This window comes from Planococcus shenhongbingii (genome assembly GCF_030413635.1).
Lineage (GTDB): Bacteria > Bacillota > Bacilli > Bacillales_A > Planococcaceae > Planococcus > Planococcus shenhongbingii.
This window is the reverse complement of sequence record NZ_CP129235.1, coordinates 3,855,442-3,913,112: the sequence shown is the minus strand read 5'-3', so window position 1 is coordinate 3,913,112 and position 57,671 is coordinate 3,855,442. Positions and strand designations below refer to the sequence as shown.

Here is a 57,671-nt window from a genome sequence, read left to right as displayed (position 1 = left end):
GGAAGAAAAGGCTTGAAGAGGCCACCCAAGTCATTTTGATGCCGAATTGAGTATGTGCTAGCTGCTGATTTGTTTATGCGGCAATTTTTTTTGAATAGAGGGGGAAAAACAGTGGCTAACAACGAAATGAAAAGAGGCCTGGAAGCGCGTCATATCCAGATGATCGCGTTGGGCGGCACAATTGGCGTGGGCTTATTTATGGGTTCAGCCAGTACGATTAAATGGACAGGGCCGTCTGTCATGCTGGCATATGCCATTACAGGAGTTTTTATCTTTTTAATTATGCGGGCAATGGGGGAAATGTTGTACTTAGAGCCTAGTACAGGTTCATTTGCGACATTTGGCCATAAATACATCCATCCGCTGGCAGGGTATATGACGGCCTGGAGCAACTGGTTCCAATGGGTAATCGTCGGGATGGCAGAAATTATTGCGGTTGGCGCTTATATGAATTATTGGTTCCCGGATTTGCCGCCTTGGATACCCGGCTTGATCGCAATGGCGATTCTCGGTGCGGCAAACTTAGTTTCTGTTAAATCGTTTGGAGAATTTGAGTTTTGGTTTGCGATGATTAAAATCGTTACGATTGTCTTGATGATCATCGCCGGATTCGGCCTTATTTTCTTCGGGTTAGGCAATGGCGGAAGCGCAATCGGTTTATCTAATCTTTGGGAACACGGCGGCTTCTTTACAGGCGGCTGGACCGGATTTTTCTTTGCATTGTCTCTGGTGATCGGCGCCTATCAAGGCGTCGAATTGATCGGGATAACAGCAGGGGAAGCAAAAGATCCGAAAAGAACCTTGACGAAAGCCATTCAAAGCATCATCTGGCGTATTTTGATTTTCTATATCGGGGCTATTTTCATTATTGTAACGGTTTATCCATGGGATCAGCTGGATACGATCGGCAGCCCGTTTGTAGCAACGTTTGCATTAGTGGGGATTACAGCAGCGGCCGGAATTATCAACTTTGTCGTTATTACAGCGGCGATGTCCGGCTGTAACAGCGGCATCTACAGTGCAGGGCGCATGCTTTACACGTTGGCGATGAATGGACAAGCACCAAAGTTCTTTGCGAAACTTTCTAAGAATGGCGTGCCTATCTTCAGTACGTTCGGAGTTATGCTTGGATTACTGATCGGGGTCGTGCTTAGCTACATTGCTCCTGACAACCTCTTTGTATATGTTTACAGTGCCAGCGTACTGCCGGGGATGATTCCATGGTTTGTCATTCTAATCAGCCAAATTCAATTCCGAAAAAGAAGAAGTGCTGAAATGGCAGCCCATCCATTCAAAATGCCTTTCGCTCCTTATACCAACTATATAACCATCGCCTTTTTATTGGTGGTTTTAGTCGGCATGTGGTTCAATGATGAAACGCGGATGTCACTGATTGCGGGGCTTATTTTCCTTAGTATCGTCATCATCAGTTACTTCGCGTTTGGAATGGGCAAACGTATTCCATTAGAGACTCACCCGGATGAAGTGAACGACTCATCATCTGCTGTAGTTGACTAATTTTCACCAAACACTGGAAAAAAATAAAAAGACGGTTCACATGCTGCGTAGGCAGCATGTGAACCGTCTTTTATTTAGTTTAATCCTTAGCGGTGCTGGTCAAACAAGATCGGGTTTCCGTCGGGATCTTCGATGATAAAACTGGCAGGCCCTTCGCTTGTTTCATCGGCTTCGCTGGCAAAATGTACACCGTCTGCCTTCAGCTTTTTCTGAAGGTCGCGGATGTCAGTAAAAGCGTCAAGGTTCTGCGCATTTTCGTCCCACCCCGGATTGAAAGTCAGGAGGTTTTTTTCAAACATTCCCTGAAACAATCCAATGACCGTCTTGCCATTTTTCATAATAAGCCAGTGCTGGCCGATGTCGCCGCCGAATATTTCGAATCCCAGTTTTTCATAGAAATCTTTTGATGCATGGATGTCGTTCACTTTTAGGCTGACTGAGAAATTACCCAATTGCATCGTGTTGCCTCCGTTTCAGTTAGATTAAGAAAATGCGTTCTTTTTTGCAGCCAAGGAAGCAAGTGCCGGTTCATTGAATCCTTTAGCGATAAGCCATATGGCCAGGGTCATCTCATTAGCGGCCACTGGCACTGCCAGAATGCCGCCCCAAAGAGAAACTTGTTCAATGACATCGAACATCACTAACAAGGCGCAAACAAAAACACATATTGCTCCTAGTATACCCAAGACAGAGATAAACCTGGGCACGAGTCTCGTTTTGTAAAAAATATAACTGTACATAATAGTGTTGACTCCTAAAAAGAAAAGCGGCCCAAGCATAAAAGTCCAGTCATGGATGGCGATCAAAGATGTTCCGGCAGCTTCAAAAGAGGCGGTATCCGGGGAGCCTGCTGCTAAAAATGTTTGGCTTAAAGTCAGCAAAGCCAATACGCTGATCAACCCAACCGTAATGACGACCGCTTCCAGAAATCGGAAGCACACATGCCACAACGCTATCGTTTCGTTATACTTTCGTAAAATTGGAAACATGGTCGTTGCAGTGCCGACCGCTGATATGACCAGGATCAATTCCATCAGCGCTCCAAGTGCCACTTGATTGGCGTGTCTGGAACCTTCAACCAGGTAATTCGGGTTACTCAGAATCGGATTGTATAACAGAACGCCCACTACTGCTGAAATGGCCGCCAGTAAAAACAGAACTCCCGTAATTTTTGCCGCTCTTTTGCTTGAGAACATCTTTTCCCTCCTCTTTATATTGAATTCACTTTCATTTTACCTAATAAAACTAAATTAGCTACAAATATTGATTGAATATTCGGTATATAAAGGCGCTTAAAATGCCATACACAGCATGCGGCATTTGGAGGTGCAAAGCGAAGATGTTCTCTATGATATAGTTGAGGTGAAAATAGCAAAGGGCTGCAGGTGCAGCGGAACAACAACGCTGATTTTAAAAGGAGATTCGGCCAGCAACTTAAGGTTGCACCTATTTGCGCCTAGAACTAGCTTTACTTCAACTTCAGGTTCTTTAATACTGAAATTGTACGGAAAGGCGAGGAGAATAAATGATTTTTAGCGAACGATTAAAAGAAGAAAGAGAAAAAAGAGGCTGGTCACAGGCGGGGCTTGCTGAAAAAATTCACGTTAGCCGCCAGTCGGTTTCCAAATGGGAGACCGGCAAAAATTATCCGAGTATTGATGTCCTGATTGATTTAAGTGATTTATTTGATATCACATTAGACGAATTATTAAGGAGTGATAAAGAGTTGAAGGAGAAAGTGATTCAAGACAGCAGGCAGTTGGCATATCCTAAATGGAAAACTTTTTTTGACAGTGTGTTTTTGCTGGGTGTATTTTTGCTCGCAGCAAAACTAATGATCATCGCTTTAAATCATTTTTCGGATGCCGATGTCCTCGTATTAGCAGGATCTCTGAAAATATTGTCAAACTTCTTGCCATTAACTTTGATGGTGATTGGCGGCATTGGCAGCGACCAGCTTAAAACTAACTATCGCTAATTTATTAAAGTCCAGTTATTGATTAGTTGAAAAAGACGCTAAGCCATATAAAGCCTGATCCTCTGAAAAGGAAGATCAGGCTTTATTTTTATAGGATTTGAGTTTTTCGAACGGACTTTTCCCTTTAAATCACGTATAATAAGAGATGTTTGAATACGTAAATAATAACCATACACTGTGATATAGTTAGAATAAAGACAGAAAAGGTGTTTTTTAGACCGCGTCCTGGTTTAAGGTATTACCTAAGCTGGAGCGTTTACATCCTATCTGCCAACAATAGAGTAGAAAAGGAAGGTTATAATGGGCAACCTACAGAATAAGAAAGACATTATTTTAATCGGTGCTGGAGTCATGAGCGCTACTTTAGGAGCAATGATTAAAGAAGTGGCACCGGAATGGAATATCAAAGTATTTGAAAAGCTTGAACAAGCCGGAGCAGAAAGTTCCAACGAATGGAATAATGCAGGAACAGGGCATGCTGCACTGTGTGAGCTTAACTATACACCGGAGCAAGCGGACGGCACTGTAGAAATCAAAAAAGCGATCAATATAAATGAGCAATTTCAGCTTTCAAGACAGTTCTGGTCTTTCCTGGTGAAAAACAACCGAATCAGCAACCCCCAAGACTTTATCATGTCTCTGCCGCATATGAGTTTGGTGCAAGGGGAAGACAATGTAAACTTCTTAAGCAAACGTTTTGAAGCGCTTTCTAAAAATCCGTTATTCCACGGGATGGAGTATTCCGATAACCCGGAAACATTGAAAAAATGGATTCCATTGATCATGGAAGGCCGCACAGTAGATGAGCCGATTGCCGCAACAAAAATCGATTCAGGAACTGATGTTAACTTTGGTGCTTTAACGAAGATGCTGTTTGAACACTTGAAAGAACAGAATGTTGAAATCAACTATAACCACAACGTTAAAGACATCAAACGCTCTGGCGACAGCAAATGGGAAGTTAAAGTGCAAGATACGGCCAACAACAAAATTGAATACCACAGTGCTGACTTCGTGTTTATCGGCGGCGGCGGCGGAAGTCTGCCATTGCTTCAAAAAACAGGCATTCCGGAATCGAAGCATATTGGAGGATTCCCGGTAAGCGGGCTGTTCCTTGTCTGCAAAGATCCGGAAATCGTTGAACAGCACCATGCGAAAGTATACGGCAAAGCGAAACTGGGTGCTCCGCCGATGTCCGTGCCGCATCTGGATACACGCTTTATCGACAATAAAAAGTCATTGCTGTTCGGACCGTTTGCCGGCTTCTCGCCGAAGTTCCTGAAAACAGGCTCGAATATGGACTTACTTGGATCTGTAAAACCGAATAACGTCTTCACAATGCTTGCTGCAGGGGCGAAAGAAATGTCATTGACGAAATACCTCGTTCAGCAAGTCATGCTGTCGAACGAAAAACGCGTCGAAGAACTGCGTGAGTTCATCCCGACTGCCAAAGTGGAGGATTGGGATGTCGTGGTTGCCGGCCAGCGTGTGCAAGTGATCAAAGACACCGACAAAGGCAAAGGGACGCTGCAGTTTGGTACGGAAATCGTTACGGCTGCTGATGGCTCAATTGCTGCATTACTGGGAGCATCTCCCGGCGCTTCAACGGCTGTCCATGCGATGCTTGAGATTTTCGAAAAATGCTTCCCTGAACAAGTTAAGAACTGGGAGCCGAAAATCAAAGAAATGATTCCTTCTTACGGCTTATCCTTAATGGAAAATCCGGAGCTTCTCCGCGACATCCATACATCAACAGCCGAAGCGCTTCAATTGAACGAAGAACTTGCTTCGATGGCGAAAGAAAAAGTATTAAGCAAATAACAAAACAAAGAACCTTCAATCCTTCGCGGGATTGGAGGTTCTTTTTGGTTTCTGAAGGAAAATTCACTTTGTTAGTATTAGGGAATTTGAAATATGCAGCAGTTCGACCTGTTGCTTTGTATGTATTTCGGAAAGAGTTAGTTTGAGTAAACCACGACTAATAGTGCTGGAACAAAAAGCTGCGAGAAAGAAGAGTTTATCGAAGGAGGGCAAATTGATAATATTTGGCTGCCATCTTATAGGCGCGGGCCTCGTGATAATGCTCTGCCAGTTCTATGCTGATTTCTTTGATGAGCAACGGATAATTTCCTTCTTGTGCCAACTGAACTGCCTGCTGAAGTTCTTTTTCATAGGAAGGAAAATCAAACCGGGCTTTATAGATCTGGGATCTCAAATGCAAAAGCTGGATATAAGAATTGGGCAGGTTGTACAAATTGGTCAGGCGGAAAGCTTTCTTTAAATACTCACCCGCTTCTTCCCAGTTCTTTCTTTCGATGCTTATTTTACTTAGAACTTTAAGGGCGTGAATGGTTTCTTCTTCTTTATTTGCTTTTATGTCATATTCAATGCTCTGGAGCATGTATGAAACCGCTTGATCGAATTGCTTTTGTTTTTGATAAATGCGTCCATAATTATAAGACAAAATTGGTGCATAGTAATCTTCATTAACCTCCTTTGAGAATTGAGAAAGTTCATCCAAAATCTTCAATGCGTCATCATATAAATCGTTTCGATGGTATTGGATGGCTAATTGAGCCAAAGAATTTGCGATTCCTCCTTTAAAATCCTGATCTTTAAAGATCTGTAAAGCCTTTTTTGTATACAATCTCGCTAATTCCAAATCTTCATCCATTTTTGTTCGGACTTGAGCCAAGTTCAAATAAGCTTTTGCTGCCCGCAACGATGTTCCTTCGTGTTGTAAGGAGTCAAGATGAAGACTCGCGTAAAACAAAGCTTCTGAATAGTTTTTATTCTTGTTGAAATATTTGTAAAGGCTATGAAAATAATAAGAAATTTCATTCTCGAAAGTGGATTGGGCAGGTGAAATAATGTTCTTAGCTTGTTCGACTATTTGATGAGCTTCTTCCATATCAAAAGTGGTGTAATACGAAATCAAAACACAATATATTTTAATCAAAGTGGAATTTGAATGGTTTTCCTTAGAATGGAGTTTTAGTAGAGCGAGGTCCTGGGAATTGATTTTTCTGGAACTGATATAACTTTCGTAAATTCGGTGGACATCCGGTTCTACATTTTTCATATTCACATTGAGCAGAAACTCTGTATCCACTTCAAGCACTTTCGCGATTTTCACGATAAATGAATAAGAAGGCTTAGCTTTGCCACTTTCGATTTTGCTGATGTATGTATTGGAGCAAATTCCGTTGATCAACTCTGTTTGAGTCATTCCTTTATGTATCCGAACTTGGCGTATTCTTTCCCCTATTTCCATTCTCTCCCTCTTTTCCTTTTAATCTATAATCCATATCTCTCTGGATGAATTTACCTCAATTATATAACGATAATCTATTATTGGAAATATTTTTCAGCAAAAGAGAAGAGTTTATTCCATATACAGGGATTTAAGTTGAAAAGCCTCGGGTTAAAACGCATTTATTTTAATTTAGATGGCTGTTTTTTATCTGTTCCATTCAACTTTCTCTATTCACTATAGTTAAAACAGAAACCTACAAAGATGTTGGAAAGGAGGGACTGAAATGGAGATTGCTTATCCATTTATGATTTATAAAAATGCGGAGGATAACTTACATTTAGCTGATAACAAGCCGCTGATCCACTTGAATACACTTGCCCAAATCTGCTTCCGCGCTTTTTCGCAGACGCCTGATTTTTCAAAACCCGAAATTATCATTCTGGACCATCAAGCAGTGGAAGGCATCAGCCAGCCCGGCCGGTTCGAAATAGATTTTGATCACAATTACTTTAAAAAAGTAGGGGAAATCAGTTCAGAACTGGAAAAAGGAGAAAGATTTCGGTTAGGCCTTTTGCATAAAAAGAATGCCGATGAAAAGCAAGTGATTGAGAGCTACAAAAAGGCAGTTCTGCTGCACGGAGAATTGGCAACTGTCCTCGAAAACAGACAAGTGGATTCAAAAGAAACGGCCATTCAATGGATTACTGACTAAGGAGATGAGTTGGATGAACAAACTATGGCAATACGGATTGTGTGTACTGGCGGGTGTGCTGGTCATTGTCGTGTATAAAGCATTTTTCTAAAGAGAGGAAGATAGAGGATGAACCTAACAATTAACGATTTAAACAAGCATTTCGGACCATACCACGCAGTAAAGAACTTGTCTTTATCCGTAGAGCAAGGCGAAGCCGTGGGGCTGCTGGGAAGAAACGGAGCAGGAAAAACCACGACGATCCGGATGATTCTCGGGTTATTGCAGCAGGAAAGCGGCAGCATTGAATGGGGAGGAAAACCGTTCTCGCGCAAAGAAATGAAACTCGGCTATCTGCCCGAAGAAAGAGGCCTGTATCCGAAGATGAACATGCTGGACCAATTGGTTTATTTCGGCCAATTGGAAGGCATGAGCAAGCGTGCTGCCAAGCAGGAAGCTTTGAAATGGATCGAGCGCCTGGGAATTAGCGAGTATCTCAAAAAAGACACTGGAGATTTATCAAAAGGAAACCAGCAAAAAATCCAATTGATCGCGGCGCTGATGCACGATCCGGACCTGGTCATTCTGGATGAGCCTTTCAGCGGTCTGGATCCGGTCAATGCGCAAATGCTGGAAGGGGTAATTGAAGATTTGATTGAGCTGAAGAAAACGCTGATCTTTTCGAGCCACCGGATGGAAAGCGTTGAATCGTTCTGCGACCGCGTGTATTTGATGAAGCACGGCGAAGTGGTGCTGTCGGGCGCGATTTCAGATATTAAAACCCGGTATGGCTTCAAGTATGTGAACATTGAATCTTCCGAGCCCTTGGAAGAGCATTTTAAAGAGCTGCAAACTGAGTTTGTCAAAAAGGGAAAGGAATATCAGTTGCAAGTTAAAACCATGGAGCAAGGCCTGTGCCTCATTGAAAAATTAAAAAGTTTGGTTGCAATCCGAAAAATCGGCATCGCGGATCCATCTCTAAACCAAATATTCATTGAAAAGGCAGGGGATTAATGATGAGAAACTTCTATTTGGTCTTCAAGCAATCGTTTCGGGAAAGAGTGACATCGAAGTCTTACCTTACGACAACGTTGGCTTTGATCCTGATTTCCATCTTCGCCATTTCGCTTCCAAGCATCCTGGAGAATTTTACAGACGCGAAAGAAGAAGTGGTGGTCATCTCCAATGCGCCGGAGATCCAGTTGGTGGAATTGGAAGGGCAGTTGGCTGACTGGGAATGGAAAGAAGGAACGGACAGCCAAGTAAGTTCGTTAAAAGAAGATGCCCAGGAAGGGAAAATTGCGGGCCTATACATAATAGATAAAGGCGAAAGCAATTATTCCGTCACGTACTTTTCCAAAACCAACGACGTCGTGTTGAATTCTTCGCTGTCCCAATATCTTCAAGCGAAAAATACACAAAGAATTGCAGACAGCAACGGCATATCGGCAGCCGATCAGCAGGCCCTGTTCGTTCCTGTCGCCATGGAAAAAGGAAAATTCACTTCAGAAAACGAAGTTTCGGTCTTTGTGATTTACTTGATGCTGATGTTCATTTTAATGGCGGTCATGATGTACGGCACAACTATCGCCACCGGCGTCGCTTCGGAAAAAGCTTCCAGGGTCATGGAAGTGATGGTGACGAAAGTAAATCCACTCGCCATGATTTTTGGGAAAATATTCGGGATTGCTTTAGCAAGCCTCGTGCAGTTCGCGGCTTTCTTTGGCTCCATCGCGTTGTATCTGAAATCCGGAATTGTGGAACCTGCACAAAGCTTAGGGAATTTTGAATTGAACCTGTCGGCCCTCACAGCCGAGCATTGTGTTTACTTTTTCATCTTCTTTTTATTGGGTTATTTATTGTATGCTTCTCTATATGCAGTATTCGGTTCTATGGTAAGCCGTCCGGAAGAGCTTAACGGAACGACGATGCCGATTTCCATTCTGTTAATGGTAAGTGCTTTTTCAGGTATTCTTTTTGTCATGGATGATCCGACTTCAACTTTATCGAAGTTCATGGCAACATTTCCGTTTACATCCCCGTTCAATATGATTATTTTGATTATGAAAGACGCGGCTTCATTTGCGGAGATCAGCCTTTCAATCGCCTTACTTGTCATCACCACATTTGTATTCGGTTATTTTGCGGCAAAAATTTATCCGAAAGGCATACTTCACTTTGGAGAAAATTTAAAATTACTTCAACTCATCACGAGAAAATCATAAAGAAGTAATTAGAACAGATAACCGATCAGTCGTATTTAAAACTGATCGGTATTTTTTATTGCGATGAAATTATGAACTCAATAGGTCTGTTCATAAAAGGTTGCATTTACGGACGGTTCTATTTCTATCCTTCGTTGGATTGAAGGTTCTTTTTGGTTTCTTTCAAAGCAAATTCACATTGAAATGCGAAAGGGATTGTTTTAATATTCAAGTTACATAGATGTGAAATTACTTTGAGGAATAGAAAGAGGAGGGAAACAAATGATCAAACAAGTCGGCCAAATCATGCTATATGTGAACGACCAGGACGAGGCAGTCAGATTTTGGACGGAAAACATGGGATTCGAAGTAGTTTCTGAAGAAAGCAACGGAGAAATGAGATGGATTGAAATTGCGCCGGAAAGAGGGGCTGAAACGACAATCGTTCTGCATAACAAGGAAATCATCGCTCAAATGTCACCCGAACTAAATCTGGGTACGCCTTCGCTGATGTTTTTCACAGAAAATCTCGATCAATTATACAGCAAGCTGACAGCGCAAAATATTACAATCGGAGAAATTGTCGAGATGCCTTCCGGCAGAGTCTTCAACTTTGCCGATAGGGAAGAAAATTACTTTGCCGTGATGGAGAAAAGTAAGTGAAAAGGTATTTAGGCGTTATTCAGTTTGAATTTCATTGATTTATATGCCGCCAATTCATGGAAATACCATTTAGCAACTGAAGGATTGCGTATAGGAAGGGGTAGTTGTGCATTAAGAGTCTTTATTCCCTATGGATGAAGGAATTGGCACGCTTCAATTAATCACACCGAAAGCGGAGAAGCTTTTCTCATCCAAAATTATTAGTAATTGATTAATGAAAATGTGAAATTAATAAGATCAAATTGGTTTTGATTTTTAATTATTAAGGACTAAATCTAAAAAAAGCATCGACCATGTATAAGGTCGATGCTTTTTGAGTTGATGTTTATTGAGCAGTATAACCGCCATCAATGACAACAGCTTGCCCTGTCACACTTTTCGCTTTATCACTTGCCAGGAATAAGGCATAGTCCGCAATTTCACTGACATCCAGTAACCGTTTTTGAGGCACTAGCGGAAGAAGCACTTCTGCCAAGACATCTTCTACAGGAACATTGCGGGTTTTAGCCAGATCAGCCATTTGCCCACGTACAAGTGGTGTATCTACATATCCTGGGGCAATCGCATTGACTGTAATGCCATGCTCTGCACCTTCTAATGCTGCAACTTTTGTTAAACCGATGACGCCGTGTTTGGCACTATTGTAGGCGGCTTTGCCTGCAAATCCGATTAGGCCGTTAATGGAAGAGATGTTGATGATGCGTCCAAACCCTTGTTCTTTCATGATCGGGAAAACGGTTTTGGTCAGGATGAAAGGTGCTGTCAGCATGATTTTAATCATCAATTCAAATTTTGCTGTTGGGAACTCTTCAATCGGCGACACATGCTGTAACCCGGCGTTGTTGATTACGATATCCACGCGGCCATAAGTTTTTTTGGTTTCAGCGACCAAGTTTTGAAGCTCTTCTTCGCTTGTCACGTCAGCTTTGACACCAATTGCTTCATAGCCAAGTTTTTTCAAAGATGCAGCAGCTTCCTGCAACACTTCGTTATTGATGTCCGAAAGGACAACGTTGGCGCCTTCTGCTGCAAAATGTTTTCCGATTTCAAACCCGATCCCGCGAGCGGAACCTGTAATAATAACTACTTTGTTTTCAACCATGATTAATTCCTCCAGTTATAGTTTTGTATTTTCCTTTTAAATAAGCAACCAATTTTATACCAATCCCATGCCGCCCATGATGATGCCGGCAATTACTGCAATTGTGGGTATTAAAAAAGCAACGACGAATACATCTTTATATGTTTCCCTATGGGTCAATCCGGTAACGGCAATAAGCGTTAAAAGAGCCCCGTTATTGGGAAGGATTGAAGCGCCTGATGCTACTGCGGCCATTCTATGGAACACTTCCGGGCTAATGCCTGTGGTTTGAGAAAGGCTGTAGAACGTGTCGCCGAGTGTACTGAGGGCGATTCCCATCCCGCCGGAAGCGGAACCTGTGATAACCGCCATAATTTGAACAGCTAAAGATTGAGCCACTAATGGATTATCTGAGACGTTCAGCAGCCATTCGGTTATGTTATCAAATGCGGGAACTACCGCTATGACAGCTCCAAAACCAACCGCCGCACTCGTATTCAAAATGGCCATTACCGAGCCTTTGGCACCGTCGTTAATAGAGAAAACGAACTTTTTATAATCCTTTATGTTAATAAGCATAATACTGAGTACACCCAGGATTAACGCATAGATCGGTTCCAATTTCACGATATTTAGCAGCACGACTACCACCATAAGAGGAACTAAAGACAAAAGCCAATTCGGAACTTTCTCTTCTTCTTCTTTTTTCTCAGTGGCCGCTGATTTATTTGGTTCTGTGAACCGATCGCCTTTAGCAGAAAGCTTTTTCTCTCTGTAGGCCAACCAGAAGTATCCGCCAACGGCCATGATCAATGTCGTGACAATCCCGATTACCGGACCTGCCGTTGGGGTTGTGTTGTAATAATCCATGGGGATCAAGTTTTGAATTTGTGGTGTACCCGGCATGGATGTCATGGTGAACGTAAAAGCTCCGAGAGCGAATGTGGGAACCAGCAACTTTCTGGTGATGTTTGCTTCACGGAAAAGTTCCAGAGCAATCGGATAAACTGCAAATACCACAACGAATAAACTAACTCCGCCATACGTCAGTAAAGCGGAAGCGATCAGCACGCCAAGAATTGCTCTCTTTTTCCCGATTAACTGCGTTACTTTATGGGCAACGGCTTTGGCTGCGCCGGTTTCTTCCATCAACTTTCCGAAAATTGCACCTAATAAGAAGATCGGGAACCAGCTTTTCACGAATCCCACTAATCCATCCATATAGGTTCCGGTATAGGTGTCGAATACATCCAATCCACTCATTAAAGCGACGACGCCGGCAGCTAATGGGGCTACCCAAATGATGGACCATCCAAGATAGGCTAACGCCATCAACAATACTAGACCAACGATGATGCTCAACATTTGAACTCACCTCCTTTCAATTGTGATGCGGATGATTTTGTTTCTAAAATATAAATAGTGCGAATCCTCCTTGGAAATATGTTATATCAGAATATTAGAGATTACAGAATAGTAAAATAAAATATCTCGAATTCAAGATAATTTTAGTGCGCATCTCCGCCTTTGTCAAACAAAGAGGTTTCCGGCTATTTTTTGAGAAACGTTCTTTCTGGATGCTTAATTTAGGTCACTACTTGTTTTTGTTGGCATTCAAGAATAGAAAACCAGTATAATTTTTGATCTGTTTTTGTGCCTGGAATATAAAGTTGGCATATTGACAAAAAAGTCTAATTAAGTCTATGATTATTTAAAAATAACTTATTGTTATTTTTAAATAATATATTTTATTTTTGTCTGGTTATTTAAAATATTAAAGTGGGGTTAAGGGGAGTAAAGATGTTTCTTACTCGACACGGGATTTTAACGTAAAATACTTTTGGGGGTTTTGTTGTGGATTTGTTTATTATTTTATTAGCGCTTGGACTGCTCATGTTCACCGCCTACCGGGGATATTCGGTCATTTTGTTTGCGCCTTTAGCTGCATTATTGGCGGTTTTCCTGATAGATCCTGCTAATATCCTGCCGTTCTACACAGGTGTTTTCATGGAAAGAATGGTCGGATTTATTAAAACTTATTTTCCAGTATTTTTATTAGGGGCCATCTTCGGAAAAGTCATTGAAATGTCCGGTATCGCTGAGTCAATTGCGAAAACGATCGTCCGGCTCATAGGCGAGAAGCAAGCAATGCTTACCATTATCATCTTGGGGGCAATTCTAACGTATAGCGGCGTTAGCTTATTTGTAGCAGTTTTTGCGATTTATCCATTTGCGGTTCAATTATTCAAGAAAGCGGATATTCCTAAAAGACTTATGCCTGCGACGATTGCATTAGGAGCGTTTACATTCACGATGGATGCCTTGCCTGGCACCCCACAAATTCAAAATGTTATTCCTACCACTTTCTTCGGTACAGACATTTATGCGGCACCGATCCTCGGAATTATAGGAGCAATCATTGTATTGTCTGCAGGACTGGCATACTTGGAATTCAGACGAAGACAAGCGGTGAAAAATGGAGAGGGTTATTACGGGTTTGAGGGTAAAAACCCTGCCTTGCCTGAAAAGGAATTCATAAAAGAAAAGGAATCTGCTTCTGATTCCAGTGCAAATCATTCTATACTAAGGCAAGTTCTGGCTTTTGTTCCGCTTGTTCTCGTAGCGGTTATGAACAACTATTTAACGAAAGCGATCCCTACTTGGTATCCAAATGGGTTCGATTTTTCTGCCATGGGGTTAGATCAATATTCGGTTGATGTAACGGCCAACGCTGCTATTTGGGCAGTTGAAATGGCATTGGTGGCAGGGATTGTGGCAGCTCTCGCATTCGATTGGAAGCGAGTCACGGGAAATTTGAAAGAAGAACTAAATAAGAGCATTGGGGGTTCCTTGCTTGCTGTTATGAATACGGGGTCGGAATATGGCTTTGGTGCAATTATTGCTGCACTTCCAGGCTTTGCGAAAATCAGCAACGGAATCTCTGGTGTCTTTACGAATCCACTCGTTAACGGGGCAATAACTACGAGCACGCTGGCCGGAATTACCGGATCTGCATCCGGAGGGATGGGAATTGCGTTAAGTGCAATGGGAGATACCTTCAATCAAGCAATTGCAGCAGCGAATATTCCTCCTGAAGTCATGCACCGCGTGGTCGCTATGGCATCCGGAGGTATGGACACACTTCCGCATAATGGGGCTGTTATTACGTTGCTTGCTGTTACAGGGTTAACACATAAACAATCGTATGGCGATATATTTGTTATTACAATCATTAAAACATTGGCTGTTTTTGTCGTTATTGCACTCTATATGTGGTTTGGCATTGTTTAAGAAGTATCAGATTTTATGCATTCATAAGGATTAATAAAGTTCTTCTCCGATTTTAAAGAGAATATAACAAGTAGCTGCAAAGCGATAAAGGAGATGCGAAGTGATTCGCATCTTTTTTGTCTTCGTATAGGGAAATCTCTGCTGATGTCGAATATAGGTAGACAGAAAAGTAGCTGTTGATAGTGGATATGGGCAAAGAGACTTCTGATATCGAAAGAAGAGCATCACTTTCTAACAAACGTGCTTTTGCAATCAAAGTTCTACCTATAAGAAGGAGGGAAGAAACTGATGGACATCAAACGCGGCGAAAATAAGTTTTATATCGGGGAGGATGCGGGACATCCTGATGCAGAGATCCATTATGTACCAACTGGCGCTACACGAATCATTGTGGATCATACGCATGTCAGTGATGAGCTTCGAGGACAGAGAGTAGGCGAAAAATTGGTAATGAAAGTTATCGAGTTCGCAAGAGAAGAAAACCTGTTGGTTGTTCCTCTATGCCCATTCACGAAACACCAATTCGAAGTTCATCCGGAATATGCGGATGTACTAGCCAAGTGAATCGAGAAGGAGAACCTTATTCATTCGGGATCCATTCATCGATGTCGTTGTTCACGGACTTCGGGAATATGAGCGAAGTCAAACCGGCAGCGGTCAATGAGCAACCTGTCACTGCGATACAGAATCAGGTCCAGACTTGAATCGATTTCTTCAGCTGTTACGCAATCAATAAGAAATATGAGGAATCATTGCAAGCAAAGAAAAAGAGGAGTCCGGATTTCTGGACTCCTCTTTTTCTTATATCCGATAAAAGTTAGAACAATTGAGCTGCCAAAGACCATCAAGCAGTGCGAGATTCATTCGATTTAAATGGTTGACGTTAAAAAATAATCGTGTTATGATTATCTCGAATTAAAGATAAATTAATTCAAGATAAATGAGGTGAACCAAATGGAATTGCCGAATCTTAACTTGAAAGCATTGACCGTCCTCGTACGGGCAACCGATTCCCTTCACGAGGTCATTAAAAAGGACGTGGCCCAGTATGGCTTGAATCCGACCGAGTTTTCGGTATTGGAGCTGCTGTATCATCAGGGAAAGCAGCCGATTCAACTGATTGGAAAAAAAGTGTTGATTGCGAGCAGCAGCATCACTTATGTCATCGATAAGCTGGAAGCGAAAAAATTCGTTGCCCGGAAAGCGTGTCCTGAAGACCGGCGCGTGACTTTTACCGAACTCACGAAAGAAGGCCAACGCTTAATGGAGGCCATTTTCCCGGAACATGAGAAAACGATCAATGAGGTATTTCAAGGCATGGACCGAGCGGAAGTTGAAGCTTTTATTGAAACCGTCAAAAAAGTAGGCTATCAAGCAAAAAGCCTTTAATTTTTTTTAATTATATATCTCGAATTCAAGATATTTGATAAAAATTTCCATAGCTAAAGTGCAATGTGAATAGAGCCCCAAAAGAACTTTTAAGGAGGTGAAAGAATACATGGGTTTTTTCAATAAATTATTCAAAACACAACAAGAGGAGGAAACAACAATGACAAACTTAAACATCGGCATCATCTTGGGATCAACACGTGAAGGGCGCTTAAGCCCACAAGTAGGGAACTGGGTCAAAGAATTGGCAGACAAACGCGGCGACGCCAACTACACAATCATCGACATCGCGGAATACAAATTGCCGTTACTAGGTGAAAATGGTAGCGACGCATCAGGCGCAGCAGCATGGTCTGAAGCGGTGGCAGCACAAGACGGATTCGTCTTTATCGCTCAGGAATACAACCACTCGATTACAGGGTCGCTTAAAAATGCATTGGATTACCTGCGCGTAGAGTGGAACAACAAAGCAGCAGGCATCGTCTCGTACGGCTCGGTCGGCGGCGCACGTGCAGCGGAACATTTGCGCGGCATCCTGGGTGAATTGTCCGTAGCGGACGTCCGCGTCCACCCGGCATTGTCCCTGTTCACCGACTTCGAAAACGGTGCGGAACTGAAAGCCGCTCCGGTCCAAGTAGACTCGGTCAACCAAATGCTCGATCAGGTTATCCCTTGGTCTGCAGCGTTGAAAACAATCCGCTAAGTATTTTTGTTCAAAGAAATTCGCAAAATGTGCATGAGCACATGCACATTTTGTGTTTTTAATAACTATAAATATTGAGCAAAATGTTTTCATAGGAATGGAAGGTTTTGCTGAAGGTTTATAGAGAACATAAATGATTCGTTATTTAGTTTATCAACGAAAGGAAGAATTCACCGTGAAGAAAATAGCAGGACACCACCATATTTCAATGATCACCAAAAAAGGCCGGCAAACCAATCAATTCTATCAAAAAGTACTGGGATTGCGCCGAGTAAAGAAAACGGTCAACCAGGATGATCCAAGTATGTACCATCTGTTTTACGGCGATCTGACCGGCAGCCCGGGCACCGAATTGTCGTTCTTCGAAATGCCGATGGCTGGCAGAACGAAACGCGGCACCGATGCCATCACCCGCATCGGACTGCTGGTCCCTTCGCATGACAGCTTGCTGTATTGGAAAAAGCGGTTCGAACTGCTGGGTGTGGAGCATGGGGAATTGACCGAGTATGCCGGACGCGACGCCCTTCCTTTTGAAGATGGGGAGGGCTTGCGGCTGATCCTGTTGAATAATGACGGGGCGGATGTCCCTTCTTACTGGCAGCCCTGGAAAGATTCGATTGTTTCACCTGAACACCGCATTTTGGGAATGGGCGCAGTGGAAATGACGGTTCAGTCGCGGGAAAGCTTAGCGAATACGCTGACCGGCTTGTTCGGCTACGAGCTCGCTTCCGAACAAGACCATACAGCCGTCTACCAATCGGTTCGAGGGCAGGCATTTGGCGAAATTGTTGTGGTCGAACAAGACGGACCGAAAGAAAAACCGGGGAAAGGCAGTGTCCACCATGTGGCGATCCGCGTGAAAGATGGCGTGGAACTCAAACAGTGGCGCCAGCGGATTCAGAAATTCGGTTTTCAGGTCATGAAAATAACCGACCGCTATTATTTTGAAAGTTTATATTTCCGGGAGGAAAACGGGATATTGTTTGAACTGGCGACGGATGGCCCTGGATTCACTGTGGATTCGACGATTGAATCGTTGGGAAAAGAGCTCGACTTGCCGCCGTTCCTGGAAGCCAGACGTGCAGAAATCGAAGCAAAATTAGAACCGATTGAGTAAAACAGAAAAGATGATAAGTCAAAATTTATTAGCAAAGGGGCAATAAAACATGATTCCAATCAATCCAAAACAAAATACGGAACGTGACAATTACAAGCTGATGATCGGCTCAATTATTCCGCGGCCGATCGCTTTTGTCACGACCCAATCGGAGTCAGGGGTTGTCAACGGGGCCCCATTCAGCTACTTCACGATTGTTTCCTCAAACCCGCCGATGGTGTCCGTAGCCATTCAGCGGCCAACAGGCGAACGGAAAGACACCGCCCGCAACATTTACGAAAACGGTGAATTTGTGGTCCATATTGTGGACCGGGACAATGTCACCAAGATTAACGAAACCGCAGCTTCCCTGCCGCCAGAGGACAGTGAAGTGGACATGGCCAACCTGACCCTGGTGCCGAGCACAGAGATTTCTGTTCCCGGTGTCCGGGAATCGAAAGTGCGCATGGAATGCCGGTTGGTGCAGGCGGTACCGCTCGGCGGAGAAGGACCGGGCAGCGACTTGTTTATCGGTGAAGTGGTCCAGTTTCATGTGGATGAAGCCATTTACGAAAACGGCCGCATCGACCCAAGAGGCTTGGATGCCGTCAGCCGGTTGGCAGGCGCAAATTACGCCGCCATTGGCGAGATCTTTTCAATCGAGCGACCCAAATAAAAAGAAGAAAGAAGGAATAAATGATGGAACATATCTTTAAAAAAGGATTCAACCCCGAAAAACCGGTCTTCCTGTTATTGCACGGAACGGGCGGAAACGAGCAGTCGTTATTGTCACTGGCACCGATGATTGATGCAGAGGCATCTGTACTCAGTGTCAGAGGGAATGTCTCGGAACACGGCATGCCCCGTTTCTTCCGGCGTTTAAGCGAAGGCGTATTCGATGAAGAAGATTTGGTGTTCCGTACGAACGAACTGAATGATTTTTTGGATGAAGCTGCGGGGAAATACGAATTCAACCGTGACAACATCGTCGCGATCGGCTATTCGAATGGCGCGAATATCGCCGCCAGCCTGCTGTATCACTTTAAGGATGCGCTAAACGGTGCCATCCTGCACCATCCGATGGTGCCAAGACGCGGCATGGAGCTTCCCGACCTTACCGGAAAACAAATTTTTATCGCTGCCGGCACCAACGATCCGATTTCCCCGGTCCGGGAAGCGGAAGAACTGCAAGAAGCACTCGAAGCGGCAAACGCATCGGTTGCTGTCCATTGGGAAAATCATGGCCACCAGTTGACCGGAAGCGAAGTGGAAGCTGCGAGACAGTGGTACCAGCAGAAATATTAATCATAGAAATGCATGCAATTCAAAACAGCGAAAAAAAGAGAAACTTATAGAACTATGAGTAAATAAAAATTTGGAGGAAAAAGAACATGATGGATATAGGTTTATTGATTATTAGAGTGGTAATTGGATTGTTGTTTGCGGCTCATGGAGCACAAAAACTATTTGGCTGGTTTGGTGGACACGGCCTGGCAGGAACTGCCGGCTGGATGGAATCGCTAGGACTGAAACCAGGAAAGACCATGGCCCTTACAGCAGGATTATCCGAATTGATCGGCGGGCTGTTATTGGTAATCGGCTTCTTGACGCCACTGGCTGCCCTATTGATCGCAGGAACCATGGTGATGGCCATTGTCAAAGTACATCTGCCGAACGGCTTATGGTCTACGGCGAACGGCTATGAATACAATTTGGTAATCCTGGCGGTAGTGATCGGTCTGGCGTTAACTGGTGCTGGCCAATACGCTCTTGACGCATTGTTATTCTGATTACACGAAAGTTCCTCTCTTTTGCTTAAGGCACAGTAGAAATAATGAAAATATTTTCGAAACAAATTAAAAATTACAGGAGGAAATAACATGAAAAAAACAGCTGGAATTCACCATATCACGGCCATTGTTGGCCATCCGCAAGAGAACGTTGATTTCTATGCCGGCGTATTGGGCTTGCGCCTCGTCAAGAAAACCGTGAACTTCGACGACCCGGGAACGTACCATTTGTATTTCGGCGATGGCGGCGGGAAACCGGGAACCATCATTACATTCTTCCCATGGGCAAATGCGTACCCGGGGAAAATCGGCGCTGGACAAGTCGGCGTAACTTCTTATGTCGTTCCAACAGGTGCGTTGTCTTTCTGGGAAGAACGGCTGAAAGGATTTAACATCCCGTTTGCGAAAGAAGAGCGTTTCGGCGAGACGTACTTATTGTTTGAGGATCCGCATGGCCTCCAACTGGAACTGGTTGAACGGGAACAAGGGGATTTGAACCACTTTGAGTTCGGCGGCATTACACCGGCTGTCGCCATCAAAGGATTCGGCGGCGCAACGCTGCTTTCCTCACGTCCGGATCAAACGGCGAAGACCCTGGAAGAAGTGATGGGGCTGGAGAAAGTCGGAGAAGAAGGCGACTTGATTCGTTTCCATTCGTCCAGCGATATCGGCAATGTCATCGATGTCAAAGCAACCCCTCTAGGACGCGGCCAGATGGGCGTCGGCACCGTGCACCACATTGCATGGCGCGCAGAAGACGACCAGGATCATGTGGAGTGGCAGGAACATGTCCGAAACCACGGATTTGGCGTCACCGAAGTCAAAGACCGCAATTATTTCAACGCGCTGTACTTTCGGGAGCACGGCGAAATCCTATTCGAAATTGCGACCGATCCGCCTGGCTTTGCGCATGACGAAACCCCGGAAACGATGGGTGAAAAATTGATGTTGCCGGAGCAGTACGAAACGCGCCGCGAACAATTGACGGAGGCACTGATTCCGATCGAAGTCCGCCCACTCGATTAAGAAAGACAGGTTTCATAACTGAAGATTTATATATAAGACTTGAGCTATTCACTGGAGGCTAATCGGGAATCAATCCGGTTAGCCTTTTTTCATTATTTATTGAGAGAGTGGAGGAAACGAAATGATCGCAAGCATTCACCAAAACATCTTCGAACTGGTCTGGAACAACACGAACGATGCCATCTTCACCATCGGCTACGATGGACGGATTCTGTCGACCAATCCCTCGTTTGAGAGCATTTTGGGCTGGAAGCAAGAAGACTTGAACGATGCCGATTGCTTTCCGTTCTTTGCGACTATTTCGCCGGCCGAACATGAAGCGCAATTGGCGTTGTTCCGACAGGGGCAGGATATTCCCTACCATGTGACAAAGCGGAAACAAAAAGATGGACAGGTGTTGGATATCCTGGCTTCTTACTGGGCAGTCAATGAAGGCGACGTGCTGGCAGTGGGCATGTACAAGGATTTCACGGAACAGATGGGCATTCAACGGAGGCTGGAGGCCAGTGAAACCTGTTACCGCAATTTGATCGAGTTTATTCCGGATGCGGTTTTTGTCGAGAATAACGGAGAAATTGTCTTTGCCAATACTTCGGCTCTGCAACTGACCGGAACTGCTAGCGTATCTGAGCTTCTCGGACAATCGATTTGGGATTTCTTGAAGACTGACGACCGAGAAACCTTGTCAGAACAAATCAAGCAGGCGCTGGCCAGAAAAGAACCGATCATTGAACAAGTTTCACAGCTCACGGGAGAGACCATTTGGGTAGAAATCAAAGCAATGAATATCAATTTTGAAGGAGAACCGGTGATTCAACTGCTGCTGCGGGATGTCACGGCCAAGAAAAATTATGAAGCGCAGCTGGAATACCTGGCTTTTCATGACCCCTTAACCGGATTGACGAACCGGCGCTACTTTACGGAACAGATCAATGAGGCGATTGAACGCGCTACAGCGCACGGGGAGATGCTGGCTTTTCTGTATATTGACATCGATAAATTCAAAGGCATCAACGATACGGAAGGCCATCAGATAGGCGACGAGTTATTGAAACAATTTGCCGGAAGGCTGCGTGCGAATATCCGAGGAGAAAATGTCCTTTGCCGGGTAGGGGGCGATGAGTTTCTCGTGCTGATCGATAAAGTGAAGGGCAAAGGAGTGGTGGAAAAAGTTGCTGAACGCCTGCATCAGGCATTCCAGGAACCTTACTTTCTGGAAGGACGGGAAATCGTAGCCACCTCCAGCATCGGCATCTCGTTATTTCCGGAAGACGGAGAAAATTCAACCACGCTGATCTTACGGGCGGACAAAGCTTTATACAAAGCAAAAGCCCAGCGGAACCAGTATCAATTTTACATTAAAGAATAAAGCAGCGAACCAGAAAGGAAGGACAGAGGAGCAGTCCCTCTGTCCTTCCTTTCTGGTTTTAGTCGAGAAGCTGCTTAATGATTTTTAAACCCGTCTCCAGTTCATCCAGAGAACCCGTTGAAGAAAGCGCAATGCGCAAATACTTATTTGAAGTAGTCTGTCCGCTTAAGAAGCGGTCGGAATGAAACACGCGAATCCCATGCTTCTCCATTTCGGCTTCTACTTCAGCATTCCCGATGTTTTCATCTATTTGAAGCCAACGGTAAAAACTGAGCGGATGCCCGCTATTTTCAGCCGAAGGAAAATAGCTGAAATACAAATCATTCGCCTGTTCAGCAAGCTCTTTCTTTTGCAAAACAATTTCTTGGGCTTTTCCCGATAAAATCAGCTCAGTAATGACTTCTGCGTCAAAAGAAGAGGTCTTTACATTGATATTGAAAATCGCCTGAGAGATTCTATCACGCATTCCATTGCCAAAAACCATATAGGCAACGCGCAAACCAGAGCAGATGGACTTAGAGGTGCCGCAAATATAGACGGTTTGCTCTGGCAGTAAATTGAACATCGGCTGCTGGTAATCGGTGATGATGCCTGCTGTAAGAAAGGCATGAATGTCGTCTTCAATCAAGATTAACCGGTGTTTACGGATAACTGCGGCCAATTCCTGTTTGCGGAAATCCGGAATCGTAATGGTGGTTGGATTGCTGCAAGAAGGCATCAGGAAAATGCCGTGAACAGTAATTTGGCTGCACTGCTTTTCCAGTTCACCCGGCAGCATCCCGAATTGGTCTCCAATAATAGGAACTAATTGAATATGAAACAGTTTCGCCAATTCAATGAAATTTGAATAGGTATATAAATCAGTAGCAATTCGATTGCCAGGTTCGAATAACGCCATCAAAGTAACTGCTAAAGCATTTTGGGCACCGGAAACAATTGCGACGCGGTCCGGGTCCGAATAGATGCCAAGCGGTTCCATCCAGTTGAGCGCGGCAGTTTTTTGATGAGGCATCCCTGTTGGATCATTGTAATTCAGCAATTGTTCCACATAGCTTTTCTTCGCTACCTTCTGAAGAGTATCTGTTACGTGCGCATTGGTCTGCTCAAAAGAGGTAACAAAACCAAGCTCGATGCGGTTGGGCGTATGGTCCGCTGAAATGGTGATGGACCGTGCTGCATTCGGGGCGACAAAAGTTCCGCTTCCTGTAATGGCATAGATTAAGCCTTTTCTTTCACATACTTTGTAAGCCCGGGTGATAGTAGTGAAATTCAGATCCAGAAAGTCGGCCAGTTCCCGCTGTGGAGGCAGTTTTGAACCAGGAGCAAGAAAGCCGTTGGCAATATCTTGTTCCAGCATAGAAGCAAGTGAGGAAAAGACAGGGCGTTTCAACGCTTTCTTATCCGGTTTCCAGGACATAGGGTATTGATCAAATGAATTGACGGGCATGGTAATCTCCTTATAAATTAATTTTTATAATTATAACACTTTAGATTCTTCGAATTATTGTAATCCATACAATTATTTCGTTCATTGTATGTTTTTTGTATGCTATAACTGAAGAAGAACTTATTGCAAGGACGTGAAATCATGAAAAGATATCCTCATATACAATTGGCATTTAAAGCGGCTTTTCCATACACCGTACCTATTTTTGCTGGGTTTCTTTTCTTAGGGATCGCTTACGGCATCTTTATGAATTCATTGGGATTCCATGCCATTTACCCAATTTTGATGAGTTTTTTAATATTTGCCGGATCTATGGAGTTTGTGGCAGCAAATTTATTGCTTCTCGCTTTCAACCCGATTAATGCGCTTTTTCTGACACTTATGGTCAATGCTCGGCATTTGTTTTACGGCATTTCCATGCTGGATAAATTCAAAGGAGTGGGGAACAAGCGCTGGTACCTGATTTTTGGGCTTTGCGATGAATCTTTTTCAATCAATTATTCAGCGAAGGTTCCAAAAGATGTAGATAAAGGCTGGTTTTTCTTTTTCGTTACTCTTCTCAACCATTCTTACTGGGTGATCGGCTCAACTATTGGCGGCATTTTCGGTTCGTTGGTCGTGTTCAACACCGAAGGTTTGGAGTTTGTCATGACTGCACTTTTTGTTGTTATTTTCATAGAACAGCTGATGACAGGGAAAAAGTACGCCAGTGCATTAACGGGGCTTGGGCTTTCAACTGCTTGTCTTGTTGTATTTGGAGGAACCAATTTCACCATTCCGGCAATGCTGGCAATTCTCGGGGTTCTTACCTTATTTAGAAGACCAATGGAGAAGAAAGTGGAGGTGACAGCATGACGATGACTTTAACGCAGCAAGTTGTAACGATTGCGATGGTGATTATCGGCACCATGCTCACCCGATTCCTTCCTTTTCTCATTTTTCCACCGAACAAAGCTACGCCAAAGTATGTCCAGTATCTGGGGAATGTCTTACCAGCCGCTGTCATTGGGCTGCTGGTCATTTACTGCCTGAAGGATGTCAATCTGTTTTCGGGAAGCCGGGGCATCCCGGAATTTTTGGCAATTGCTGTCGTAGCGGTGCTGCATGTCTGGAAGAGGCAAATGCTTTTGTCGATTGCAGGAGGGACCATCGTTTATATGCTTTTGGTGCAAACGGTATTTTAAGCCCGTAATCGTGAAGAAGAAAGCAGGTGAACAGCAATTTAATAGAAATCATGCAGCAGAACCCAAAAGGAAGAGACGAGGCAAAATTATAGCCACGTCTCTTCCTTTTATCTATGCGGCAAGAATATTTTGGTATCATATGTAATATAGCCAGCACAATAAAATTTGTTTCACAATATTTGTTCTTAGGTAAATACCTGAGTATATAAAGAAAAATATAGTTAGTATGACGGACAAGGAGGCATAAAATGAGATTTGGAATTATAGGAACCAATTGGATTACCGACCGGCTGCTCAAAGCTGCAAGAGATCTACCGGCGTTTAGCATCGGCGCCGTATACTCAAGGACAGAAGAGCGGGGAAGGGAGTTTGCTGCGAAATATGGAGTTGCGGCTGTTTATACGGATTTGGCTGAAATGTTCCAAAGCGGAAACATTGATGCAGTTTATATCGCTTCACCTAATACGTTTCACGTGGAACAAAGTATATTGGCGCTGGAAAACGGCATTCACGTCCTCTGTGAGAAGCCTGCGGTCACTTCCGTTGCAGAGATGGACCGTGTCATTGAAGCTTCCCGAAAGCACGGAAAAATGTATATGGAAGCGATGAAATCGATTGTCACTCCAACTTTTTTAAACCTGAAAAAGAATATGGATAAGGTTGGCCAAATCCGGCGTTTTGTCTTCCATTTCAATCAGTATTCTTCCCGCTACGACAAATATAAAGAAGGCATCATTGAAAATGCCTTCAAACCGGAGTTCGGGAATGGAGCGAAAATGGATTTAGGGGTTTATTGCATCGCGCCGATTATCCATCTTGCAGGCGAGCCGGAAAGGGTCCTGAAGAATAGCTATTCCTTATCAACAGGTGCAGATGGCCAAGGGAGTATGATTCTGGATTACAAAGAGTTCGAAGCAGTTGTCATGTATTCGAAAATTACCGATTCGTATGTACCATGCGAAATCCAAGGCGAAGAAGGCGTCATTGAAATCAATAAAATCAGTGACCCCACTCAAGTGGCCATCAAATACCGGGACGGGCAGACGGAAGACCTTTCTATGCCTCAGAAATTTGACACGATGTATTATGAGCTGAAGGAATTTATGAATTGCGCGGAAAACGGGCAAATTGAATCCGCCATCAATACGCATGAAATATCCCGGCAAGTCATCAAAGTTCTTACATAGCACTGTCGGTGAACTATTGAATGCAACAGCGCAGCAATCACGGAAATAATAGTTTTGCTGAATAGACCACGGCAGTGACGGTTGCCATGCTGAAGACAGTAGACATCAATACAGCTTGTGCGGCGTAATCAGGATGGTTTCCATATTCCAAGGCGAAAAGAGAACTGTTTCTGGAAGTTGGAAAAGAGCTGGCGATGAATAGAGCCTGGGCTGTAGTGCCTTCCAGACCCAACACGAGAATCACCGTGATGGCAATCACGGGAGACAGGATCAATCGGCCCACAATGCTTAGTACCAAAGGCAAAGAAAACCGGATTAGTTTGAGCGATGCGCTTTGCGCTCCGAGTGTGATCAAAGCGATTGCCAAAAAAGCGTCGGACGTGTTTTCAATAGGAGTCCAGATAAAGCTGGGAATCTGAATGGATAAAGCATGGCAAAGGATTCCGGCTAAAAAAGCATAGATGACCGGGTTTTTTAGGAAAACCTTCATAGCTTGCAGCCCTCGGTTATTGACCGATACGGAATTATACAAGCCATATGTATAGGTAAGCAAGTTCTGGAAGATCAAGACGACAATTTGGATGGACAGCCCTAAAGGGTTCTGGTGAAAAACCAGCTGGCTGACCGGCAAACCGAAGTTCCCGGAGTTGACGAGCACCACACTGTTTTTAAAGGTAGCAGAAAGGCTGCTGTCAAATTTCGCTGACTTTGCTATCCCGGCACTTAATGCCATCAAACATAAACTTTGGAGTATTAAAAAACTAAGGACGTGAAAAAGGGTATCCGCCTGCATGTCATTTTTATAAATATTAACAAAGCTCAAAGCTGGCATTAAAAGATAAGTATTCAATTTAGCGAGTGTATTCATATCCAGAGAATACTTAAGATGAAGGATGGCACCTGCGCCGATCAGCAAAAAGACGGGCAAAATGACGTTCATGATAATGAGCAGTAAAACCTCCATATGCGCTTCTCTCCATTCCGAAACAAAGCATTGAAAATCTTGCTTTTAGGATGTTTTCATTACAGTGTACTCATTCATCATAAGACCATTCGGGACTTAGATAAAATACCGATTGTGGATGGACAGGCATATAAGAAAAGAATGGCGGGCAGAAAAAATCGGCAAAAAAGAGCGTGGATGGGATCCACGCTCTTTTATAAATTCTTTTTAAAATCGATTGTTCGGACAAACTGTACAAATTCATTAGCGGCTTTCGACCGGAGAGCTTCTTCGCGGTAAAGCAGCCAGGTTCTTCTCACCAATGGATTTCCGGATTTGTCTTCTAAGTTGATTTGATGGAGAGTATCATGATTTTCAATAAGGACACTGGGAAGGATGCCGTATCCCAAACCATTCAAGACCATTTCTTTGCAGGTATCGGCTTTATCCACTTCCATTCCGAGCAAGGGCGGCTGAGAAAATGTGCCGGTCCACCAATTATCAATCATTGTTTTTAACAAATTATCTGTTTCATATTCGATTCTTGGCATGGAAGGCAATTCGTGCAGCCCAATTTTTTCCTTGGAAAAGATGCAGAGATTTTCTTCGAACAAAAGATGCTTCGGTCCAGGCCAATTATAATCGCCGCGGACAATTCCGACATGGACTTCCTGATTATAAGCAAGATTGAAAATGTCCCGGCTCCAGCCGGTTCTCACTTTGTAATTCACTTTCGGGAATTGGTCCCCGAATAGCTTGAGTAGGGCTGGAAGCTTGTGTCTGGTTATATAATTTGAAACTCCCAGCCGCAAAGTGCCGCTGACTTCCTGTCCCATATTCAAGACCTGATCTTTGATTTGGTAAAAACGTTCGAGCATTTCATCTGCGCATTTGGCTAAGAATTCTCCTTCTGGAGTAAACTGAACACCTTTTGTGCCTCGAACGACAAGGGTCCTCCCGTATTCCTGTTCTATTTGCTGAATCCGTTTGGTTAAAGAAGGCTGAGAAATATACAAATTTTCAGCTGTTTTCGTGATGTTCTTTTTTTCATAAAGCACTTTTAAGATAAGCCAGTCACGTTCGTTCATTGCTTCTTCTCCTTACCTCTTATCACTGCGACATCTATATCGAAACATTACCATATCATCCCGGAAAAAAAGAGAGAAAAGACCGTTTTACTAATGATTTATCCATTTTCTTATAAAATGACGAAAAATTTAGTTTTCTCTTCCGTACCTTAGTATACTATAGAAAAAGGTTCTCTAGTGGCAAAAGGCCACCTCAATCGATGTCCAGCCCGTTGGGAGGAAAAATAATGGGAGCAATCTTATTGGAATATGCTTGGGTTATGCTGGTTCTGGTTGGACTGGAAGGGATTCTGGCTGCGGATAATGCTGTGGTCATGGCCGTGATGGTCAAGCATTTGCCAGGGGAACAAAAGAAGAAAGCGTTGTTTTACGGACTGGCTGCAGCGTTTGTGTTCCGCTTTGCTGCTTTGTTCATGATAACGCTGCTAGTGGGCGTCTGGCAGATTCAGGCACTTGGAGCCGCTTATTTGTTATTCATCGCTTTCAAGCATATTTATGATCAACGGAAAGGACAGGGCAATGATTCCCTACTGGAAACGAAGAAAGGTTCCAGTTTTTGGGGCACTGTTTTCAAGATTGAAGTGGCGGATATCGCCTTTGCGGTCGACTCGATGCTTGCCGCGGTCGCCTTGGCACTGACATTGCCGCATCTTGGCGATACCAATATTGGAGGCATCAATGCCGGCCCCTTTGTGGTCATGCTGAGCGGCGGGTTGATCGGTGTCATCATCATGCGGTTTGCAGCTCATAAATTCGTTCAGCTGCTTGAAACTTACCCGCAGCTTGAAACAGCCGCTTTTATCATTGTGGGTTGGGTCGGAGTGAAGCTTTTGGTCATGACGCTGTCCCATGAAAAAATTCATATCCTGCCTCATGATTTCCCTCATTCGTTTACTTGGACAATTATATTCTGGAGCGTCTTAATCGGCATCGTTGCAGTCGGCGCCTGGCTGGGTCTGAGAGAAAAAGAGAAGTAATCGAGCAATTTACTAAAAAAGAACTCCGGGATCCGGAGTTCTTTTAATTTCAGAAGCGTATTATTTTTCGTGATTTTTTCTTTTTAGAGATAAGAGAAGTAAGATAGGTATTCGCTCCAACAGAAAGCGCCAGCACAGCTGCAAGGATAGGCAGCCAATTTTTTTGCTTCAGGGGAAGCGGCTCCGGCTCTCCAAACATTGCTGTCAGCACGAGCTCTTTCAGGCTGGGTGGCGGCATTTGCAGTTCCGATAAATAAGGGAACTGTTTGGTCAATGATTCCCATTCAAAAAGTTCTTCCTGGCATCCGGAACAGGAGGCTAAATGCTGTTCAAAAGCTTCTGTTTCCGCCGGCGGCATCTGAAGATTGAAATAATCCGGCAATTTTCTGATCATGATGCAATGAGATTTTTCCCGTTCATTTTCACTGGACGCTTTTAGTTGGTGGATCGCTTCACGAATATGGAGATGAACGGTGCTTTGGGGAATGTTCATTTTTTTCGCAATGGCGTATTGAGACAGTCCATCAAAATAAAACCAGCGCAAGAGTTTTTTCTGTTTTTCGGTCAAATGCAGCAAAGAGTTAGAGAGTGCGGCTCCTTTTTCCTGCCATTCCGGAGATTCAGCCGATGAGGTATTCAATTGGATGCCTTCTTGCAGGACTTCAAGGGAAGTTTTGCGTGTCAAAGCGAGCAGCTGCGAAGAGAAAGCAGTGCTGTCTTCCAGAGCAAAAGGAAATGAATGCCAAAGCTTTATGAAAACCTTTTGAACCACAACTTCGGCGATGTCCCCATCTTTTACCATACGATAAGCAAAAGAGTATATGAAGTGTTCGTATTTCTCGTAGTGCGAAATCAATATTTCTTGATTCTGAAGAGATTTTTGTCCAGATAAAACTCGTTCATCCGCATATAGCATTTGACTCCTCCTATGTAAATCAATACTTTTCGTCATCATACATAAAAGTCAGTATTTTGCACAACCGAAAAGAATTCAGAGTAGAACGAAAACTGACGAATTTAACACAAGGTTTGGTTTACCTATTCGAAAAGGGTAGAATGGAGTCATATCAGTTCAGAGGAGAGGATTTAATGGACAGTATCATTTTTGACTTGGACGGAACACTGTGGGATTCACGAGAAACAGTAGTCATGGCGTGGAACAAAGCGATTGAACAGAACGACAAAATAGATCATACCTTGACGAAGCAGCATTTGAAAGAAACCATGGGACTCCAAATGCATGAAATCATGCAAAAGCTGTTTCCGAATTTAAACGCGGAGATGCACACTGAAATCATTCAATCATGCGGAGAAATCGAAGGCGAATATATAAGTGAGCGAGGCGGTGTCCTCTATGAAAACTTAGAAGACGTCTTGAAAGCTCTAGCCGAGAAGTACAAATTGTATATTGTCAGCAATTGCCAGGAAGGATACATCGAAGCCTTCTATGAGTATCATGAACTGGAAAAATACTTTGAGGATTTTGAGAACCCTGGGAGAACGGGGCTTTCAAAAGGAGAAAACATCAAGCTGATCATGGAGCGGAATGGCTTGAAAGATCCGGTTTATGTCGGGGATACAGCAGGGGACCGAAAAGCGGCAAAAGATGCCGGCATTCCTTTCGTTTATGCCAAATATGGCTTCGGCGAAGTAGAGGATTACGACTACGCCATCGAAAAATTCGATGATTTGCTGGAGATTTTTTAATAAAGAAAAGGGCTGTCCTGAATGTCATTTAAAAGTGACAAAAGGACAGCCCATTTTTCTTTTATAGGATATTAACGCCGTTCTATTCGCTTCGGCGGACGCTTTCCGCGGGCACGGCCTCAGCCGCTTCACTCACTTCGTTCGCTCCAGGGTCTTCGGCTCGTGCTGTCCCGCAGGAAGCGAATCGTGCAAAAGCACTTTTGCACGGTTCGTTTGCGACGAAGCTAGCGCAGCGATGCAGGAGCACCATGTTTGCCCTCGCCGCCTTGAGCTCATTTCACTAGTATCACTTTACAGTTTAGCTATTTCAATAAAAAGAAAAAAGCGGCAGTATGCCGCATTACTAAGTATCGAGCATTACTAGGTTAGAAGCAGTCATAACTTCGCTTGAGTACGGAAAAACCCTTCACCCAGCGAGGCGCGTCCAAGGGCTAGGCGAAGCAGGAAGATGAGCGGTCTGTGCTCAGCTTCCTGTGGGAGTCAAAGAGGTGCCAAGAGAATTTGGGCACCTCTTTTGCGACGAGCTTGCGCAGGAGCAATCGTCTTTGCCTTTCCCAAAGCGCCCGATTGGCTTTTCCAAATATCTCCTGACAGTTACATATAAAATACGTACGACAGAAAAAGAAAGAGGCAATCCTGAAAGTCAGCAAAATAGACTTTTGGGACAGCCTCTTTCATATGTTGATTTTATATTAATTTTCTAGTAACTCGTCCATGACTTCTCGTAAATTCCGATCAAGTTTGGCCGAATGAGCGTATTCGGTTCAAGCGCGATCGGCTCACCATTGTTGTCTTCGATAATCGCATCTTCATCTTTTCCAAATGCCGTCAGGGCAGGGAGCAGCTCCGTAGTCAAATATTTGGTATCGCCAATGATTTCAAGGTTTTCTGTCTGTATTTCAGAGCGGGATGCCAGCACGTAGCCCCAGCCGCCGAAACTTGGAATATCAGCGTGCAGGTTTTCCGTCTGAAGCCCGGTTGCCTGAATGGTCTTATCGATCGTCCAGTAGACTTGCGGCGCAAATACAGGGCTTGTTGCCTGGACCATCATGGCGCCGTCTGGATGCAGATGGTTGCGGGCAAGTGAGTAAAATTCCAGTGTATAAAGCTTGTTGAGCGATTCGTTGTTCGGGTCGGGCAAGTCGATGATGATGACGTCGTAAAAACCGTCAGCGCCCTCTAAAAAGCGGAAAGCGTCTTCGTTGACCACATTTACTTTCGGGTGGTCGAGAGAACCTTCATTGAGCTCGGTTAGCAGATGATTGGTCCGCGCGGTTTCCGTCATTTTGGGGTCAAGATCGACAAGATCCACGCTTCCCAAATCTTCATATTTCAACAATTCACGGACCGCCAGCCCATCGCCGCCGCCAAGCACCAATATACGGTCATGCCGGGCTGCAGCGGCCATTGGTGGATGGACCAGGATTTCATGGTAGCGGTGTTCATCCGAGGAGCTGAATTGCAGCTGGCCGTCTAAGTAAAGCCGGGTATCGCCTTGCTGTTTCGTCAAAATGATTTTCTGGTAAGAGGTCTGCTCGGAGAAAATCACCGGATCTTTGTAGAGCTGCTGTTCGAAATGGAAGGCAGCCTGTTCCCCGAAAAGAGCTCCAAGAATCAAGATGGCTAAAAACAAAAGGCCGAAAGAAACGTGCAGTTTAAAGCGTTTCAGCTCATGTTTAAAGCGGAACACAATCCAAAGCGCGACGGTGACGTTGATCAAAGCCACCAGGAAAGCGGTTTTCACTAATCCGAAATAAGGGCGCAGCAAAAACAAAAAGAGCAGTCCGCCGACAAGCCCGCCGGCATAATCGGAGAACAGCACTTTGGCTGCGCTTTTTTGCAGCGATACACCGATTTCATTTGCTTTCCGGATCAAAATCGGCAGTTCAACACCGGTCAAAGAGCCGACAATCAAAATCACGCTGTATAAAAACAGCGAACCGGTGCCAGGGGGCAGGTAAGCCGTTACGCCGAACAGCAGCATGGCGGAAAAGCCGCCGATAATGCCGATGGAGTATTCAATCCAGATGAATGATGCAATCAAATGCCGGGTCATTTTTTCACTGAAATATGCACCAATGCCCATCCCAGTTAAAAAAAGAGAGATGGTAAGTGTGTACTGCTTCACTCCATCTCCTAAAATGTATGAACCGAGCGCTCCGAACAGCACTTCAAAAATGATGCCACAGATGGAAACGATTCCGGATGCATAGTAAATCGCCCGGCTTTGCCGGACGGATTCTTGTTCTATCAGCATTCAAAACACCGCCTTAAGTAATAGAAGCGCCAATGACGAACGCTAACCCGACTGAAACGGCAAATGAAATGATGCCCACAGCTGTATTTCTTTCTTTCAACTGGATCTCCACTGAAAAACGGGGAGTCAGCAATTCGAACAGGAAATAAGCGATAAATTGAAGAAGCAGTCCGAAAAGCCCCCAGACGACGGTTTCAAGAATAGAGTCATTATGCAGAATGGAAAAGGTAAGGATTACGCAAGTACCAATAATTTTGCCGGCAATCGACAAAGCGACAGCAGAATTGTTTCCTTTGATTTCTTCCCAATCCTTATATTTTCTTGTCAATAATTCGAAAATGACAAGGCCTATGAGTACTACAGCAATCGCTGAAATGAAATATAAAAATGTCAGTAAGAATGAATTCACTACTCAAGCTCCTTTGCTGTGTTTTATTTTCCGACGCCCGGACCGCCTCCGCGGAATGTTGAGCCGCGGCCAGTGGTAGCTGAAGGAATGGAATTATAACCGCCTCCGCCCGAATAGCATCCACCGCGTGCACAGCGGCTTGCCTGTGACTGGTTCCAGCCAGATCCGAACCGGTTGCTTAAAAGCGATCCCAACAACATCCCTGAGAAAAAGCCGGGATTATAATGGTTCCGGACAAATTCCTGGTCTGCCACTTCCACAAGCGTAGTGCCTGGGTTTTCTGGATCTTCTGTCAAAATAATGAAGTCATCATTATAAACCAGTACTTGCCGGCCTTCGATTTCTTCTCCGACTTGGTCCGGTTCCTGTGCTTCACTCAGCTCTGCTACCGTGCCTGCCAGGTCTTTATCGGACCGGTATAACATGGCGCTGCTGTTTGAGCCGCTGTCACTTTGAACGGCATTTACAAAGGTATAATTGTTTTCGACATAATCTTCGGCCTGCGACAGGCTGCCGCATGCCGACAGGAAAAGCACTGCAGCCACCAGGCCCGTTAGCCATCTCTTTTTTTTCATTGATCGCACACTCCAAATGAACGGGAACGGCCCGCTCACAGAGGAGCAGACCGCAGTTCGTTATTCTTTTCCAAGCTGCTTTTTCAGTGCCGCCAGTTCATTGTCCACTGAGCTGCCTTTTTTAAGGTCTTCAAATTCGTCATCGAGGCTGCGTGAACCTGCCCGCAAGTCTTCCGAAGTTTCAGCTTCTGCTTCCAAGTGCATCACTTTTTCTTCCATCCGATCAAAACCTTGGCGTGATTCGTCGCCTCCTACAGAACTCATCGAGCGATTGATTTTGGTTCGTGTCTTCGCCGATTCTGCACGGGCTTTCAACGAATCCTTCTTAATCTGCATTTCTTCGTATTCGCGCTTCATTTCCGCCAGTTTTTCGCGCAGCACTGTCGAGTCGCTCGCGGCCCGTTCATAAGCTTCTTTCATGGAATTCGCTTGGATTACATGATTTTGCTTGTCTTCAAGCGCGCGGCGAGCCAGATCTTCATTGCCGGCTTCCACCGCTTCAACGGCCTGCTGCTGGCGTTTTTCGACCATGCTGCTGGCGTCGTCGTATTTCTTTTTCAGTATTTTTTCATTAGCCAGCTGCTTCGCCACGGATGTTTCGGCTTCCCGGATGTCGAGCGCCATATCCCGCATAAACTGGTCGAGCATTTTTACCGGATCTTCTGCTTTATCAAGTGCTGCATTTAGTTCGGATTCTACATAAGTTTGTATACGACTGAAAAATTGAAACATATTCTCTCCTCCAATTTGGTTAGCTTCCCGCTAAAATAGTGATTTCGTATTCTTCAATTCCGTAGCCTTTGCTGACTTCGACTTCGCCGCCCCATACTTCAACGGATAAAAACGATTCTCCTAATTCATCCGCGTATTCGTAATAATCCATCTCTGCGCCGTTGACATTCTGGCTGCGGCCTTCTGATGTCACGTAAGCACGGCCTTGTTCTTCAAGAAAATAATCTTTGCCGTCATGCGTGACTTTCTTCGTCCCGGGCTCAAGTCCCGGAATCCGGATTTTTTGATAGACGGCCACTTCCAGCTCATCATCCATTTCCACGCTAAGCCAAATGCTCTTGCCGCCGGATACCAGTTGATAGGCGTCCCATGTATAGCCGCTGTCGTTGTAATGAATTTTGCCGGCCACTTCGTAATCCGCCAGATCATAGGTGACAAAATCTTTGACGCGTAGATTGCGCAGCGTCCGTTTTTCCACTTCCGGCTCCTTTTTTTCGGTCCCCTTAAATAAACGGCTTAAAAAACCCATTTTCTCACCTCTTTTAGAAATACGAGCCATGCATAAAGAAGTTTCATTTTTTTGAATATAACAGATTCTTACAGCAAATTAAAGCTCGAACATCCACCTGCGGCAATTACTGAAACTGAAACTAATTTCGTTTTTGTTTACCCTAAATGGAGGAGTGCTAAGCCGGCTTGAGTCCTGCTTTAAATAAAAAAACTACAGCTAAATCCGGTTACTCGGACATTGGCTGTAGTTTATACCATTTCTTTAACCGGGCTGCTTTTTCATGATGAAACTCAAATGCCGTCCGCTTTTTTTATCTTGCCGGTATGAAAAACCGTCCGGGCTCTCAAATGTGCAGGTGCGGTCGATGTTGATTTGCTCCGGCGGAATGCCGGCCAATTCACATTGTCTTTTGACAGTGAGCTGATTGTCGATATGGTATTTCCCGGTTGCTTCGTTGTAATACATCAAGTCCTCCGCATAGCCGAGGTCCTTGAATTTCGAATAGACATCTTCGTCCACTTCGAATCTTTCCTGGCTGAGAGCCGCTCCGAGCTGGACATGGAAATCTGTCGGGCTGCATTGTTCTGCCTGTTTTAAATGCTCGAACAGTTTTAATGTGATTTCTTTGATGGTGCCTTGCCAGCCGGAATGGACGGCGCCAACCAGACCATTCTTTTCATTGAAGAACAGGACCGGCACACAATCGGCAGAAAAGCTGCTTAAGAGCACATTCGGCTCATATGTGTACAACGCATCGGTATCCGGGATGGCTGCATCCTGCCGGACAGAGCCGCATCCTTTGTCAGCAGCCGTTACACGATGGAAATTAGCGCTGTGTGTTTGGCAGGAACAGACGAAATCTTCGAGCTCCAGTCCCAGGGAAGCCGCCAACTTTTTGCGGTTTTCTACAATTTTCTCAGAATTGTTGCAAACGTGAAGGGCCATATTGTTCATTTCAAATTCGGCTGTATCTTTCATGGTCATTCCGGCAACAAATTTTTCATTGTTTATGTACATTGTTGTTTTCATGTCATCACCTTCCTCTAATATATATTACTGCTTTGCCACTGTATAGAAATGGGCTGAAAACAGTCATAATAAAATAATTGAAACCTCGAAACAAAAATTGATCCGCCGAGCTGATGAAAGTCCAAGGGATAGATTGACCTGCGTTTTTCGGAGGTATATGATAAAAACAACCTTCTGGATAATATCCTGAAATAGAGAGAAAATAGATTTGAAGAGAGGGTTTTCCACCGAGAGACAGTTGATTCAACCAAAGTTTGGCTTGCAGGTGAAGCGAGAGAAAGTAAAAGCGTGTCAGTGAAGTTTTCTTATTTTTACTGTGTTCTGTATAAGCAGTGTGCTTACAGCTAAACCAATTGTGAACAGGGGGCCAGAAAAATGAGCACAAAAGAATACGTGAAGAATTTAATCAAAGACCGGAACATCGCCTCCATTACGCCGACTTCAAAAATAGGTGTACGGGAAATATGCGAAAAGATGGATCTCAGCAAAAAAGTGGTGATTGTCGAATATGGACCGGCTACAGGCGTATTCACCAATTATTTGCTTGAGCATATGACGCCGGATTCCATGATCATTGCCATTGAACTCAATGAAAATTTTGTTGATTACTTAAAAGAAAACACTAGAGACCCCCGGCTGAAAATTCATCATGACAGTGCGGAAAATGTGCATGAAATCACCCGGCAGCATGGAGTCGAAAAAGCGGATTACGTAATTTCGGGTATCCCGTTCTCGTTGATGGATGAAGAAACCCGTGAAAACATCGTGAAAAGAACAAGCCATGTGTTAAAGCCAGGAGGAAAATTTCTGCCTTACCAAACCTTTTTCCAAAAAGATGAACATCTAATGGTTTATCTGCAGGACTATTTTTCCATAGCCCAGGATAAATTCTTTCTGCGGAATCTTCCGCCTATGCGGGTTTACGAAGCGACTAAATAATCATTCTATAATAAAGGGCAGGCCTGTCGACACGGCCTGCCTTTTTCTTTGCTGCTAAAGGGCGGAAACCGATTGAGCGAACGATGAAAACTTTTATATGGATTCAATGGGTGTATACTTGTAAAAATACTCAAAGTGTTTAGACCATACTACAGAGCCGCTTAAGGCTTTTTGGAGGAAAAAGAATGTTTGAAAACATTAAGGTAGAAGAACTGATTCCGGTCATCGAAAACAAAAAAATGGCGCTCATTGATGTCCGGTCGCCATCTGAATATAAAAATTTCACTATACCGGGAAGCATCAATATTCCATTTTTTGATGATGCGGAACGGGCAGAAATCGGAACGCTTTACAAGCAAGTCAGTGTAGAAGCTGCAAAAGAACGCGGGCTGGAAATCATTTCAGCAAAATTGCCGGAATTCGTGCGGGCATTCAAGAAAGTCGAAGGAGATAAAGTGGTGTTTTGCTGGCGCGGAGGCATGCGCAGCAGAACGACAGCGACTCTTTTGAGTTTGATGAACGTCCATGTCCATCGCCTTGATGAAGGCATCCGCGCTTACCGGAAATGGGTGGTAGCCGAGCTGGAACAAAAGGAAACTCCTTCGAAAGGATTTGTATTAAACGGATTAACCGGCGCAGGGAAAACTACTATTTTAAAGGCGTTGCAGGAAGAGGGATACCCAGTCATTGATTTTGAAGGGATGGCCAATCACAAGGGATCGATTTTTGGCCAGATTGGGCTGGAACCGAACAACCAGAAAGTCTTTGATTCACTTTTGATCCATCAGCTGAGAAAGTTGCAGGATTTCCCTTATGTGCTGATTGAAGCAGAAAGCCATCGCATCGGGAAAGTAGTGATTCCACCATTTTTAAGTGATTTAAAAAACCGGAGCATCCATTTGGTCATCGATTTGCCGATGGAAGAACGGGTGAAAGAAATCTTGGAAGATTACCGTCCTTCGGAACATCAGGAAGAATGCATGGAAGCATTTCAGCGGATCAAATCGCGGATTCATATGCCCGTCGCCAAGCAAATCGAATCGGATTTGGAAACGGGCAATTTTGCTTCTGCCATTCAGCTGCTGCTGGAGCATTATTACGATTCCCGCTACAAGCATACTGGGCTCCAATACCCGGATTCGCAGAAAAAGTTCTTGGTGGTCAACAATATCGAAGAAGCAATCCAAGCGGTTAAAGAAAATCTCCCTGCTTTCTCTGTGGGTGGAGAAGCTGAAGAGAAAGTCTCTGTTCCTATTGTAGAAAAACAGAAAATCAGGACAAATTTTTGATAAATAAAAATAGGATTGACAGATAAAATATATCAATGTAGACTATGAAAAACATGAATTGAATATTACCTCACACTTTTTGCAGTGAGGTAGAGGCGCGACGTTTCACAATCTTTGGAGGAGTTCGAGAAAATGAAGATCTCAAGGAGAAGGAAATATCGCCGAAGTGTGCAATAACTCTCACTATTGCATGCTGGGTCTGCGGTTAATAGCTGCAGGACTGTCGCAATGGATTTCCCGATTTATTGCGAAGAGCTATCTCATCCAGGGACGAAGAAGAGGATTTAGGGCAACTATGTATAGTGCGATCTGAGTCTACCTCAGGTCTTTTTGTGCAGAGTTGCCCTTTTTGTATATTCAATTACCACTACGGTACCAAACACAAAGGGGAGAGTTTAATTATGAAGAAAAAATTGACGTTATTTTCAACCATGTTCCTGTCATCGATGCTGCTGATGTCAGGATGCGGATCAAACGAGGAAGCCGGAAGCGGCGGATCATCAGAAGAATCTGAGACATTCAAAGTAGGAATGGAAGCAGCTTATGCACCGTTCAACTGGACACAGGGAGATGACTCCAATGGAGCTGTGAAAATTTCGGGGAACGCTGAATATGCAGGCGGCTATGACGTAGAAATTGCTAAAAGAATTGCTGAAGACATGGGCAAGGAATTGGAAATAGTAAAAACAGAATGGGACGGTCTGGTGCCTGCGCTGACTTCCGGCAAGATTGACGCCATCATTGCGGGCATGTCACCGACGGAAGAGCGCAAAGCAACCATTGATTTTTCAGACCCATACTATACGTCAGAGTTGGTTATGGTCGTTCAAAAAGGTGGCGAATATGAAGGGGCAACTTCGCTTTCCGATTTTAAAGGAGCAAAAATCACAGCACAGTTGAACACTTTCCATTATTCCGTTATTGACCAGATTGAAGGCGTATCGAAAGAAACAGCGATGGAGAGCTTCCCTTCCATGCGGGTAGCGCTTGAATCCGGAATCATTGATGGTTACGTATCAGAACGGCCGGAAGCGGTAAGTGCTTCTGCTGCCAATGAAAATTTTGCCATGGTGGAATTTGAAGACGGATTTGAAACGTCTGAAGAAGACACAGCAATTGCGGTAGGTCTTGAAAAAGGCAGTGAACTGACAGAACAAATCAATAAAGCATTGGCTGGCATTTCTGAAGAAGAGCGCCAGGAAATTATGGATACTGCAATTAAAAACCAACCAGCTGCCCAATAATGATTAGGTGGTGCCGGCTACATGCGTATGCAGCCGGTTTTAACTATTTTTAGGAGGAAAACAATGAGTTTAGAATGGGTTATCACCATACTTACAGATAACTGGCCCATGTTCCTGCGCGGAGCGGTCATGACGTTATGGATTTCAGTGATCGGCACTTTGATTGGAGCCGCTATTGGATTGATCATCGGTATTATCCATACCATTCCGATGCCGGAGCGGGGAATCAAAAAAATCGGTTTGAAAGTCATTAACGGACTTCTTTCTGCATACATCGAATTTTTCCGGGGAACACCGATGATGGTACAGGCGATGGTTATTTTCTATGGATCTGCCATGGCATTTGGAATCGATTTGGACGTCTTTACAGCGGCCATATTCATCGTATCCATCAATACCGGGGCCTATATGTCGGAAATTGTTCGGGGCGGCATCCTTTCCGTCGATAAAGGACAGTTCGAAGCTGCCCAGGCTATTGGGATGAACCATTTTCAAACCATGATCAATGTCGTCATGCCGCAGGTCATTCGCAATATTTTGCCGGCAACGGGCAATCAGTTTGTCATCAATATTAAAGATACGGCTGTGCTAAGCGTTATCGGAGTGACGGAATTGTTTTTCCAGACAAGAAGCGTATCAGGGAACAACTTCCGTTATTTCGAATCGTTCTTTATCGCTTGTGTCCTTTATTTCATCATGACATACAGCATCACACTTCTATTGCGCAAACTTGAAAGAAAAATGGCGGGGCCGAAAAACTACAGCATGATTGGCGGCTTGCCGATGCAAGTAGTGAATCCGGAAGATACTTCACATAAAATCAAAGAATAGACAGGTCAATAAGCAGAAATGGAAGAGGAGAACTTATGGAAAACGTAATTGAAATTCAGCATTTAAGTAAATCCTTCGGAACGAATGAAGTGCTAAGAGACATCGATTTTTCCGTACGCAAAGGCGAAGTGGTATGTGTCATCGGTTCATCAGGATCCGGAAAATCGACGCTTTTGCGCTGCATCAACCTGCTTGAAAAGCCAAGCGGCGGAAAAATCATCTATAACGGGGAAAATATCCTGGATGACCGCCACGACATCCATGCTTACCGCACGAAACTTGGGATGGTGTTTCAGCAATTTAATCTTTTCAACAACCATAATGTCTTGAACAATTGTGTGGTCGGACAGGTGAAAGTGATGAAACGCCGGAAAGAAGAAGCGGAAAAAGTGGCGATAAAATACTTGAAGGTTGTAGGCATGGACCAGTACATTAATGCCAAAGCAGAGCAACTGTCAGGCGGACAAAAACAGCGGGTAGCAATTGCACGGGCACTGTCAATGGAGCCGGATGTTATGCTGTTCGATGAACCCACATCAGCGCTTGACCCGGAAATGGTCGGGGAAGTGCTGAAAGTCATGAAAGACCTAGCGAAAAGCGGCTTGACGATGCTCATCGTGACCCACGAGATGGAGTTTGCAAAAGAAGTAGCCGACCGGGTAGTATTTATGGATAAAGGGGTCATTGTCGAAGAAGGGCCGCCCGAACAGCTTTTCAATCAGCCGCAAAAAGAACGGACGCGCGAGTTTTTGAAGCGTACATTAAGATAAGAAAAGCGCAAGCGCCCGCTTAGCCCCGACAAGCGCTGGAATCTGGAATCTGGACACTGAATACGCAAGTCGAATTTATGTACTTTCTTATTCAATAAGAAAAACAAACCCTCTGATCAGCCAGGCTTGACCTGTTCTGTCAGAGGGTTTGTTACGTCTGCAGCTTTTTCTATAGGAAGTGCCTGCGTTTTAAAATAGCTGAAGAAATAACAGCCCAGAATCACCAAGGCACTTCCAAGCAATTGGACGCCCATCATTTTTTCGCCCAGAATGAAAAACGCTAAAATGGCCGTGAAAATCGGATTGAAGTTCAAAAAAAGCCCTGATGTAGTAGCGCCCAATTTGTTGACGCCGATGTTCCAAAGAACAAAACACAAGACGGTCGAAATGACGCCGGTATACAAAATGGAATAGACAAAAGGGGCGTTAATGTTGGTCACAGTAAAGGCGGCCATATTAAACGGCAGCAGGAAGGCAACGCCGAATACTCCGGAATACAAAGTGGCCATCATTGGAGAAGTGGATGCCATCGCCCATTTGCTGCACACCGAATAAATTCCCCAGACCGCTACCGCAGCGAGCATATACAAATCACCTTTATTGAATTGCATGGAAAACAGCAAATCAGCATGGCCTTTTGTCAGGACCAAAATGACACCGGAAAGTAGAAGGCCCATCGCGGCTGTCTGCAGCGGCCGAATTTTTTCCTTCAACAGAATGGCTGAAAAAATGGCAATGGAAATCATATTCAACGTGGAAATCAGCCCGATATTTGTAGCTGAGGTATTTTCCAATGCGAGAAACTGCAGGATATTGAACAGCACAACGCCCGTTATGCCCATAAGGATGAGCGGCAGAATCGCTTTGCGCGGCGGCAGAATCTTTTTCTCTGTAGCCCAGACCAACGGTATCAGGCAAAGGACTGCAATCATCCAGCGCAGGCTGGTCAATGTCATGGGAGAGGCATGTCCAACAAGCCACTTTCCTACTACAAAGTTCCCAGCCCATAAAAAACTCGTCAACAGCAATAGCCCATGATAGAAATAACGCATAATTGGCCCCTTTCTTCATATCTCTAGTTAATAATTTTATCATTTTAAGGTATAATTCAAGTGGTTATTTTGTTTATTAAACAAAATACAAAATAAAATAAAGTAAATTTTAATTTTTCTTAAATTTATTCTAAAAGAGTTACCGGGACCTGTGCATTACAGAAAAAATAAAAGGGGGAAAAGCAGTGGAATCGATTGTCAGCAAAGTGCTCGACCCGACAGATGTCCAGATATTAGATATTCTGCAAAAGCAGGCGGACTTGAGCAACACTGAAATAGCGAAGCGCGTCAATCTTTCACCTCCAGCTGTCCATTCAAGAATTAAACGACTCGAAAGCGAAGGGTATATCAACTGGCAAGTCGCCATCTTGAATCAGGAAAAGCTTGGCTTCGATTTATTGTGTTTTATTTTTATCAGTACGAACCTTCATCAGGCGGAAGAATTGAATATGTTGGAAAGTGCCTTGGAAAAGATGCCGGAAGTGCTAGAATGCCAATGCATTACCGGAGAGTATGATTATTTATTGAAAGTCGCTAACCGGAATCGCAGCGAGTTGCAGACATTTATCCGGAAGCTGAACGAACTTGGCGTGACCAAAATCCAAACCAACCTGGCGCTTCGGGAAGTCAAATATTCGACGGTGCTGCCGATAGGAGAAAGATAAATAGATTAAGAAACAGAGGTGCGAGATGAAGGATGTGCAGGAATTTGCGAAGCAGTATCAAAAAGAAATGGGCTGGAGCATTGAAGCCGGCAATTATGAAGAGAACCGGGCCTCGCTATTGAATAACTATATGTTATTAACGACGGAAGTGGCTGAAGTCGCTGAAGAATTGCGCAAGGCTTTTAACCTGACCTATAAACATGTACAAAACGGGCTGGAAGAAGAAGCGGCGTTCGAGTTAGCATCAGAAGCTGTAAAAGAGGATGTCGGAAAAGAACTGGCGGATTGCCTTGCTTATATCATGAAATTCGCGAATTTCTTTGATATCAACCGAGAGGAAAGTTTTTATAGAAAGATGGAGGAAGTTAAGAATCGGCAGAATAAAGATGCTATAGCTAAAAAATAATTGATGAAACAACGAGCAAAGCCCGTCAAATGAGACGGGCTTTGCTCATTGTTATTTTTTCAAGTGGAAAGGCACGGTAATGACAATCAGGTTTTTCCGGATCAGCAAAGCAGCGCGGATAAGAAAACCCGACTGGTTATGAAGGATATTCTGCCAGCCCTTTTTGGGAATAAACTGCGGGATGACGACTGTGACCCGGTAATTCAATTCATTGGCCTTGTGCTCCACAGTGTCCAAAAATTTCATCAGTGGATGAATGATGCTCCGGTAAGGGGAGTACAAAGTCGCGAGCCGGACATCGGGCTGCCACTTTTTCCACTTGGCTTCAAATTTCTTTTCATCTTCTTTATCAAAAGCGACATAAACGGCAATAATCTGATCCACTGATAGCGAACGGGCATAGTCAATAGAGGTTTCCACCACTTGTGTTATGCCTGCTACCGGAATAATCATGACATTTCCTTTAACGGGAAGTGCTTTGCCTTGAGCCGAAATCCGGAGCTGGTCCGCCACCGCGTTATAATGGCTTTTGATGCGGTGGAAAATATAAATGATCATCGGCAGGAAAACCAGGATGGACCATACTTGAGTGAATTTTGTTAAGAAAAAGATGATGGTCACCAAAAAGCAGATCAAAGCACCCGCCGAGTTGATGACTAACTTGTTCTCCCAGTCTTTCGGTTTTTCGCGGATCCATTTCATCATCATCCCGGTCTGGGACAACGTAAACGGGATGAACACCCCTACTGCATAAAGCGGGATCAGCCGCTCTGTATGGCCGCCAAATGCCACAATCAGCAGAATGGAAGCAATCCCGAGAATGAGAATGCCATTGGAATATCCCAGCCGGTCTCCTCTGACAGTAAACATCCGTGGAATGAATTTATCCGTTGCTAAATTGACAGCCAGCAAAGGAAAAGCGGAATAACCGGTATTGGCTGCCAAAATCAAAATCAATGCCGTGGTCCCTTGAACAAAAAAGTACAGGAAGTTCCGGCCAAATGTTTCTTCAGCAATCTGGGAAACCACCGTTACTTCAGCAAGGGGCGAAATTCCATAATAATGAGCCAGGAAAACGATTCCCGAAAACAACAGACCCAACAGGATTCCCATCGCTGTCAAGGTTTTAGCGGCATTTACGGGAGCAGGCTCTTTAAAGTTAGGGATTGCATTGGATATTGCTTCGACTCCTGTTAGCGCTGAACTTCCTGAAGCGAACGCACGCAACAGGATAAACAAACTGATGCCTGCAACAGGTGCTCCGAGCTGCGGATGCAAGTCAGGAGGCACTGTGCCGGTCAGAATCTGATAAATGCCGACACCGATCAAAACAAAAAGCGCCAATACGAATAAATAAACCGGATAAGCCAAAATCGATGCCGACTCCGTGACCCCCCGTAAATTCAAGAGAGTAAGAAATACCACAAAAGCCACAGCAATTGCGATATTATGTCCATGCAAAGCAGGAAAAGCAGAAGTCAGGGCATCCGTTCCCGCAGAGACACTTACAGAAACCGTCAAAATATAATCGACTAACAAAGAGCCGCCGGCGATCAAACCGGAATTGGTGCCCAAATTCTCTTTTGCGACAATATAGGCACCGCCGCCGTGAGGGTAGGCAAAAATAATTTGCCGATAAGACAAGATCAGCACGGTCAAAAGAATCAACACAGCGCAGGCAATCGGAATAGAGTACCAGAAGGCCACCGCACTTACTGTTATTAACACAATCAAGATTTGTTCAGGTCCATAGGCTACAGAAGAAAGAGCATCTGAAGAGAGAATTGCTAGGGCTTTCTTTTTATTGAGTTTTTGTTCGCCCAGCATATTTGTTTTTAACGGCCGTCCGATCAAAAATCGTTTTATCGCAGAAACCATTGTTTGCACCTTCCATAGTTAGAAATGGTATTTATAAAAAATATTCTATGATTTCAGGTTAGCTCTTCTATGTTCCGATAAAATGTTCCGCATCCCGGCTCTCTTTAAGTTTTCTGGACATCCCTGCGGCTAGAAGCAGGCACAATAAAAAGACCTGCTTTATATTCAAGCAGCTTGTTATGATGCGAAAAAAGCGCAGCAAAAAAGCTTCCCGAATAAAGGGGTCCTTGGACCTCCTTCGCTTTAGCCGACGAAGTTAGCTGACGGGCAGGATGGCGAAAGAGTTGCTCTCATCCTTTCTGCAAAACGCAGAATTAGCCCCAATAGAGTGGTTCCCCCGTTCCCGTTTCCGGGATTTGGCCGAGGTATTTAGTTGTTGATGAACGTTATTCTACTCCGCTTTTTCTAAAAGTCAACTTTAATCAATCAGAAAAAAACACACTTCAAAAGCTTCTAAAACTATAAAAAACCGGCTCTGCTTTGAGGCAAGTGCCGGTTTTTCAAATAGCTAAAATCAGTCTTCAAAACTGTAGCTCTCTCTTAATTCTCTCAAATTCTCCATTAATTCTTTTCCGATTACTTCTCCATACTCTTCATACAAAGGATTCAGCTTCTTAATCCATCGCTGTTTTTCCGGTCCGGACAATTCATGAATCTGAATAGAAGAATTTTCTTTGATAAGAGCCAGCTGTTCTTCGTTCAGCTTATGGGCATTTTCATCATTCCAAGCCGTGGTTTCTTCCATTGCTTCCAGCAGAATCTGCTGGGTTTCTTCAGATTGCCGGTCCCAAACGTCCTGGTTCATCATGACGGCATACCCCAAGTATCCATGATCTGTAATTGTCAGATGCTTTTGGACAGTATAAAATTTCCTCGAATAGATGTTGGAAATGGTATTTTCTTCGCCATCCACTTTTCCTTCCTCAATCAAATTAAATGTGGAGTTGAAAGATTCCTGTTGCGCGACAGCTCCCAGTAATCCATACTGTGCTTGAATGATATCACTTTGCATAATCCGGAAATTTTGGCCGGCTAAATCTTCCGGTTCAATGACAGGACCTTTATTGGTCGTTATCTGCTTAAGGCCGTTTGGCCAGTGAGCAAGCCCTTTTAGGCCTTCTTTTTCAAGCGATTGCAATAACCTTTCGCCAATTGGTCCATGTACGCCTTTGATGATTGCTTCATAATTAGGGAAAGCGAACGGAAGATCCAGCACGCCCCATTCTGCAGACAGCATACCGAGTTTGGAAGTGGAGGGAGCAATCAAGTGGACCTGCTCGTCTTTTAAGGCGCTGATTTCTTCAATATCCGAATATAAACTGCCGTTGGGGAATACCACTATTTGAATGGAGCCATTGGATTTTTCATCAACGAGTTCGGCAAATTTAGCTGCAGCTTGGCCCTTAGGCGTATTCTCGGCTACCACATGACTGAACTTAAAAACGATTTGATCGCTCAAACCTTCCTGGTCATCGTCGTAAGGCAGTTCTGCTTGAGGAAAAAATTTTTGATACCCAATATAAACGGCAAGCACGGCGCTGATGACCAAAAGGAGCGCAGCTATAGAGGTTTTCTTCATGGTGAACCTCCTTTTAAAGAAAAACTTTAATCAGCAGGATTCTTTAACCCTCACTGTTCGCCAAAGCTGGCAAATCATTAATGTAAGCATAATCACCAAGTCCCAATTCGTAAAGGAAAAGGAGTGCAAAAAATGAAACAGTTGCCGATCCGCTGGAAAATAATGATTCTGTCATATGCCGTCGTAATTTTTTCCTTGCTGATCGGCGGCATTGTCATTGTTGCGAATATCCAGCAGACAGAGGAAAGAGATCTAAGGCTGCGGTCCATGAACACGGCACGGACTGTAGCGGGAGTATCTGATATTAAAAACGCTATCCAGCAGCCGAATGGATGGGAAATAGTGGATCCGGTCGTGGATGAAATAAGAATCATCAACGAAAGTGACTATATTGTCGTCATGAATATGGATAAAATCCGTTTTTCACATCCTGTGAAAGAAAAAATTGGCACGTCTTCAACAGGAGAAGACGAGGAGCCGGCATTTGCCGAACATATCTATTCTTCAAAAGCCAAAGGAGAAATCGGTACCGTCATCCGTACCTTTGTGCCGATTAAAGACGCTGACTTAAATCAGATTGGCGTCGTCGTTGTAGGAAATAGAGTCCCTGGTGTCATCGATATTATGGCGGGATTATCCAAGGAAATCGGACTGATCGTCGTGCTGACTTTGCTGTTCGGATTGGCCGGTTCAGTTCTGCTCGCCAACCATATCAAAAAGCAGATGTTTCAATTGGAACCTTTTGAAATCAAACGGATGCATGAAGAACGCACCGCTACTTTCCATTCGATGAATGAGGGAGTCATAGCGATAGACAATGAAGAGATTATTACGATATTCAATGAAAAAGCGAAAAAAATCTTTAACGTTACAGGACAGTTGGTAGGGCAGCCGATTCGTTTCGTTTTAAAAGATACCCGGCTGCCTGAAATTGTTGAGAAAGACAAAGCCGTCTACAATGAGGAAATCAAAGTAAGCGGGAAAGTGATTGTCAGCACCCGCATCCCGATTCATAAAGATGATGAATTAATAGGAGCAGTTGCCATTTTTCAGGACCGTACGGAAGTGGCTAAGCTTGCAGAAGAGCTGACCGGTGTTAAAAACTTTGTAGAGGCTTTGCGGGTCCAGAGCCATGAGCATATGAACAAATTGCATACCATCGCGGGGCTGATCCAGCTAGGGAAGCCAGAAAAAGCATTGCAGCTGGCGCATAATGCGGCAGAAGAGCAGGAAAGTGTCACCAGTTTCTTGAATGAAAAAATCAAGAATGATGCTGTAGCTGGACTTTTGTTAAGCAAAATAAAAAGAGGAAAAGAACTTGGAATTGAAGTGGAAGTAGATCCGAACAGCCATCTTGCTGCTTTCCCGAATGAATTGGACCAGCATGACTTTGTGGTGCTGCTAGGCAACTTGATAGAAAATGCTTTCGGTGCCTTTGAAGAGCTGGAGATTGACCTTAAAAACATCGATATCAGCATTGAACAGTCAGCGGGCATGTGTGCCATTCTAGTGGAAGACAACGGTTCAGGAATCCTGCCGGAACACCTGCCAAAGCTTTACGATAAAGGATTTACCGTCAACAAAGCGGAAGGCACCGGTTATGGCCTTTACTTAGTTAAACAGATTGTCGATAAAGGGAGAGGCGATATTCAGGTTTCAACCCAGCTGGGTGAAGGAACATCATTCATGATCACTTTCCCGATAGACAAGGAGGATGGAGTAAATGCCAGTTAACAATGAAGTGAAGGTTCTATTGATAGAAGACGATCCAATGGTTCGGGAGGTCAATAAGGAATTTATCGAAAGCGTCGAAAATTTCCGTGTTGTGGAAGTAGCCAGCAACGGCGAAGAAGGCCTTTTGCTGATAAAAGAATTAAATCCGGATTTGGTGATTTTGGATATATTCATGCCGAAAAAAGACGGCATCAAAACGCTCCAGGAAATCCGAAAGCAGAAGTTGGAGGTGGATGTCATTGTCGTTTCGGCTGCGAAAGAAAGTGAAACAATTAAAATGATGCTGCAAAATGGGGCAGTGGATTATATTATGAAACCCTTTAAGCTTCACCGGATTCAGCAAGCTCTGGAAAAATATCGGAATTACCGGATAAGCCTGACCCGTTCAGAAACCGTGTCACAGGAGCAGCTGGATTTATTGCTGTACTCGGGACAAGCAAAGAAAACAGAAGAAGCTTATTTGCCTAAGGGCTTGAACGAATTCACGCTGAACGAAATCACGGCAAACATCCAAGCACAGGACGGCCCGCGCTCCGCTGAAGAAGTGGCTGGCGCCATTGGCATCGCCCGGGTGACTGCTCGCCGCTATTTGGATTACTTGGAGAAAAGCGGAGTCATTCGTTTAGATGTGCAATATGGAGGAGTCGGAAGACCAGTAAACCGCTACGTCTATAATAAAGGAAAAAGTTAAGACCAAAATGACCAAAACATCCATTATGACCATAAGCTATCTCTCTCTAGGTGAAAGCGTTATCATTTGAAGAAATCTAAATGACTAACTATTCGCACAAGGGGGAGAACAAATGAAGACACAAATTTATAAGAATTTAACTTTTCAAGTGTTAGTGGCCATCGTGCTTGGTGTATTACTTGGACTCATTTGGCCAAACATCGGAAAAGAAATGAAGCCGATCGGCGATACGTTCATCAACGCTGTTAAAATGGTCATTGCACCCATCATTTTCTTAACAATCGTTCTGGGAATCGCAAAAATGGGGGATATGAAAAAAGTAGGCAAAGTCGGCGGGAAGGCTTTTATCTATTTTGAAGTTGTCACGACGCTTGCCTTGGTTATTGGATTGGTCGTTGTAAATATTGTCAAACCGGGCGCCGGGTTGGATTTCAGTGAACTGGAAAAAGGCGACGTCTCTCAATATACGGAAAACGGCGGACAAGGCATCAATTGGATTGAATTTGTTACGCACATTGTTCCTTCGAATATGGTGGACGCATTTGCAAAAGGCGATATTCTTCAAGTGTTGTTTTTCTCTGTGTTGTTCGGAGTCGCACTGGCTTCGCTTGGGAAAAAAGGAGAGCCGATCATCGACTTTTTAGACCGGGTTTCATTGGTGTTCTTTAAAATCATCGGCTATGTTATGAAAGCAGCTCCCATCGGGGCATTTGCAGCCATGGCTTACACAATCGGCCATTTCGGCTTGACTTCACTCGTGCCATTGGCGAAATTGATGTTTTCTGTTTACACGACGATGTTCATCTTCATCTTTGTGGTACTGAACATCATTTGTAAAATGAACGGCTTCAGCCTTTGGAATTATTTAAAATTCATCAAAGATGAAATCTTGATTGTATTGGGCACAAGCTCTTCTGAATCGGTATTGCCGCGGATGATGGATAAAATGGAGCGCTACGGAGCTTCAAAATCGGTCGTCGGCCTGGTCATCCCGACCGGCTATTCGTTCAACCTGGACGGCACTTCCATCTACCTTTCGATGGCTGTTGTATTCCTGGCGCAAGTATTCGGTGTAGATTTGTCAATCGGCCAGCAAATCACCATCATCTTAGTCCTGATGCTGACGTCGAAAGGTGCTGCGGGGGTGACAGGAAGCGGCTTTATCGTACTCGCTTCCACACTTGCTGCGTTGCAGGTAATACCTCTCGAAGGATTGGCTTTGCTGCTTGGCGTGGATCGCTTTATGAGTGAAGGGCGCGCTATCGTCAATTTGATCGGCAACGGAATTGCAACAATTGTTGTCGCGAAAAGCGTAGGCGAGTTCGATGAAACAAAACGGGAAGAAGCTTTTACCGAAATGGTCAAACTGAAAAAACTCGGCAGAGCCGCTGTCCCGAATCCGGAGAATTGAATAATGAGTTGAAACCTGTATGGTATTATCCATACAGGTTTTTTTATGGGCTGCGGTAAAAGACGCAGACATGGTAGGATAGAAGAAACTTCTCGCTGCATTTGCAGAGAACGGAATGGAGGAAATGAAACATGGAAGCTTTGCCGAATTGCCCGGTGTGCGGTTCTGAATATACCTATGAAGACGGGAATATGCTCGTTTGCCCGGAATGTGCCCATGAGTGGACGCCAGGCGCAGAAGCGGAAAACGCTGAAACTGAAAAAGCCGTCAAAGACGCTAATGGAAATATCCTGGCTGACGGTGACTCTGTCACAGTCATCAAAGATTTGAAAGTAAAAGGCAGTTCGTCCGTCCTGAAAATCGGCACGAAAGTGAAAAGTATTCGATTAGTAGATGGCGACCACAACATCGACTGCAAAATCGACGGTTTCGGCCCAATGAAATTAAAATCGGAGTTTGTTAAAAAAAGCTAATGCCGTTTTATACGGCGTGTAAATCAGTACGATAAGAAAACCGGGCCGTGTGCCTGGTTTTTTCTATAGAGAGAACCCATCCGAAAAGGGTAAACATTGTTTAACTCGGTTGATTTAGCGATAATATTAAGTATCTGATATGGATTGAAAGAAGGATCAGCTGATGAATGTGGTGCTGGATAAAACAAAAATCAAAAAATTATGCGGCGACGCCGCTTATAAAAAAGGGAAGTCCTATTTCCTGAGCGGGAAAGTTGAACTGGAGCCGCGGCAAAAGAAAAGCTCTGGGGTCACAGGGACGGTCAAAGCCGGAAGCCTTTTTCAAGTAACGGTGCAATCGGGCTTCGACGAACAAATAGAAGCAACTTGCAGCTGCCCTCCCGTAGGGTTCATCAAAACTTACTGTCAGCATATCGCAGCGGTCTTGCTGGCCATTGAAGAACAGCAGCGCGCCAAAAATCCGATGGCGGACAGAATGCTTGGGCTATTCGGCAATCAGCCGGTGCAGCCGAGCGGCAAACAGCTGCATTTTGATAAACGGCAGACGCTTCATGTGGAATTTCTTTGCTCTCCTATCGATCTTGGAGCTGCGGGTTTTGTAATAGGGGTCAGGCTGAATGTCGGCGATAATTCCCTGGAACGTATTGAGGAGCCTCTGGAATTTTTGCGGAAAGTTGGCATGCGCCAGCCGTTCGAATACTGCACGGGCCGCATCTATAATCCGGAGCGCCATAACTTCAGCCGAAAAACCGATGCTGTGCTGCGTTTGTTGACGAAAATGCAGCCGATCAAAGCGGACTTGGCTAAAGGAGCCTTGCTGATTTCAGCGGCTGAATGGGAAATGTTGCTGCCTTTATTGGAAGCTGTTCCAGCTGTTGCATTTGAGCAGAACGGACGATTATACGACGGCGTCCATTACGGCGACCGGCTTCCGCTGTCTTTTGAACTGGATACAGCGGAGGCAGGCTACCGGCTCGAAATGGAAGGCCTCGAACGCATTACCGTTTTCGAGTCCTACAGCTATGCTTTTTCGGAAGGCCAATGGTTCCAGATGGAAGAAGAAGACTGTGGAAGGCTTGCGGAACTGAAAAAAATGTTCGGTGAAACCGGAAAACAGGAACTGCTGATTCCAGAAGCGCAAATCAGCCACTTCAGGGAAACAGCCATTTCCGGCTTGATGCGGCTCGGCCAATTGGATATTGCGGAAAGGGCATCGAGAGGGCTGAAAGAAACGCCGCTGACAGCGAAGCTGTTTCTGGACCGCGTCAATAACCGGCTGCTGGCAGGACTGGAATTTCATTACGGCAGGCAGTCCATCAATCCGTGCGAAGAGATGGAGCAGGGCTACCAATATCTGCCGGGTGTAAGGCGCCAGCTTGACAAGGAGCAGCGCATTTTGAAAAAAATTCAGGACAGCCAGTTCACGCAGACTCCGGGCGGCTTTTACCTGCAGGATGAAGAAGCTGAATATGATTTTCTCTATCACGCTGTTCCGGAACTGGAGGAGCTGGTGAAAATCTATGCGACAACTTCAGTGAAATTGCGTGTCCAAAAAGCTTATATGGGTCCGAAAATCAAAGTGGAAGTCAAAGAGCGCACAGACTGGCTGTCATTCCGGTTTGACATGAAAGAAATTCCCGAAAAGGAAATACAGCAGCTCTTGAAGGCAATTGCTGAGAAAAGGAAATATTACCGGGTTCCGAACGGCACGTTAATGTCACTGGAAACGCCGGAATTCTGGGCGATGGGTGACTTTATCGGTGAACTTGGGCTTTCCGCAGCAGAACTGGACGAAGAAGAAATCCGCGTGCCCTTGATTCATGGCATGAAATTAGCGGAGGGCCTTGAAGAAAGCGGTCTGGCAGAGCCTGGTGAAACGTTTGCGAAACTTATGAAGAATTTGGCAAACCCCGGCAAGCTGGACGAAGCAGTGCCAAAGTCTTTAGAGCCGGTGCTCCGTGACTACCAAAAAAACGGCTTCAGCTGGATGAAGCTGCTGGCGGCATACCGCTTCGGTGGTATTCTGGCAGATGATATGGGCCTCGGAAAGACTTTGCAGAGCATCGCTTACATCGTGTCAGTGCTTCCGGAAGTGCATAAGCGCAAACAGCCGGTCCTCGTTGTTTGTCCGTCATCGCTTGTTTATAATTGGCTCAATGAGCTGGAAAAGTTCGCGCCTGAAATCCAGGCGAAGATTATCGATGGCAACCGGGTGGCAAGGGCGTCAGCGCTGAAAAACCTGACAGGGTTCGATGTCGTCATCACATCGTATCCTTCCTTGCGGATGGACGGGACGCTGTACCGGGACAAACAGTTCCATACCGTCTTTTTCGATGAAGCCCAAGCGTTTAAAAACCCAGTGACCCAAACAGCAAAATCGGTAAAAGCGATTCAGGCGGATTATCGATTCGCATTAACGGGAACACCTATAGAGAACTCACTGGATGAACTTTGGTCTATTTTCCGGGTAGTATTTCCGGAACTGCTGCCAAACAGGCAGGCGTTCAGCGAATTAAGGCGTCAAAATGTGGCCAAAAGGATCCGGCCATTTATCCTGCGGCGCACGAAAAAAGAAGTGTTAGGGGAATTGCCGGAGAAAATAGAAACTGTGCAATTCTCAGAACTGCAGACGGAACAGAAAAAGCTGTACGCGGCCTATTTAGCGGAATTGAAGCATGATGCTTTGAAGCACCTGACAAAAGGAAGTTTCCGGAAAAACCGCATTAAAATTTTGGCCGGATTGACCCGCCTGAGACAGATTTGCTGCCATCCGGCGTTATTCGTCGAAGGATACGCCGGAGGATCGGCCAAATTTGATCAGTTGATGGAAATCGTGGAGGAATGTCGCCTTTCCGGCCGGCGCGTGCTGATTTTCTCGCAGTTTACCCAAATGCTCGGAATCATCGGGCGCAATTTTGGAAAACATGGCTTGCCTTATTTTTATTTGGATGGCCAGACGCCGCCTTCGGAGCGGGTAGCAATGTGTGAGCGGTTCAATGAAGGGGAAGGCAACCTGTTTTTAATTTCTTTGAAAGCGGGCGGGACCGGCTTGAATCTGACCGGAGCCGATACGGTCATTTTATATGATCTTTGGTGGAATCCCGCTGTCGAACAGCAAGCTGCGGACCGGGCACACCGCCTGGGGCAAAAAAATGAAGTGCAGGTCATCCGGATGCTCGCGAAAGGCACCATTGAAGAAAAAATCAGCGAACTTCAGGAGAAAAAGAAAAACCTGATTGACGAAGTCATTCATTCGGGGCAGGAATCGCTTACTGCCTTGACAGAACAGGATATACGGGAAATACTGATGATTAAGTAAGAGGTGATTGGATGGATGCCAGAAAGATTACCGAAAAGATACAGACCCATAAGCCGGAAGTGCTGGGGAGCCGCGATTTTGCGAAATTTGCGATTCTCTTGCCGCTGATTGAAAAAGACGGGGAAATCCATGTCCTTTTTGAGAAAAGAGCGGAAACGCTCCGGAAACAGCCGGGGGAAGTGTGTTTTCCCGGGGGCCGGATTGACCCGCAGGACAAATCGCCGGAATCTGCCGCTTTGCGCGAAACCGATGAAGAACTTGGAATCAGTGAAGACGAAATTTCAGCCGTGTTCCCGCTTGATTACATGGTGTCCCCGTTTGGCATGATCATCTACGCATTTGCGGGTTTTATCAATGCGGCAGCGGAGTTCAAGCCAAACCCTGCAGAAGTGGGAGAACTGTTCAGCGTACCGCTGTCTTTTTTCCTTGAAAATCCACCGCGGGTTTACCAAATCAACTTTGATGTCCAGCCGGAGGAAAGTTTTCCTTATGATCTGATTGTGGGGGGAAGGGATTACAGCTGGAGAACGCGGAATTTGGAAGAGTATTTCTATCTCTACGAAGACAAAGTAATCTGGGGACTGACCGCCAGAATCCTGTCACATTTCATTGATATCATCAAATAAGAAAGTGTTGCTGCGAAAGCCTTTTAGTAGGTTTCGAAGCAACACTTTTTATTTATCATTTCAAAGAAAGGGTTCGGGTCTTTTTTCTTAATTTTTTCAGTATTTCAAAAGATGTCTTTCGAAAACTTGTGTATAAGTGTATGATTATTCACATTACGTGATAATATTGTTCATTTTGGAAGGAGTGCTTCATCTTGTTGACCATCAATGAATTGGAAATTGTACAAAGCACAGCAAAGAAAGATAAGCCATCACAAGACCAGGTCCCTTTTGGAACCATATTCACTGACCATATGTTCACGATGGATTATGAAGCGGGCAAAGGCTGGCACGAACCGAAAATCGTTCCTTACGCTCCCATTACATTAGATCCGGCGGCTATGATTTTTCATTATGGCCAAACGGTTTTCGAAGGGTTAAAAGCTTACCGTACAGAAGAAGGACGTGTCTTATTGTTCCGCCCGGAAAAGAATTTCGAACGCCTGAACCTGTCGAGCGAACGTTTAAGCATCCCGCCGATTGATGAAAAGGCAGTGCTGGAGTATTTGACGAAGCTGATTGAACTTGAAAAAGACTGGGTGCCTTCAACGGCAGGAACATCGCTTTATATCCGTCCGTTCATCATTTCAACAGAAGCCAATCTGGCGGTTGGACCGTCCCGGACTTATAAATTTATGGTCATCCTGTCCCCTGTCGGTTCGTATTTCACAGGCGGATTAAAGCCAGTAACAATCCACGTAGAGGATCAGTTCACAAGAGCTGTAAAAGGCGGTACCGGAATGGCGAAAACAGCCGGCAACTATTCTTCCGGCTACCAGGCGCAGGCCAATGCGAAAAAGCTTGGCAATGCGGATGTGTTATGGCTTGATGGGGTAGAAAAGAAATACATCGAAGAAGTCGGCAGCATGAACATTTTCTTCAAAATCAATGGAGAAGTGGTGACACCTGCGTTAAACGGCAGCATCCTGAAAGGGATTACCCGCATGTCGATCATTGAATTGCTGAGTACTTGGGGAATTTCTGTCACTGAGAAAAAAATCTCCATCGATGAACTTTATCAGGCATTCCAGGACGGTTTGATCGAAGAAGTATTCGGCACCGGAACGGCAGCTGTCATTTCACCAGTGGGAGAGCTTAACTGGCAAGGCAAGAAAATGGTCATCAATAACCATGAAATCGGGGAATTGTCCCAAAAACTATACGATACGATCACCGGCATCCAGACCGGCAAAGTGGAAGATTCACTTGGCTGGACAGTGGAAGTGAAATAATTAGAGAAATAACCTAAAGAGCTGCTCCGCTAAAAACGGATCAGCTCTTTTTATTATTAAAGGAATTTCCAGAAAAGCAGGGAATTATTACAGAAACAACTAATTAGGAAGAAAGGAGACTAGTGGATGGAAAATGTTACAGAAGGGTTTATTCCGGTCAAAGGGGGAAATGTCTGGTACCGGATTACGGGAAATGGTCCAGGTATTCCGTTGCTGTTAGTGCATGGCGGACCAGGTGGGAAAAGCAATGACAAAGATCCGCTGCGGCAATTGGGGACGGAACACCCGATCATCCAGTACGATCAATTGGGCTGCGGAAAATCAGGACATCCAGCAGATAAAGATATATGGACAATAGAGCATTATGTAGAAGAGCTGGAGCATGTCATCGAGGCGCTTGAGCTGGAAGAGTTTCACCTGCTCGGCCATTCCTGGGGATCGATGCTCGCCGCTTCTTATCTATTCAAGAAACCTGCAGGCGTCCGCAGCGTCATTTTTTCAGGTCCGGCATTAAGCGCTCATCAGTGGATCACGGATCAGCGGAATTACTTGAAAGAACTGCCGAAGGAAATGCAGGACGCCATCGAACAAAGTGAACGGGACGGAACAACGGATTCAGAAGTATACCAGCAGGCGATGATGGCATTTTATAAGCGCCATATGTGCCGCCTGGATCCTTGGCCAAAAGAGATGAAAGAAGATTTTGAGGCAACGAACAGCCGCATCTATCATTATATGTGGGGAGCTTCGGAATTTACCGTCACCGGAACATTGAAGGATTTTGATGCGACCGGGCGTCTGCATGAAATTGAAATTCCTGCTCTTTTCACTTGCGGGCGTTACGACGAAGCGACGCCTGAAACAACTGAATACTATGCAAGCCTGGCTTCGGATTCAGAATTCCATGTTTTTGAGAACAGCTCACATATGCCGTCGCTTGAAGAGCCGCAAGCTTATGCCGATACCATCCGAGAATGGGTAAACCGACAGGAATTGCGGCCCGGTGCATAGAAGAAAGAGGATTTTCCGGAATTGGCGTCTGTAACCGAACAGTCACGATGCGTGATACTTTTATAAAGGGGAAAGGAAGAGAGTTATGGCTGCAGAACCAGTTATTTCCCGGGAAATAGTATCCGCAAGAAAACAACAATTCATTTATAAAAAATGATGCTGGCGCTATGAATTCATTCTTAATAAAAGAAAAGTATACGGATTTTGGTAAATAAAGAAGTGATGTATTCTTGGATGAAATGGCCGCTATATTTGGCGGGATAGGAGGGTCCATTGAAAAAAGCGGTTGAGTTCACATTGCTCAACCGCTTTTTTATATTTACTGTCCATCAATGATCGGCATTTCCAGAAAAGCGCTGAAAGCCAAAGCGGCCTGATTCC

General features: G+C 44.6%; 56 protein-coding genes, 1 pseudogene and 2 riboswitches (1 of these 59 running past the window's edge). Of the genes and pseudogenes, 38 read left to right on the top strand and 19 right to left on the bottom strand.

Features of this window, described 5'->3' with window-relative positions:
• Window positions 1-111 precede the first annotated feature (111 nt).
• On the top strand, window positions 112-1,518 hold the full coding sequence (locus QWY16_RS19005; protein ID WP_436837156.1) for an amino acid permease: 1,407 nt from the start codon (window positions 112-114) through the stop codon (window positions 1,516-1,518).
• 86 nt (window positions 1,519-1,604) lie between these two features.
• Here the strand turns inward: QWY16_RS19005 and QWY16_RS19000 are convergent, their stop codons facing one another.
• Together QWY16_RS19000 and QWY16_RS18995 are read right to left on the bottom strand one after the other, a co-directional pair.
• Window positions 1,605-1,976 (bottom strand): VOC family protein, encoded by a 372-nt coding sequence (locus QWY16_RS19000; RefSeq protein WP_300990800.1) that lies wholly within the window; start codon window positions 1,974-1,976, stop codon window positions 1,605-1,607.
• 24 nt (window positions 1,977-2,000) lie between these two features.
• Entirely contained in the window at window positions 2,001-2,714 is a 714-nt protein-coding gene (locus tag QWY16_RS18995) for a DUF4386 domain-containing protein (protein ID WP_300990799.1), read from the bottom strand.
• A 329-nt stretch (window positions 2,715-3,043) separates the two neighbouring features.
• Here QWY16_RS18995 and QWY16_RS18990 point away from each other — a divergent pair, with 329 nt between their 5' ends.
• Window positions 3,044-3,496: a helix-turn-helix domain-containing protein gene (locus QWY16_RS18990; protein WP_300990798.1), complete on the top strand. Its 453-nt coding sequence runs from the start codon at window positions 3,044-3,046 to the stop codon at window positions 3,494-3,496.
• Window positions 3,497-3,796: 300 nt separating this feature from the next.
• Window positions 3,797-5,317, top strand: coding sequence for a malate:quinone oxidoreductase (locus QWY16_RS18985; RefSeq protein ID WP_300990797.1), 1,521 nt, complete (start codon window positions 3,797-3,799; stop codon window positions 5,315-5,317).
• Window positions 5,318-5,513: 196 nt separating this feature from the next.
• On the opposite strand, the gene QWY16_RS18980 is transcribed toward QWY16_RS18985, so the two are convergent.
• Window positions 5,514-6,770: a helix-turn-helix domain-containing protein gene (locus QWY16_RS18980; protein WP_300990796.1), complete on the bottom strand. Its 1,257-nt coding sequence runs from the start codon at window positions 6,768-6,770 to the stop codon at window positions 5,514-5,516.
• A gap of 265 nt (window positions 6,771-7,035) precedes the next feature.
• On the opposite strand from QWY16_RS18980, the gene QWY16_RS18975 reads away from it, so the two are divergent.
• The 4 genes from QWY16_RS18975 to QWY16_RS18960 all read left to right on the top strand — a co-directional run bounded on the left by QWY16_RS18975 (window position 7,036) and on the right by QWY16_RS18960 (window position 10,310).
• Complete coding sequence (locus tag QWY16_RS18975) at window positions 7,036-7,464, top strand: hypothetical protein (protein WP_300990795.1); 429 nt, start codon at window positions 7,036-7,038, stop codon at window positions 7,462-7,464.
• 108 nt (window positions 7,465-7,572) lie between these two features.
• A complete protein-coding gene (locus QWY16_RS18970) occupies window positions 7,573-8,457 on the top strand; it encodes an ABC transporter ATP-binding protein (protein WP_300990794.1) in 885 nt (294 codons plus the stop codon).
• Window positions 8,457-9,668, top strand: coding sequence for an ABC transporter permease (locus QWY16_RS18965; protein WP_300990793.1), 1,212 nt, complete (start codon window positions 8,457-8,459; stop codon window positions 9,666-9,668). Before QWY16_RS18970 ends, QWY16_RS18965 begins: the two co-directional genes overlap by 1 nt.
• A 261-nt stretch (window positions 9,669-9,929) precedes the next feature.
• The gene (locus QWY16_RS18960) at window positions 9,930-10,310 is read left to right on the top strand and encodes a VOC family protein (RefSeq protein ID WP_300990792.1); all 381 of its coding nucleotides are present in this window, start codon (window positions 9,930-9,932) and stop codon (window positions 10,308-10,310) included.
• A 325-nt stretch (window positions 10,311-10,635) separates the two neighbouring features.
• On the opposite strand, the gene QWY16_RS18955 is transcribed toward QWY16_RS18960, so the two are convergent.
• Together QWY16_RS18955 and QWY16_RS18950 are read right to left on the bottom strand one after the other, a co-directional pair.
• The gene (locus QWY16_RS18955) at window positions 10,636-11,412 is read right to left on the bottom strand and encodes a 3-hydroxybutyrate dehydrogenase (RefSeq protein ID WP_300990791.1); all 777 of its coding nucleotides are present in this window, start codon (window positions 11,410-11,412) and stop codon (window positions 10,636-10,638) included.
• 54 nt (window positions 11,413-11,466) lie between these two features.
• Entirely contained in the window at window positions 11,467-12,756 is a 1,290-nt protein-coding gene (locus tag QWY16_RS18950; protein ID WP_300990790.1) for a GntP family permease, read from the bottom strand.
• 489 nt (window positions 12,757-13,245) lie between these two features.
• On the opposite strand from QWY16_RS18950, the gene QWY16_RS18945 reads away from it, so the two are divergent.
• From QWY16_RS18945 to QWY16_RS18895, 11 genes are all read left to right on the top strand, one after another.
• On the top strand, window positions 13,246-14,682 hold the full coding sequence (locus QWY16_RS18945; protein WP_300990789.1) for a GntP family permease: 1,437 nt from the start codon (window positions 13,246-13,248) through the stop codon (window positions 14,680-14,682).
• A gap of 288 nt (window positions 14,683-14,970) precedes the next feature.
• Window positions 14,971-15,246, top strand: a complete 276-nt coding sequence (locus tag QWY16_RS18940) for a GNAT family N-acetyltransferase (protein WP_300990788.1) — start codon at window positions 14,971-14,973, stop codon at window positions 15,244-15,246.
• Complete coding sequence (locus tag QWY16_RS18935) at window positions 15,243-15,386, top strand: hypothetical protein (RefSeq protein WP_300990787.1); 144 nt, start codon at window positions 15,243-15,245, stop codon at window positions 15,384-15,386. Before QWY16_RS18940 ends, QWY16_RS18935 begins: the two co-directional genes overlap by 4 nt.
• A 250-nt stretch (window positions 15,387-15,636) precedes the next feature.
• Entirely contained in the window at window positions 15,637-16,071 is a 435-nt protein-coding gene (locus QWY16_RS18930; RefSeq protein WP_300990786.1) for a MarR family winged helix-turn-helix transcriptional regulator, read from the top strand.
• 109 nt (window positions 16,072-16,180) lie between these two features.
• On the top strand, window positions 16,181-16,774 hold the full coding sequence (locus QWY16_RS18925) for an NADPH-dependent FMN reductase (protein ID WP_300990785.1): 594 nt from the start codon (window positions 16,181-16,183) through the stop codon (window positions 16,772-16,774).
• A 175-nt stretch (window positions 16,775-16,949) separates the two neighbouring features.
• Window positions 16,950-17,891, top strand: a complete 942-nt coding sequence (locus QWY16_RS18920) for a ring-cleaving dioxygenase (protein ID WP_300990784.1) — start codon at window positions 16,950-16,952, stop codon at window positions 17,889-17,891.
• 49 nt (window positions 17,892-17,940) lie between these two features.
• On the top strand, window positions 17,941-18,546 hold the full coding sequence (locus QWY16_RS18915) for a flavin reductase family protein (protein WP_300990783.1): 606 nt from the start codon (window positions 17,941-17,943) through the stop codon (window positions 18,544-18,546).
• A 20-nt stretch (window positions 18,547-18,566) separates the two neighbouring features.
• Complete coding sequence (locus tag QWY16_RS18910) at window positions 18,567-19,175, top strand: alpha/beta hydrolase (RefSeq protein ID WP_300990782.1); 609 nt, start codon at window positions 18,567-18,569, stop codon at window positions 19,173-19,175.
• Window positions 19,176-19,261: 86 nt separating this feature from the next.
• Complete coding sequence (locus QWY16_RS18905) at window positions 19,262-19,660, top strand: DoxX family protein (RefSeq protein WP_300990781.1); 399 nt, start codon at window positions 19,262-19,264, stop codon at window positions 19,658-19,660.
• A 90-nt stretch (window positions 19,661-19,750) separates the two neighbouring features.
• Window positions 19,751-20,686, top strand: a complete 936-nt coding sequence (locus tag QWY16_RS18900; RefSeq protein ID WP_300990780.1) for a ring-cleaving dioxygenase — start codon at window positions 19,751-19,753, stop codon at window positions 20,684-20,686.
• 121 nt (window positions 20,687-20,807) lie between these two features.
• A complete protein-coding gene (locus QWY16_RS18895; RefSeq protein WP_300990779.1) occupies window positions 20,808-22,055 on the top strand; it encodes a GGDEF domain-containing protein in 1,248 nt (415 codons plus the stop codon).
• A 58-nt stretch (window positions 22,056-22,113) separates the two neighbouring features.
• On the opposite strand, the gene QWY16_RS18890 is transcribed toward QWY16_RS18895, so the two are convergent.
• Window positions 22,114-23,502: an aminotransferase-like domain-containing protein gene (locus QWY16_RS18890; RefSeq protein ID WP_300990778.1), complete on the bottom strand. Its 1,389-nt coding sequence runs from the start codon at window positions 23,500-23,502 to the stop codon at window positions 22,114-22,116.
• Between the two features lie 141 nt (window positions 23,503-23,643).
• On the opposite strand from QWY16_RS18890, the gene azlC reads away from it, so the two are divergent.
• From azlC to QWY16_RS18875, 3 genes are all read left to right on the top strand, one after another.
• Window positions 23,644-24,357 (top strand): azaleucine resistance protein AzlC, encoded by a 714-nt coding sequence (gene azlC / locus QWY16_RS18885; protein WP_300990777.1) that lies wholly within the window; start codon window positions 23,644-23,646, stop codon window positions 24,355-24,357.
• A complete protein-coding gene (locus tag QWY16_RS18880) occupies window positions 24,354-24,686 on the top strand; it encodes a branched-chain amino acid transporter permease (RefSeq protein ID WP_300990776.1) in 333 nt (110 codons plus the stop codon). The genes azlC and QWY16_RS18880 overlap by 4 nt, the downstream gene beginning before the upstream one ends.
• Window positions 24,687-24,934: 248 nt before the next feature.
• Window positions 24,935-25,873, top strand: coding sequence for a Gfo/Idh/MocA family protein (locus tag QWY16_RS18875; protein WP_300990775.1), 939 nt, complete (start codon window positions 24,935-24,937; stop codon window positions 25,871-25,873).
• A 37-nt stretch (window positions 25,874-25,910) separates the two neighbouring features.
• On the opposite strand, the gene QWY16_RS18870 is transcribed toward QWY16_RS18875, so the two are convergent.
• Both QWY16_RS18870 and QWY16_RS18865 read right to left on the bottom strand, forming a co-directional pair.
• On the bottom strand, window positions 25,911-26,837 hold the full coding sequence (locus QWY16_RS18870; protein ID WP_300990774.1) for an AEC family transporter: 927 nt from the start codon (window positions 26,835-26,837) through the stop codon (window positions 25,911-25,913).
• A 194-nt stretch (window positions 26,838-27,031) separates the two neighbouring features.
• On the bottom strand, window positions 27,032-27,904 hold the full coding sequence (locus QWY16_RS18865) for a LysR family transcriptional regulator (protein WP_300990773.1): 873 nt from the start codon (window positions 27,902-27,904) through the stop codon (window positions 27,032-27,034).
• 227 nt (window positions 27,905-28,131) lie between these two features.
• Between QWY16_RS18865 and QWY16_RS18860 the strand changes: the two genes are divergently transcribed.
• The gene (locus tag QWY16_RS18860; protein WP_300990772.1) at window positions 28,132-28,881 is read left to right on the top strand and encodes a TerC family protein; all 750 of its coding nucleotides are present in this window, start codon (window positions 28,132-28,134) and stop codon (window positions 28,879-28,881) included.
• A 49-nt stretch (window positions 28,882-28,930) separates the two neighbouring features.
• Here the strand turns inward: QWY16_RS18860 and QWY16_RS18855 are convergent, their stop codons facing one another.
• Window positions 28,931-29,797 (bottom strand): sigma-70 family RNA polymerase sigma factor, encoded by an 867-nt coding sequence (locus tag QWY16_RS18855; protein WP_300990771.1) that lies wholly within the window; start codon window positions 29,795-29,797, stop codon window positions 28,931-28,933.
• Between the two features lie 173 nt (window positions 29,798-29,970).
• On the opposite strand from QWY16_RS18855, the gene QWY16_RS18850 reads away from it, so the two are divergent.
• Entirely contained in the window at window positions 29,971-30,588 is a 618-nt protein-coding gene (locus QWY16_RS18850; RefSeq protein WP_300990770.1) for an HAD family hydrolase, read from the top strand.
• A 700-nt stretch (window positions 30,589-31,288) separates the two neighbouring features.
• Here the strand turns inward: QWY16_RS18850 and QWY16_RS18845 are convergent.
• From QWY16_RS18845 to pgeF, 6 genes are all read right to left on the bottom strand, one after another.
• Window positions 31,289-32,842: a polyamine aminopropyltransferase gene (locus tag QWY16_RS18845; RefSeq protein WP_300993534.1), complete on the bottom strand. Its 1,554-nt coding sequence runs from the start codon at window positions 32,840-32,842 to the stop codon at window positions 31,289-31,291.
• 16 nt (window positions 32,843-32,858) lie between these two features.
• Window positions 32,859-33,254: a DUF350 domain-containing protein gene (locus QWY16_RS18840; RefSeq protein WP_300990769.1), complete on the bottom strand. Its 396-nt coding sequence runs from the start codon at window positions 33,252-33,254 to the stop codon at window positions 32,859-32,861.
• A gap of 23 nt (window positions 33,255-33,277) precedes the next feature.
• Entirely contained in the window at window positions 33,278-33,829 is a 552-nt protein-coding gene (locus QWY16_RS18835) for a DUF4247 domain-containing protein (protein ID WP_300990768.1), read from the bottom strand.
• A 60-nt stretch (window positions 33,830-33,889) separates the two neighbouring features.
• Window positions 33,890-34,561 carry a PspA/IM30 family protein gene (locus QWY16_RS18830; protein WP_300990767.1) on the bottom strand — a complete coding sequence of 224 codons (672 nt, stop codon included), beginning with the start codon at window positions 34,559-34,561 and terminating at the stop codon, window positions 33,890-33,892.
• Window positions 34,562-34,580: 19 nt separating this feature from the next.
• Entirely contained in the window at window positions 34,581-35,090 is a 510-nt protein-coding gene (locus QWY16_RS18825; protein WP_300990766.1) for a DUF4178 domain-containing protein, read from the bottom strand.
• A 243-nt stretch (window positions 35,091-35,333) separates the two neighbouring features.
• Window positions 35,334-36,101 carry a peptidoglycan editing factor PgeF gene (gene pgeF, locus QWY16_RS18820; protein ID WP_300990765.1) on the bottom strand — a complete coding sequence of 256 codons (768 nt, stop codon included), beginning with the start codon at window positions 36,099-36,101 and terminating at the stop codon, window positions 35,334-35,336.
• A gap of 375 nt (window positions 36,102-36,476) precedes the next feature.
• Between pgeF and QWY16_RS18815 the strand changes: the two genes are divergently transcribed.
• The 5 genes from QWY16_RS18815 (at window position 36,477) to QWY16_RS18795 (ending at window position 41,174) form a co-directional block, all read left to right on the top strand.
• Window positions 36,477-37,040, top strand: coding sequence for a class I SAM-dependent methyltransferase (locus QWY16_RS18815; protein WP_300990764.1), 564 nt, complete (start codon window positions 36,477-36,479; stop codon window positions 37,038-37,040).
• A 185-nt stretch (window positions 37,041-37,225) separates the two neighbouring features.
• Window positions 37,226-38,329, top strand: coding sequence for a tRNA 2-selenouridine(34) synthase MnmH (gene mnmH / locus QWY16_RS18810; protein ID WP_300990763.1), 1,104 nt, complete (start codon window positions 37,226-37,228; stop codon window positions 38,327-38,329).
• An 82-nt stretch (window positions 38,330-38,411) separates the two neighbouring features.
• A riboswitch (Lysine riboswitch) is annotated at window positions 38,412-38,595 on the top strand.
• Between the two features lie 135 nt (window positions 38,596-38,730).
• Complete coding sequence (locus QWY16_RS18805; RefSeq protein WP_300990762.1) at window positions 38,731-39,573, top strand: transporter substrate-binding domain-containing protein; 843 nt, start codon at window positions 38,731-38,733, stop codon at window positions 39,571-39,573.
• Window positions 39,574-39,636: 63 nt separating this feature from the next.
• Complete coding sequence (locus QWY16_RS18800) at window positions 39,637-40,404, top strand: amino acid ABC transporter permease (protein WP_300990761.1); 768 nt, start codon at window positions 39,637-39,639, stop codon at window positions 40,402-40,404.
• A 35-nt stretch (window positions 40,405-40,439) separates the two neighbouring features.
• On the top strand, window positions 40,440-41,174 hold the full coding sequence (locus QWY16_RS18795) for an amino acid ABC transporter ATP-binding protein (protein WP_300990760.1): 735 nt from the start codon (window positions 40,440-40,442) through the stop codon (window positions 41,172-41,174).
• A 116-nt stretch (window positions 41,175-41,290) separates the two neighbouring features.
• Here QWY16_RS18795 and QWY16_RS18790 read toward each other — a convergent pair whose 3' ends face one another.
• A complete protein-coding gene (locus tag QWY16_RS18790; RefSeq protein WP_300990759.1) occupies window positions 41,291-42,226 on the bottom strand; it encodes a DMT family transporter in 936 nt (311 codons plus the stop codon).
• A gap of 185 nt (window positions 42,227-42,411) precedes the next feature.
• Between QWY16_RS18790 and QWY16_RS18785 the strand changes: the two genes are divergently transcribed.
• Together QWY16_RS18785 and QWY16_RS18780 are read left to right on the top strand one after the other, a co-directional pair.
• Window positions 42,412-42,891: an Lrp/AsnC family transcriptional regulator gene (locus QWY16_RS18785; protein WP_300990758.1), complete on the top strand. Its 480-nt coding sequence runs from the start codon at window positions 42,412-42,414 to the stop codon at window positions 42,889-42,891.
• 25 nt (window positions 42,892-42,916) lie between these two features.
• The gene (locus QWY16_RS18780) at window positions 42,917-43,297 is read left to right on the top strand and encodes a MazG nucleotide pyrophosphohydrolase domain-containing protein (RefSeq protein WP_300990757.1); all 381 of its coding nucleotides are present in this window, start codon (window positions 42,917-42,919) and stop codon (window positions 43,295-43,297) included.
• 51 nt (window positions 43,298-43,348) lie between these two features.
• On the opposite strand, the gene QWY16_RS18775 is transcribed toward QWY16_RS18780, so the two are convergent.
• Together QWY16_RS18775 and QWY16_RS18770 are read right to left on the bottom strand one after the other, a co-directional pair.
• Window positions 43,349-45,175, bottom strand: coding sequence for an APC family permease (locus QWY16_RS18775; RefSeq protein WP_300990756.1), 1,827 nt, complete (start codon window positions 45,173-45,175; stop codon window positions 43,349-43,351).
• A 230-nt stretch (window positions 45,176-45,405) separates the two neighbouring features.
• Window positions 45,406-45,547, bottom strand: a riboswitch (cyclic di-AMP (ydaO/yuaA leader).
• A 142-nt stretch (window positions 45,548-45,689) separates the two neighbouring features.
• Window positions 45,690-46,754: a DctP family TRAP transporter solute-binding subunit gene (locus tag QWY16_RS18770; protein ID WP_300990755.1), complete on the bottom strand. Its 1,065-nt coding sequence runs from the start codon at window positions 46,752-46,754 to the stop codon at window positions 45,690-45,692.
• A 132-nt stretch (window positions 46,755-46,886) separates the two neighbouring features.
• Between QWY16_RS18770 and QWY16_RS18765 the strand changes: the two genes are divergently transcribed.
• The 8 genes from QWY16_RS18765 (at window position 46,887) to QWY16_RS18730 (ending at window position 57,290) form a co-directional block, all read left to right on the top strand.
• Window positions 46,887-48,488: an ATP-binding protein gene (locus QWY16_RS18765; protein WP_300990754.1), complete on the top strand. Its 1,602-nt coding sequence runs from the start codon at window positions 46,887-46,889 to the stop codon at window positions 48,486-48,488.
• On the top strand, window positions 48,478-49,179 hold the full coding sequence (locus QWY16_RS18760; RefSeq protein WP_300990753.1) for a response regulator: 702 nt from the start codon (window positions 48,478-48,480) through the stop codon (window positions 49,177-49,179). Before QWY16_RS18765 ends, QWY16_RS18760 begins: the two co-directional genes overlap by 11 nt.
• A 112-nt stretch (window positions 49,180-49,291) precedes the next feature.
• Window positions 49,292-50,590, top strand: a complete 1,299-nt coding sequence (gene dctP / locus QWY16_RS18755) for a C4-dicarboxylate transporter DctP (RefSeq protein WP_300990752.1) — start codon at window positions 49,292-49,294, stop codon at window positions 50,588-50,590.
• 131 nt (window positions 50,591-50,721) lie between these two features.
• A complete protein-coding gene (locus QWY16_RS18750; RefSeq protein WP_300990751.1) occupies window positions 50,722-51,063 on the top strand; it encodes a zinc ribbon domain-containing protein YjdM in 342 nt (113 codons plus the stop codon).
• A 163-nt stretch (window positions 51,064-51,226) separates the two neighbouring features.
• Window positions 51,227-54,382: a DEAD/DEAH box helicase gene (locus tag QWY16_RS18745; protein ID WP_300990750.1), complete on the top strand. Its 3,156-nt coding sequence runs from the start codon at window positions 51,227-51,229 to the stop codon at window positions 54,380-54,382.
• Window positions 54,383-54,393: 11 nt separating this feature from the next.
• Entirely contained in the window at window positions 54,394-55,008 is a 615-nt protein-coding gene (locus QWY16_RS18740) for an NUDIX hydrolase (protein ID WP_300990749.1), read from the top strand.
• 197 nt (window positions 55,009-55,205) lie between these two features.
• Entirely contained in the window at window positions 55,206-56,279 is a 1,074-nt protein-coding gene (locus QWY16_RS18735; RefSeq protein WP_300993533.1) for a branched-chain amino acid aminotransferase, read from the top strand.
• A 126-nt stretch (window positions 56,280-56,405) separates the two neighbouring features.
• Window positions 56,406-57,290, top strand: coding sequence for a proline iminopeptidase-family hydrolase (locus QWY16_RS18730; RefSeq protein ID WP_300990748.1), 885 nt, complete (start codon window positions 56,406-56,408; stop codon window positions 57,288-57,290).
• A gap of 319 nt (window positions 57,291-57,609) precedes the next feature.
• On the opposite strand, the pseudogene QWY16_RS18725 reads toward QWY16_RS18730, so the two are convergent.
• Window positions 57,610-57,671: pseudogene (locus QWY16_RS18725) on the bottom strand (winged helix DNA-binding domain-containing protein); it runs 928 nt beyond the window's last position.

Bases quoted from the DNA above. Each gene is read 5' to 3' on its own strand.
- QWY16_RS18930 (WP_300990786.1), top strand. From the start codon at position 15,637: ATGGAATTGCCGAATCTTAACTTGAAAGCATTGACCGTCCTCGTACGG.
- azlC (WP_300990777.1), top strand. From the start codon at position 23,644: ATGAAAAGATATCCTCATATACAATTGGCATTTAAAGCGGCTTTTCCA.
- QWY16_RS18835 (WP_300990768.1), bottom strand. From the start codon at position 33,829: ATGAAAAAAAAGAGATGGCTAACGGGCCTGGTGGCTGCAGTGCTTTTC.
- QWY16_RS18850 (WP_300990770.1), top strand. From the start codon at position 29,971: ATGGACAGTATCATTTTTGACTTGGACGGAACACTGTGGGATTCACGA.
- QWY16_RS18985 (WP_300990797.1), top strand. From the start codon at position 3,797: ATGGGCAACCTACAGAATAAGAAAGACATTATTTTAATCGGTGCTGGA.
- QWY16_RS18790 (WP_300990759.1), bottom strand. From the start codon at position 42,226: ATGCGTTATTTCTATCATGGGCTATTGCTGTTGACGAGTTTTTTATGG.
- QWY16_RS18765 (WP_300990754.1), top strand. From the start codon at position 46,887: ATGAAACAGTTGCCGATCCGCTGGAAAATAATGATTCTGTCATATGCC.
- QWY16_RS18960 (WP_300990792.1), top strand. From the start codon at position 9,930: ATGATCAAACAAGTCGGCCAAATCATGCTATATGTGAACGACCAGGAC.
- QWY16_RS18745 (WP_300990750.1), top strand. From the start codon at position 51,227: ATGAATGTGGTGCTGGATAAAACAAAAATCAAAAAATTATGCGGCGAC.
- QWY16_RS18770 (WP_300990755.1), bottom strand. From the start codon at position 46,754: ATGAAGAAAACCTCTATAGCTGCGCTCCTTTTGGTCATCAGCGCCGTG.
- QWY16_RS18760 (WP_300990753.1), top strand. From the start codon at position 48,478: ATGCCAGTTAACAATGAAGTGAAGGTTCTATTGATAGAAGACGATCCA.
- QWY16_RS18950 (WP_300990790.1), bottom strand. From the start codon at position 12,756: ATGTTGAGCATCATCGTTGGTCTAGTATTGTTGATGGCGTTAGCCTAT.
- QWY16_RS18995 (WP_300990799.1), bottom strand. From the start codon at position 2,714: ATGTTCTCAAGCAAAAGAGCGGCAAAAATTACGGGAGTTCTGTTTTTA.
- QWY16_RS18890 (WP_300990778.1), bottom strand. From the start codon at position 23,502: ATGCCCGTCAATTCATTTGATCAATACCCTATGTCCTGGAAACCGGAT.
- QWY16_RS18965 (WP_300990793.1), top strand. From the start codon at position 8,457: ATGATGAGAAACTTCTATTTGGTCTTCAAGCAATCGTTTCGGGAAAGA.
- QWY16_RS18900 (WP_300990780.1), top strand. From the start codon at position 19,751: ATGAAAAAAACAGCTGGAATTCACCATATCACGGCCATTGTTGGCCAT.
- QWY16_RS18880 (WP_300990776.1), top strand. From the start codon at position 24,354: ATGACGATGACTTTAACGCAGCAAGTTGTAACGATTGCGATGGTGATT.
- QWY16_RS18915 (WP_300990783.1), top strand. From the start codon at position 17,941: ATGATTCCAATCAATCCAAAACAAAATACGGAACGTGACAATTACAAG.
- QWY16_RS18830 (WP_300990767.1), bottom strand. From the start codon at position 34,561: ATGTTTCAATTTTTCAGTCGTATACAAACTTATGTAGAATCCGAACTA.
- QWY16_RS18970 (WP_300990794.1), top strand. From the start codon at position 7,573: ATGAACCTAACAATTAACGATTTAAACAAGCATTTCGGACCATACCAC.
- QWY16_RS18780 (WP_300990757.1), top strand. From the start codon at position 42,917: ATGAAGGATGTGCAGGAATTTGCGAAGCAGTATCAAAAAGAAATGGGC.
- QWY16_RS18990 (WP_300990798.1), top strand. From the start codon at position 3,044: ATGATTTTTAGCGAACGATTAAAAGAAGAAAGAGAAAAAAGAGGCTGG.
- dctP (WP_300990752.1), top strand. From the start codon at position 49,292: ATGAAGACACAAATTTATAAGAATTTAACTTTTCAAGTGTTAGTGGCC.
- QWY16_RS18870 (WP_300990774.1), bottom strand. From the start codon at position 26,837: ATGGAGGTTTTACTGCTCATTATCATGAACGTCATTTTGCCCGTCTTT.
- mnmH (WP_300990763.1), top strand. From the start codon at position 37,226: ATGTTTGAAAACATTAAGGTAGAAGAACTGATTCCGGTCATCGAAAAC.
- QWY16_RS18815 (WP_300990764.1), top strand. From the start codon at position 36,477: ATGAGCACAAAAGAATACGTGAAGAATTTAATCAAAGACCGGAACATC.
- QWY16_RS18865 (WP_300990773.1), bottom strand. From the start codon at position 27,904: ATGAACGAACGTGACTGGCTTATCTTAAAAGTGCTTTATGAAAAAAAG.
- QWY16_RS18775 (WP_300990756.1), bottom strand. From the start codon at position 45,175: ATGGTTTCTGCGATAAAACGATTTTTGATCGGACGGCCGTTAAAAACA.
- QWY16_RS18895 (WP_300990779.1), top strand. From the start codon at position 20,808: ATGATCGCAAGCATTCACCAAAACATCTTCGAACTGGTCTGGAACAAC.
- pgeF (WP_300990765.1), bottom strand. From the start codon at position 36,101: ATGAAAACAACAATGTACATAAACAATGAAAAATTTGTTGCCGGAATG.
- QWY16_RS18730 (WP_300990748.1), top strand. From the start codon at position 56,406: ATGGAAAATGTTACAGAAGGGTTTATTCCGGTCAAAGGGGGAAATGTC.
- QWY16_RS18975 (WP_300990795.1), top strand. From the start codon at position 7,036: ATGGAGATTGCTTATCCATTTATGATTTATAAAAATGCGGAGGATAAC.
- QWY16_RS18860 (WP_300990772.1), top strand. From the start codon at position 28,132: ATGGGAGCAATCTTATTGGAATATGCTTGGGTTATGCTGGTTCTGGTT.
- QWY16_RS19000 (WP_300990800.1), bottom strand. From the start codon at position 1,976: ATGCAATTGGGTAATTTCTCAGTCAGCCTAAAAGTGAACGACATCCAT.
- QWY16_RS18800 (WP_300990761.1), top strand. From the start codon at position 39,637: ATGAGTTTAGAATGGGTTATCACCATACTTACAGATAACTGGCCCATG.
- QWY16_RS18980 (WP_300990796.1), bottom strand. From the start codon at position 6,770: ATGGAAATAGGGGAAAGAATACGCCAAGTTCGGATACATAAAGGAATG.
- QWY16_RS18855 (WP_300990771.1), bottom strand. From the start codon at position 29,797: ATGCTATATGCGGATGAACGAGTTTTATCTGGACAAAAATCTCTTCAG.
- QWY16_RS18805 (WP_300990762.1), top strand. From the start codon at position 38,731: ATGAAGAAAAAATTGACGTTATTTTCAACCATGTTCCTGTCATCGATG.
- QWY16_RS18910 (WP_300990782.1), top strand. From the start codon at position 18,567: ATGATGGAACATATCTTTAAAAAAGGATTCAACCCCGAAAAACCGGTC.
- QWY16_RS18740 (WP_300990749.1), top strand. From the start codon at position 54,394: ATGGATGCCAGAAAGATTACCGAAAAGATACAGACCCATAAGCCGGAA.
- QWY16_RS18795 (WP_300990760.1), top strand. From the start codon at position 40,440: ATGGAAAACGTAATTGAAATTCAGCATTTAAGTAAATCCTTCGGAACG.
- QWY16_RS18955 (WP_300990791.1), bottom strand. From the start codon at position 11,412: ATGGTTGAAAACAAAGTAGTTATTATTACAGGTTCCGCTCGCGGGATC.
- QWY16_RS18875 (WP_300990775.1), top strand. From the start codon at position 24,935: ATGAGATTTGGAATTATAGGAACCAATTGGATTACCGACCGGCTGCTC.
- QWY16_RS18925 (WP_300990785.1), top strand. From the start codon at position 16,181: ATGGGTTTTTTCAATAAATTATTCAAAACACAACAAGAGGAGGAAACA.
- QWY16_RS18905 (WP_300990781.1), top strand. From the start codon at position 19,262: ATGATGGATATAGGTTTATTGATTATTAGAGTGGTAATTGGATTGTTG.
- QWY16_RS18940 (WP_300990788.1), top strand. From the start codon at position 14,971: ATGGACATCAAACGCGGCGAAAATAAGTTTTATATCGGGGAGGATGCG.
- QWY16_RS18750 (WP_300990751.1), top strand. From the start codon at position 50,722: ATGGAAGCTTTGCCGAATTGCCCGGTGTGCGGTTCTGAATATACCTAT.
- QWY16_RS18825 (WP_300990766.1), bottom strand. From the start codon at position 35,090: ATGGGTTTTTTAAGCCGTTTATTTAAGGGGACCGAAAAAAAGGAGCCG.